General features: G+C 72.2%; 53 protein-coding genes (2 of these 53 only partly in view). 30 read left to right on the top strand and 23 right to left on the bottom strand.

Annotated features, from left to right (window positions below; all coding sequences use genetic code 11):
• The 3 genes in view from ACFYPN_RS18390 to ACFYPN_RS18400 are tightly spaced (each overlapping or abutting the next) and all read left to right on the top strand, a layout consistent with a single transcriptional unit that may run on beyond the window.
• Nucleotides 1-23, top strand: the 3' end of a protein-coding gene (locus tag ACFYPN_RS18390; protein ID WP_389299312.1) for a putative baseplate assembly protein. The gene continues 1,975 nt to the left of window position 1, outside the view; the window shows 23 of its 1,998 coding nt (coding positions 1,976-1,998); its start codon lies off the left edge, out of view; it ends in the stop codon at nucleotides 21-23.
• Entirely contained in the window at nucleotides 20-586 is a 567-nt protein-coding gene (locus ACFYPN_RS18395; protein ID WP_358761164.1) for a phage tail protein, read from the top strand. The genes ACFYPN_RS18390 and ACFYPN_RS18395 overlap by 4 nt, the downstream gene beginning before the upstream one ends.
• Nucleotides 583-2,157 carry an NADase-type glycan-binding domain-containing protein gene (locus tag ACFYPN_RS18400; RefSeq protein WP_389299315.1) on the top strand — a complete coding sequence of 525 codons (1,575 nt, stop codon included), beginning with the start codon at nucleotides 583-585 and terminating at the stop codon, nucleotides 2,155-2,157. The genes ACFYPN_RS18395 and ACFYPN_RS18400 overlap by 4 nt, the downstream gene beginning before the upstream one ends.
• A gap of 62 nt (nucleotides 2,158-2,219) precedes the next feature.
• Here the strand turns inward: ACFYPN_RS18400 and ACFYPN_RS18405 are convergent, their stop codons facing one another.
• The 4 genes from ACFYPN_RS18405 to ACFYPN_RS18420 form a co-directional block, all read right to left on the bottom strand.
• Nucleotides 2,220-3,476 (bottom strand): type II toxin-antitoxin system HipA family toxin, encoded by a 1,257-nt coding sequence (locus ACFYPN_RS18405; RefSeq protein ID WP_389299318.1) that lies wholly within the window; start codon nucleotides 3,474-3,476, stop codon nucleotides 2,220-2,222.
• 44 nt (nucleotides 3,477-3,520) lie between these two features.
• Nucleotides 3,521-5,254, bottom strand: a complete 1,734-nt coding sequence (locus tag ACFYPN_RS18410) for a DUF262 domain-containing protein (protein ID WP_389299321.1) — start codon at nucleotides 5,252-5,254, stop codon at nucleotides 3,521-3,523.
• A gap of 505 nt (nucleotides 5,255-5,759) precedes the next feature.
• Complete coding sequence (locus tag ACFYPN_RS18415) at nucleotides 5,760-6,524, bottom strand: thioesterase II family protein (protein WP_389299324.1); 765 nt, start codon at nucleotides 6,522-6,524, stop codon at nucleotides 5,760-5,762.
• A gap of 301 nt (nucleotides 6,525-6,825) precedes the next feature.
• The gene (locus ACFYPN_RS18420) at nucleotides 6,826-7,506 is read right to left on the bottom strand and encodes a phosphotransferase (protein WP_358761158.1); all 681 of its coding nucleotides are present in this window, start codon (nucleotides 7,504-7,506) and stop codon (nucleotides 6,826-6,828) included.
• 185 nt (nucleotides 7,507-7,691) lie between these two features.
• On the opposite strand from ACFYPN_RS18420, the gene ACFYPN_RS18425 reads away from it, so the two are divergent.
• Both ACFYPN_RS18425 and ACFYPN_RS18430 read left to right on the top strand, forming a co-directional pair.
• Complete coding sequence (locus ACFYPN_RS18425) at nucleotides 7,692-8,204, top strand: SigE family RNA polymerase sigma factor (RefSeq protein WP_389299327.1); 513 nt, start codon at nucleotides 7,692-7,694, stop codon at nucleotides 8,202-8,204.
• Nucleotides 8,205-8,269: 65 nt separating this feature from the next.
• Nucleotides 8,270-9,661, top strand: coding sequence for a hypothetical protein (locus ACFYPN_RS18430; RefSeq protein WP_358761156.1), 1,392 nt, complete (start codon nucleotides 8,270-8,272; stop codon nucleotides 9,659-9,661).
• Nucleotides 9,662-9,694: 33 nt separating this feature from the next.
• Here the strand turns inward: ACFYPN_RS18430 and ACFYPN_RS18435 are convergent, their stop codons facing one another.
• A complete protein-coding gene (locus ACFYPN_RS18435) occupies nucleotides 9,695-11,410 on the bottom strand; it encodes a bifunctional 3'-5' exonuclease/DNA polymerase (RefSeq protein ID WP_389299329.1) in 1,716 nt (571 codons plus the stop codon).
• A 160-nt stretch (nucleotides 11,411-11,570) separates the two neighbouring features.
• Here ACFYPN_RS18435 and ACFYPN_RS18440 point away from each other — a divergent pair, with 160 nt between their 5' ends.
• A complete protein-coding gene (locus ACFYPN_RS18440) occupies nucleotides 11,571-12,497 on the top strand; it encodes an NADP-dependent oxidoreductase (RefSeq protein WP_358761154.1) in 927 nt (308 codons plus the stop codon).
• 27 nt (nucleotides 12,498-12,524) lie between these two features.
• On the top strand, nucleotides 12,525-13,721 hold the full coding sequence (locus ACFYPN_RS18445; RefSeq protein ID WP_389299331.1) for a DUF2786 domain-containing protein: 1,197 nt from the start codon (nucleotides 12,525-12,527) through the stop codon (nucleotides 13,719-13,721).
• Between the two features lie 72 nt (nucleotides 13,722-13,793).
• Here the strand turns inward: ACFYPN_RS18445 and ACFYPN_RS18450 are convergent, their stop codons facing one another.
• Nucleotides 13,794-14,216, bottom strand: a complete 423-nt coding sequence (locus ACFYPN_RS18450) for a MarR family winged helix-turn-helix transcriptional regulator (RefSeq protein WP_389299334.1) — start codon at nucleotides 14,214-14,216, stop codon at nucleotides 13,794-13,796.
• Nucleotides 14,217-14,349: 133 nt separating this feature from the next.
• On the opposite strand from ACFYPN_RS18450, the gene ACFYPN_RS18455 reads away from it, so the two are divergent.
• From ACFYPN_RS18455 to ACFYPN_RS18470, 4 genes are all read left to right on the top strand, one after another.
• Nucleotides 14,350-15,000, top strand: a complete 651-nt coding sequence (locus tag ACFYPN_RS18455; protein ID WP_358761151.1) for an MBL fold metallo-hydrolase — start codon at nucleotides 14,350-14,352, stop codon at nucleotides 14,998-15,000.
• A gap of 67 nt (nucleotides 15,001-15,067) precedes the next feature.
• Nucleotides 15,068-15,565, top strand: a complete 498-nt coding sequence (locus ACFYPN_RS18460) for an N-acetyltransferase (RefSeq protein ID WP_358761150.1) — start codon at nucleotides 15,068-15,070, stop codon at nucleotides 15,563-15,565.
• An 84-nt stretch (nucleotides 15,566-15,649) separates the two neighbouring features.
• The gene (locus ACFYPN_RS18465) at nucleotides 15,650-17,845 is read left to right on the top strand and encodes an FUSC family protein (protein WP_389299337.1); all 2,196 of its coding nucleotides are present in this window, start codon (nucleotides 15,650-15,652) and stop codon (nucleotides 17,843-17,845) included.
• 335 nt (nucleotides 17,846-18,180) lie between these two features.
• Nucleotides 18,181-18,423, top strand: a complete 243-nt coding sequence (locus ACFYPN_RS18470) for a DUF397 domain-containing protein (protein ID WP_327180091.1) — start codon at nucleotides 18,181-18,183, stop codon at nucleotides 18,421-18,423.
• 218 nt (nucleotides 18,424-18,641) lie between these two features.
• Here the strand turns inward: ACFYPN_RS18470 and ACFYPN_RS18475 are convergent, their stop codons facing one another.
• The gene (locus ACFYPN_RS18475; RefSeq protein ID WP_389299339.1) at nucleotides 18,642-19,178 is read right to left on the bottom strand and encodes an ATP-binding protein; all 537 of its coding nucleotides are present in this window, start codon (nucleotides 19,176-19,178) and stop codon (nucleotides 18,642-18,644) included.
• A gap of 341 nt (nucleotides 19,179-19,519) precedes the next feature.
• Here ACFYPN_RS18475 and ACFYPN_RS18480 point away from each other — a divergent pair, with 341 nt between their 5' ends.
• From ACFYPN_RS18480 to ACFYPN_RS18490, 3 genes are all read left to right on the top strand, one after another.
• Nucleotides 19,520-20,383: a helix-turn-helix domain-containing protein gene (locus ACFYPN_RS18480; protein ID WP_389299343.1), complete on the top strand. Its 864-nt coding sequence runs from the start codon at nucleotides 19,520-19,522 to the stop codon at nucleotides 20,381-20,383.
• 58 nt (nucleotides 20,384-20,441) lie between these two features.
• Complete coding sequence (locus ACFYPN_RS18485) at nucleotides 20,442-21,899, top strand: aldehyde dehydrogenase family protein (RefSeq protein ID WP_358761146.1); 1,458 nt, start codon at nucleotides 20,442-20,444, stop codon at nucleotides 21,897-21,899.
• Nucleotides 21,900-22,011: 112 nt separating this feature from the next.
• Nucleotides 22,012-22,545: a DinB family protein gene (locus ACFYPN_RS18490; protein WP_358761145.1), complete on the top strand. Its 534-nt coding sequence runs from the start codon at nucleotides 22,012-22,014 to the stop codon at nucleotides 22,543-22,545.
• A gap of 18 nt (nucleotides 22,546-22,563) precedes the next feature.
• On the opposite strand, the gene ACFYPN_RS18495 is transcribed toward ACFYPN_RS18490, so the two are convergent.
• The 4 genes from ACFYPN_RS18495 to ACFYPN_RS18510 form a co-directional block, all read right to left on the bottom strand.
• Complete coding sequence (locus ACFYPN_RS18495; protein WP_358761144.1) at nucleotides 22,564-23,985, bottom strand: glutamate decarboxylase; 1,422 nt, start codon at nucleotides 23,983-23,985, stop codon at nucleotides 22,564-22,566.
• Nucleotides 23,986-24,055: 70 nt separating this feature from the next.
• On the bottom strand, nucleotides 24,056-24,679 hold the full coding sequence (gene wrbA, locus ACFYPN_RS18500) for an NAD(P)H:quinone oxidoreductase (protein ID WP_358761143.1): 624 nt from the start codon (nucleotides 24,677-24,679) through the stop codon (nucleotides 24,056-24,058).
• A gap of 184 nt (nucleotides 24,680-24,863) precedes the next feature.
• Complete coding sequence (locus tag ACFYPN_RS18505) at nucleotides 24,864-26,183, bottom strand: ion channel protein (RefSeq protein ID WP_389299348.1); 1,320 nt, start codon at nucleotides 26,181-26,183, stop codon at nucleotides 24,864-24,866.
• A gap of 126 nt (nucleotides 26,184-26,309) precedes the next feature.
• The gene (locus tag ACFYPN_RS18510; RefSeq protein ID WP_358761142.1) at nucleotides 26,310-26,675 is read right to left on the bottom strand and encodes a YbjQ family protein; all 366 of its coding nucleotides are present in this window, start codon (nucleotides 26,673-26,675) and stop codon (nucleotides 26,310-26,312) included.
• Between the two features lie 147 nt (nucleotides 26,676-26,822).
• Here ACFYPN_RS18510 and ACFYPN_RS18515 point away from each other — a divergent pair, with 147 nt between their 5' ends.
• Nucleotides 26,823-27,536, top strand: a complete 714-nt coding sequence (locus ACFYPN_RS18515; RefSeq protein WP_389299351.1) for a DedA family protein — start codon at nucleotides 26,823-26,825, stop codon at nucleotides 27,534-27,536.
• 105 nt (nucleotides 27,537-27,641) lie between these two features.
• Here the strand turns inward: ACFYPN_RS18515 and ACFYPN_RS18520 are convergent, their stop codons facing one another.
• Both ACFYPN_RS18520 and ACFYPN_RS18525 read right to left on the bottom strand, forming a co-directional pair.
• Nucleotides 27,642-29,345, bottom strand: a complete 1,704-nt coding sequence (locus ACFYPN_RS18520; protein ID WP_358761140.1) for a threonine/serine exporter family protein — start codon at nucleotides 29,343-29,345, stop codon at nucleotides 27,642-27,644.
• A gap of 230 nt (nucleotides 29,346-29,575) precedes the next feature.
• Nucleotides 29,576-30,070, bottom strand: coding sequence for an inorganic diphosphatase (locus tag ACFYPN_RS18525; protein ID WP_358761181.1), 495 nt, complete (start codon nucleotides 30,068-30,070; stop codon nucleotides 29,576-29,578).
• Nucleotides 30,071-30,156: 86 nt separating this feature from the next.
• Between ACFYPN_RS18525 and dacB the strand changes: the two genes are divergently transcribed.
• The 6 genes from dacB to folE all read left to right on the top strand — a co-directional run bounded on the left by dacB (nucleotide 30,157) and on the right by folE (nucleotide 37,858).
• Nucleotides 30,157-31,641 (top strand): D-alanyl-D-alanine carboxypeptidase/D-alanyl-D-alanine-endopeptidase, encoded by a 1,485-nt coding sequence (gene dacB, locus ACFYPN_RS18530; RefSeq protein ID WP_389299354.1) that lies wholly within the window; start codon nucleotides 30,157-30,159, stop codon nucleotides 31,639-31,641.
• 60 nt (nucleotides 31,642-31,701) lie between these two features.
• Entirely contained in the window at nucleotides 31,702-32,844 is a 1,143-nt protein-coding gene (locus tag ACFYPN_RS18535) for a zinc-dependent metalloprotease (protein ID WP_358761138.1), read from the top strand.
• A 196-nt stretch (nucleotides 32,845-33,040) separates the two neighbouring features.
• A complete protein-coding gene (gene tilS, locus ACFYPN_RS18540) occupies nucleotides 33,041-34,162 on the top strand; it encodes a tRNA lysidine(34) synthetase TilS (protein WP_389299358.1) in 1,122 nt (373 codons plus the stop codon).
• Between the two features lie 101 nt (nucleotides 34,163-34,263).
• A complete protein-coding gene (hpt, locus tag ACFYPN_RS18545) occupies nucleotides 34,264-34,803 on the top strand; it encodes a hypoxanthine phosphoribosyltransferase (RefSeq protein ID WP_275496049.1) in 540 nt (179 codons plus the stop codon).
• A gap of 242 nt (nucleotides 34,804-35,045) precedes the next feature.
• Entirely contained in the window at nucleotides 35,046-37,094 is a 2,049-nt protein-coding gene (gene ftsH / locus ACFYPN_RS18550) for an ATP-dependent zinc metalloprotease FtsH (protein ID WP_358761136.1), read from the top strand.
• Nucleotides 37,095-37,243: 149 nt separating this feature from the next.
• Nucleotides 37,244-37,858, top strand: coding sequence for a GTP cyclohydrolase I FolE (gene folE / locus ACFYPN_RS18555; protein WP_358761135.1), 615 nt, complete (start codon nucleotides 37,244-37,246; stop codon nucleotides 37,856-37,858).
• A gap of 16 nt (nucleotides 37,859-37,874) precedes the next feature.
• On the opposite strand, the gene ACFYPN_RS18560 is transcribed toward folE, so the two are convergent.
• The 6 genes from ACFYPN_RS18560 to ACFYPN_RS18585 all read right to left on the bottom strand — a co-directional run bounded on the left by ACFYPN_RS18560 (nucleotide 37,875) and on the right by ACFYPN_RS18585 (nucleotide 42,340).
• Nucleotides 37,875-38,357, bottom strand: coding sequence for a DUF3180 domain-containing protein (locus tag ACFYPN_RS18560; protein ID WP_358761134.1), 483 nt, complete (start codon nucleotides 38,355-38,357; stop codon nucleotides 37,875-37,877).
• Between the two features lie 155 nt (nucleotides 38,358-38,512).
• A complete protein-coding gene (folK, locus tag ACFYPN_RS18565; RefSeq protein ID WP_389299362.1) occupies nucleotides 38,513-39,124 on the bottom strand; it encodes a 2-amino-4-hydroxy-6-hydroxymethyldihydropteridine diphosphokinase in 612 nt (203 codons plus the stop codon).
• Nucleotides 39,121-39,480, bottom strand: coding sequence for a dihydroneopterin aldolase (gene folB / locus ACFYPN_RS18570; RefSeq protein WP_358761132.1), 360 nt, complete (start codon nucleotides 39,478-39,480; stop codon nucleotides 39,121-39,123). The genes folK and folB overlap by 4 nt, the downstream gene beginning before the upstream one ends.
• A gap of 261 nt (nucleotides 39,481-39,741) precedes the next feature.
• The gene (locus ACFYPN_RS18575; RefSeq protein ID WP_358761131.1) at nucleotides 39,742-40,239 is read right to left on the bottom strand and encodes a nuclear transport factor 2 family protein; all 498 of its coding nucleotides are present in this window, start codon (nucleotides 40,237-40,239) and stop codon (nucleotides 39,742-39,744) included.
• On the bottom strand, nucleotides 40,236-41,096 hold the full coding sequence (gene folP / locus ACFYPN_RS18580) for a dihydropteroate synthase (protein ID WP_358761130.1): 861 nt from the start codon (nucleotides 41,094-41,096) through the stop codon (nucleotides 40,236-40,238). The genes ACFYPN_RS18575 and folP overlap by 4 nt, the downstream gene beginning before the upstream one ends.
• Before the next feature lie 44 nt (nucleotides 41,097-41,140).
• A complete protein-coding gene (locus tag ACFYPN_RS18585) occupies nucleotides 41,141-42,340 on the bottom strand; it encodes an ABC transporter ATP-binding protein (protein WP_389299366.1) in 1,200 nt (399 codons plus the stop codon).
• Between the two features lie 171 nt (nucleotides 42,341-42,511).
• On the opposite strand from ACFYPN_RS18585, the gene ACFYPN_RS18590 reads away from it, so the two are divergent.
• The 4 genes from ACFYPN_RS18590 (at nucleotide 42,512) to ACFYPN_RS18605 (ending at nucleotide 46,491) form a co-directional block, all read left to right on the top strand.
• Entirely contained in the window at nucleotides 42,512-43,282 is a 771-nt protein-coding gene (locus ACFYPN_RS18590; protein ID WP_358761128.1) for an ABC transporter permease, read from the top strand.
• A gap of 3 nt (nucleotides 43,283-43,285) precedes the next feature.
• The gene (locus ACFYPN_RS18595) at nucleotides 43,286-43,963 is read left to right on the top strand and encodes an ABC transporter permease (RefSeq protein WP_358761127.1); all 678 of its coding nucleotides are present in this window, start codon (nucleotides 43,286-43,288) and stop codon (nucleotides 43,961-43,963) included.
• Nucleotides 43,964-44,039: 76 nt separating this feature from the next.
• Nucleotides 44,040-45,026, top strand: coding sequence for an ABC transporter substrate-binding protein (locus tag ACFYPN_RS18600; protein WP_358761126.1), 987 nt, complete (start codon nucleotides 44,040-44,042; stop codon nucleotides 45,024-45,026).
• Nucleotides 45,027-45,249: 223 nt separating this feature from the next.
• On the top strand, nucleotides 45,250-46,491 hold the full coding sequence (locus ACFYPN_RS18605; RefSeq protein WP_358761125.1) for a hypothetical protein: 1,242 nt from the start codon (nucleotides 45,250-45,252) through the stop codon (nucleotides 46,489-46,491).
• Nucleotides 46,492-46,525: 34 nt separating this feature from the next.
• Here ACFYPN_RS18605 and ACFYPN_RS18610 read toward each other — a convergent pair whose 3' ends face one another.
• Both ACFYPN_RS18610 and ACFYPN_RS18615 read right to left on the bottom strand, forming a co-directional pair.
• The gene (locus tag ACFYPN_RS18610; protein WP_358761124.1) at nucleotides 46,526-47,668 is read right to left on the bottom strand and encodes an NADH-quinone oxidoreductase subunit D; all 1,143 of its coding nucleotides are present in this window, start codon (nucleotides 47,666-47,668) and stop codon (nucleotides 46,526-46,528) included.
• A gap of 39 nt (nucleotides 47,669-47,707) precedes the next feature.
• Nucleotides 47,708-48,706, bottom strand: coding sequence for an SAM-dependent methyltransferase (locus tag ACFYPN_RS18615; RefSeq protein ID WP_358761123.1), 999 nt, complete (start codon nucleotides 48,704-48,706; stop codon nucleotides 47,708-47,710).
• A gap of 118 nt (nucleotides 48,707-48,824) precedes the next feature.
• On the opposite strand from ACFYPN_RS18615, the gene ACFYPN_RS18620 reads away from it, so the two are divergent.
• Together ACFYPN_RS18620 and ACFYPN_RS18625 are read left to right on the top strand one after the other, a co-directional pair.
• On the top strand, nucleotides 48,825-50,024 hold the full coding sequence (locus ACFYPN_RS18620) for a sensor histidine kinase (RefSeq protein WP_358761122.1): 1,200 nt from the start codon (nucleotides 48,825-48,827) through the stop codon (nucleotides 50,022-50,024).
• Between the two features lie 44 nt (nucleotides 50,025-50,068).
• Entirely contained in the window at nucleotides 50,069-50,740 is a 672-nt protein-coding gene (locus ACFYPN_RS18625; protein ID WP_358761121.1) for a response regulator transcription factor, read from the top strand.
• 16 nt (nucleotides 50,741-50,756) lie between these two features.
• Here the strand turns inward: ACFYPN_RS18625 and ACFYPN_RS18630 are convergent, their stop codons facing one another.
• A complete protein-coding gene (locus ACFYPN_RS18630; protein WP_389299451.1) occupies nucleotides 50,757-51,869 on the bottom strand; it encodes a DUF5937 family protein in 1,113 nt (370 codons plus the stop codon).
• 104 nt (nucleotides 51,870-51,973) lie between these two features.
• On the opposite strand from ACFYPN_RS18630, the gene ACFYPN_RS18635 reads away from it, so the two are divergent.
• Complete coding sequence (locus tag ACFYPN_RS18635) at nucleotides 51,974-52,150, top strand: hypothetical protein (protein WP_389299372.1); 177 nt, start codon at nucleotides 51,974-51,976, stop codon at nucleotides 52,148-52,150.
• Nucleotides 52,151-52,314: 164 nt separating this feature from the next.
• Here ACFYPN_RS18635 and ACFYPN_RS18640 read toward each other — a convergent pair whose 3' ends face one another.
• Nucleotides 52,315-53,460 carry a threonine aldolase family protein gene (locus ACFYPN_RS18640; RefSeq protein WP_389299375.1) on the bottom strand — a complete coding sequence of 382 codons (1,146 nt, stop codon included), beginning with the start codon at nucleotides 53,458-53,460 and terminating at the stop codon, nucleotides 52,315-52,317.
• Nucleotides 53,461-53,636: 176 nt separating this feature from the next.
• Here ACFYPN_RS18640 and ACFYPN_RS18645 point away from each other — a divergent pair, with 176 nt between their 5' ends.
• Both ACFYPN_RS18645 and panC read left to right on the top strand, forming a co-directional pair.
• Nucleotides 53,637-54,614, top strand: coding sequence for a DUF2520 domain-containing protein (locus tag ACFYPN_RS18645; RefSeq protein WP_358761118.1), 978 nt, complete (start codon nucleotides 53,637-53,639; stop codon nucleotides 54,612-54,614).
• Nucleotides 54,611-55,486: the 5' portion of a pantoate--beta-alanine ligase gene (gene panC, locus ACFYPN_RS18650; RefSeq protein WP_389299377.1), read on the top strand. It continues 210 nt past the right edge of the window; 876 of the gene's 1,086 nt are visible here — the first part of the coding sequence; it begins with the start codon at nucleotides 54,611-54,613; its stop codon lies off the right edge, out of view. Before ACFYPN_RS18645 ends, panC begins: the two co-directional genes overlap by 4 nt.

Genomic DNA, 55,486 nt, shown 5'->3' on the forward strand with positions numbered 1-55,486 from the left:
GGAACGGCGGGAACCGCGGATGAGGGGCTCCGTCGACGGACTCGGTTCGTCCTCACCGATCGGTGCGATGCTGCCCGCCGTCTTCGCCGACGACGACCTCGCCCTGCGCTTCGTCGACGGGCTCGACGAGGTGTTCGCGCCCATCCACACCGCACTGGACTGCATCGACTCGTACTTCCGGCCCTCGCTGGCACCCCTGGACTACGCCCGGTGGCTGACCCACTGGGTCGGCGCGGAGACCGACGGCACCGAACCGGAGCCGCTGCTGCGCACCGCCGTGGCGACCGCCGCGTATCTGCACCGCATCCGCGGCACCCGGCGCGGCCTGGCCGAAACGGTCCGGCTCGCCTTCGGCGTCGAACCGGAGATCAGCGAGAGCGGGGCCGCCGACTGGACCGCCCGCCCGCTGGGCCCGATCCCCGGCGCCCCGCGCCCCCATCTGCACGTACACCTCAGGCTGCCCGATCCGACCACGGCGGACCACTACCGCCTGGACGGCATCGTCGCCGCCGCCCGGCCCGCCCACATGCCGTACACGGTCCAGGTGACCGCCGGCGATCCGTCCGAAAGGACTTCGGAGAAATGACCACGCAGAACTGCGCCGAATGCGGCACCCGCGCGGAACCGGGCCTGTCGTTCTGCGACGCGTGCGGGGCCGTACTGAGCTGGGCCGACCGGCCGGCGACCCCGGCGGGTGCCGCGAGCGGCGCCCGCGCCCACGGCGGAGCCGCCGGTGCGGGCGCCGACAGCGGAGCGGGTGAGGCGTCGGAAGCGGCATCGGCCCCGTGGCCCTCGCCCTCGTCCTCGCCGTCCTCGCCCACGTCATCGTCCTCGTCGTCGCCCGCGCCCTCGTCGGTGGCTCCGTCCGCCGGATCGGGTGACGCCGGACCCGGCTGGGACGCCTTCGCCCGGCCCGGCGGTGGCGTGGGGCTGCCCCGGCAGTCGCGGGAGCCACGGGGCAACGCGCGGGAGCCGCTGGGCGCCGAGCCCGGTGCCCCTGACGGCTCCCCGTACGCCAATCCGGCCGACCGGGCCGGGGGAGCGCCCGGCGCCTCCGCGTACGACGACCCGTTCGCCGCCGCACCGGTGGAGCACGCCCGGCCCGCCGGACACGGGACCTACGACGGGCACGACAGCCGTCATGAGGCCGACACCCAGGAGGTCCCGGGGGCGGCGGACGGCTGGGCGGACGGCGGAGCGGCCGCAGAAGCGCACAGGGCGGCGGACGGAGGAGCGGACAGAGGAGCGGACGACGGGGGCATGGCGGACCGTGCTCGCCGTCTCATCGTCCCGGTCTCCGACCCCGGACCCGCCGCGACACCTTCCGTCGCCCCGGTCCTGCCCGGCCGGCCGGTCCCCCAGCGCCCGCACTCCGTACAGGCCCCGGGCGAGGAACTCGGTGTGCACGGGGGCACGCCCTGCCCCTGGTGCAGCACCCGGAACCGCCCCGACCGCCACTACTGCACCCGCTGCGCGATGCCCATGGCGGGCGATCGGCAGGAGACGGGCCGCCGACTGCCGTGGTGGCGCCGGCTGCTGGACACCCGTACCCGGGAGACCCCGTGGGCCGGGGACCGCCCCCGGGTGCGCCGTACCTTCGACCGCGTACTGAGCTGGGTGGGGGCGGCGATCGTGGTGACCCTGGTCATCGTGGCGGTCGTCCACATCCCCGACGCCGTCCAGGCGACCCGCGACCACTTCTCCAAGCGCGCCCCCGTCTCGCCGGACCACGTCACCGCGTCCCGCTCCTACCAGGGCCACAAGCCGGACTCGTCCTTCGACAAGCTCAACAACACCTGGTGGGGCCCCGGGGTGTCGGAGTCGGGGAAGGGCCAGTGGATCGAGGCATCCTTCGACTCACCGACCCGGCTGCTGAACGTGATCGTGATGCCGGGAGTCTCGCCCCGCGCCGACAAGAACACCGAACAGGCCCTCCCGCACCGCATGGACGTCACCGTGACCCAGTCCAGCGGCAAGGTCACGCACCGCGAAATCACCCTGGACGACGGCGCCGGAGGCCAGACCCGCAACTTCCGCTTCGACGACGTCACCAAGGTCCGCTTCACCGTCGTGTCCGCCTACCACGCCTCCGCGTCCAAGCAAGTCGCCCTCGCGGAGATCGAGTTCTTCGGCCCGTCGCACGCGGGCGACAACTGACCGCCGCCCCCACCGGAGCCCGGGCCGGATGCTCTCCGGCCCGGGCTCCGGCGTACGGCCCGCTAACTCAGCAGGCGGGCGGTGGACTCGGTGATCCAGGAGCTTACGGCCCTGCGTAGTGAGGCATTGGTGGCGAGCACTTCTTCGTGACCGGACCAGTGTTCCCTGACGCCGCGTGCTGCATCCGCCGCGACGGCAGCGAGATGGGCATGGGTAGTGCCGAACTTTCGGTCCAAGGTGGACTCCAGCCGCTCGAAGCCGGAGAGCGTCACCCGCTCGAAGCGCTTGCTTCCACCGAATTTGAGGCCCAGGTCCTCCACCTCGTCCGCAGGGACATAAGGGACTGTAGAGACCAGATCGTATACCGGTGACAGTGAGGGAGTGCGACCGTCACGATAGATGAGGGACCAGTTCTTCAGATGTCCGTCGCCGTTCCCGATTGCCACCGAAAAGGCAATTCGACGAACTGCCTCGCGAAGGGATGCTACGTCCTGTTTTCGATAGGCTGTGGCCGCGACGGTCTCGAAGGATGACATGTATTTGTCTTGCGGATACTTGTCCCGCACCTGCGCGAAATCCTCGATGTGGATTCGCGAGCGATTTCCGTCCTCGGTGCGATCGAAGCGCCGAACTGCATAAGCCCACTCCTCGGAGTTGGGCCACATCCGGTCAGGTAGGCCATCGAGCTGGTCCCTGTGGAGCAGGCGTACATCGGGTGTGTCGATGCCAACCGATGTGGCGAGCGACATGATCGCGAACTCGTTGCGCGGGACGTCCGCATGCCTGTAGTCGGGGAACTTGACCAGCCAGTCGCCCAGTTCCCCTGCGGCCGGGACCGTGAGCCGATCGCCACGTGACAGCATGGAGAACTTCAGAGCCACCCCGGCGAGGGAGAAACGCCACGGGGAACTTTCCTTCTCTCCCCCCGGACCCGCTCCTCCAGCTGCGGCGAGATCTCGCCATTCCCAATCGTCCTCCGGCCCTTCCGTCCGCAAAATCTGGACAGCTCCTGGAAGGTCGTGGCCGACCTGAGCGAGAAGCTCCATCTCCCGATCGAGCGAGACTCCCCGATCGTCTGCGATCCATTCGCGAAGGGGACCCTCGGGAAGCAGATTGGAGAACCACTTGGGCAGCCTCAAGGCCGATGCGTACGGCGCTCTGAGATTTTCCTCGAACCTCAGGCCAAGAACCGGCCGTTCTGGATTGTCCAAGTAGCGGTTGCTCATCACGAAGCGCGTGTAATCACCTCTCTGGCACAGCGTTCCGACGCGCAGCCCGTTGAGGACGACGGCGTAGTAGGTCTCGAGGAGAGGTGCCATTGTTGAGTGGTCCGTTCGGTTGGCGGATGGCCCCCGGCGCGTGGTCAGTACCCTTCGGGTGCGACGGGAGTATCCGGCTCTTCGAGGTCATCGAACTCGTCGTCCAGATCGAGAGAATCCAGCGTGGGGGTGTCCTCGTAATCCCACTCAGCCATTCGGTTGATGAAACCACTCAACTGTTCTTGGATGCGCTCCTGGCGCCTCAAAAGAAAGGCTTCGCGATCTCCCTCCGCCAATTCGGCAATTTCGCGGTCGAGCTGGTGCGAGGCCAATACCGCGTCCCAAGCCGCATCCTCGATCTCCAGCGGCTGCCTCGCCAAGGCGGCCGGAAGCTCGGACACGGGGTCCATGTTCGTCGGCAGGAAAAGACGGTTGGCGGGCGACAGTCGGGCGCGTGCCTCTCCGAGCCTGGGGTAGATCATGGGCGCGGCGTTCGCCGCTGTTCTGTCCTGTTCCAGCAAAGCGTTCAGACTTTGCGCGTCCAGGGCCTCGCCGTTAGTGAGTGATCGGGGACCCAGGGAGAACCAGGCACTCAGCATGATTTTCGTCGTTGCTTCGTTGGTGCGGAACCGATCAGCGCTGGGGAGAACCGGCGCGGCATCGGAGATGGTGGCCAGCATGGCGTGGAGCGAGCCTTCTTCCTCGTCCGGCCGGATCTTGCCGCCGAGGGTGCGACTGAACTGCGTGAAGCTTCCCCTGAACACCATGGGGCCGACAAGCGAGAGCCGCCAGTACAGCCTTCTCAGCAGCCGGATGTTGTTCGATCCCGGGTTCGGGAAGTGGGCGAAGAACCGAGTCAGGGTGACCAGCAGGGCTCGGTAGGGCAACAAGGAGATGTGCGGCACACCGGCTTCCTGGATAAGGAAATTGACCGCTCGGACCAGTGCTTCTTCCCCCTGAGAGAAGGCCGTGGGCTCGTCCTCGTTAGGGAACTCCGACTGGGTACGCCGACCGGTCACGGAGAACTCAACCCGGATGTCCCGCATGGGGTCCGGGCCGCGCCGAGCCAGCACCGACGCGAGGATGGTGCCGGTATCGATGCTGCCGAAGCCGGTCCGGGCAGCGACATTGTCCGAGATCTTGGCGAGGGTCAGACGCTCGTCGGAACTCTTCTCCTCACCCGAATACAGGGCGGAGAAGATCTCGCCGCGGTTCAGCTTGCGGCCGAAGTTGTTCATCCGGTCGAAAATGTCGGTCAGGACAGCTCTGTCATCGTGGCGGACAAGGTAAGCAGGAACCTTGTACTGGCGGAGCGCGGTGGCTACTCGCTCGGCTTCGTCGAAGTGGTCGGAAGCGCCCAGGCCGTCGGTCCGGAACCAGGTGAGCAGTTTCTTGAGATCGAACAGAACGGGCAAAGCGATGTGGTGTGCCTCAAGGGAGTGGGGGCTTTCGATGAACTCCTTCTCCACCAGGTCGTAGTACACGTTGAAGGGCTTGTACTCATGGCCCTCCGGGCTCAGCGCGTTGGCCAGACTAATCAGACGCTGCTGACCGTCCACGACCCACAACGACTCGTCGTGCGCCGGAGCCGTCAGGCGGAGTCGCCCCAGCATGAACTGCTCCGACTGCTGCCTCCGTACCCACAGCAGCAGGTTGCCGATGGGGTAACCCTTGACGATGCTGTCGAACAGGCGCAAGACATCCTTGCTCTGCCAGCGAAAGTCACGCTGGAAGTGGGGTACACGAATCCTGCCGCCCCATGCGAGGGGGATCAGATCACCGAGTTCGTAGGTGGTTGCGGTGGGCTGCGAGTCAAGCCCACCGGGGCCGGTCGTCATGGTTGTCTCCAAGGGCACGTGCGCTGATCCCGACCGTGTGGCCTGCGGCAACGCGATTCTTTCACGCTCGGGCCGGGCAGTTCAGACATTTGAGTCTGATCTCAGCTGGAGAGAATTGGTGGTCGGTTGCGCTGCGAGGACCGTTGTCCGGAGGGCAGACGACGGCGGAGCAGGCGAGAGCGCCGGCCGAACGCGTCGGACTCCGGATCTGTCTTCACCCGGAGCCACACGGCTCCTCGCCCGCCGCACCCCCGTACTGATCCCGGGGTGCCCTGGTGAAGGGGCGCACAGCGTCCGGGAACGGGGACTTTCCCGAGGACTTCACCGAGTCGTTCGCCTTCCAGAACGGTCCCCCAGCGATCTCTGGACTTCGGGCACCGGCATCAGGCGGCCGGGACGGAGGTGCCGCTCAGCAGGGTGCGATCGGAGAGGGCGGCGAGGGGCAGGTCGTGGGGACCACGTAGGCATCCGCACCGGGCGTCGGCCGCCCCGCTCCCCGCGTCCCTCACACGCCGAGCCGATCCAGGGTGCCGGAGACCGTCGCGAGCACGGCGCGGGACTCGGGGTCCAGGAAGAAGTGGCCGCCGGGGAAGGTGTGCACGGTGCAAGTGCTGGCGGTGTGCAGACGCCAGGCGTCGGCCTCCTCGGCCGTCGTGAGGGGGTCCTCGGAGCCGGTCAGCACGGTGATGGGGGAGCGCAGGACGGTGCCGGGCGGGCAGCGGTAGTTCTCGATGGCGCGGTAGTCGCCCCGTACGGCGGGGAGCACCAGGCCGAGGATCTCCGGGTCGTCCAGGAGCTGGGTGTGGGTGCCGCCGAGTCGCTTGATCCGGGCGAGGAGACCCGCGTCGTCCAGCGCGTGCACCGCCTCCGTCACCGCGCGGCGGGTGTCCGGGGCGCGGCGGCCGGAGAGGAAGAGCATCGACGGCGCCCGCTCGCCGCACAACTCCCGCCGCCGGGCCACCTCGAACGCGAGGGATGCGCCCATGCTGTGGCCGAAGAAGGCCAACGGGCCCGGAAGGGTCAGGAGCTGCCGGTGGATGGCCTCGGCGAGCTCACCGAGGTCCTCGACGCACGGTTCGGCGTAGCGGTCCTGGCGGCCCGGGTACTGGACGGCGACCACGCCGACCGAGGGCGCGAGGGCCGCCGAGAACGGGTGGAAGTACCCGGCGGATCCACCGGCGTGCGGGAAGCACACCAGGGTGACGGCGTCCGCGTCGGCGGCGTGGTAGCGGCGGAGCCAGAGGCTGGTCCCCGAGTGCGGTGCGGTCATGTCGCTGTGCCTTCCCGTCCGTTCTCTTGCCGGGGCCCGTGCCGTACGCCGTGTCGTACGCCCTCACGTACGCCGTCCCGCGAGGGATTCCCCGCGGCGACTTCCCGCACGGCGGCCGGCACGGTGTCCCGCTCTTGATCGATGCCCAGCCGTTCCGGGGGGAACCGTCACCGTCCACGCCTCTCCCGCCCGTGGTCGTCCCCGCGTCCGGTCAGCCGCGCAGGTAAGCCAGTACGGCAGTACTCTCCGTCACACTCAGGCGCCGGACGCCAGATGGTCGAACTCGAACTCCCGCCCGGCGTCACCTCCCGCGTGCGGCCACCAGAGCGGCGGCCTCGCCGAGTACGGCCTGTTCGGCGGGGGAGAGGTACGGGTCCGACGAGCGGAGGGCGACGGCTCCGGCAAGGTCCTCGTCCGCGATCCCGCCGTCACCGGCCATGGCGAGGAGCAGCGCGGTGAGCAGGACGCGGACGCCGTCCGCGGCGGGGAAACCGGGGGTGAGGGAGGTCTGCGCCAGGATGAGGGCCGACATGGCCCGGTCCGTCCCGGGCGATCCCTCGGTGGTGTTGCTCCAGTCGATCACCACCGGCCCGTGCCCGGTCAGCATCACGTTCTCGGGGTGCAGATCGAGGTGGAGGATGCGGGCCTCCGGATCGGGGGAGACGCGCGCCGGCAGCGCGTGCAGTTCACGCAGCAGCCCGGCGAGCATCTCCCCGCCCCGCCTTGCGTCCAGGGAGCCGGCCATGAGCGCCTCGGCCATGGTGGGACCGGTCAGCCGCTGCATCACGAGGTCGCCGGGACCCGCCCCCCCGGTGGGCGGCCCGATGCGCGGCACCGGGAAGCCGAACGCGGAGAGGTAGGACATCACCGCCAACTCGGGGGTGGTGTCGGCTGCGTCGCGGTAGCGGCGGAGGACCCAGGAGTCGTCGAGTGCGTACACGTCGGCGCTGCGCCCCGAGCCCAGTAGATGGCCAGTGTCCATGGCGCCGAACCTACCTGCGTGCAGGGGGGTTGGGGAGCGGCGGGGAGAACCTGGCTGCGGCGGTCGGTCCCGCCGCGGACAACTGCCGAAAAACTGCTCGGTGTTCGGCTGAAACATTCTGCCCGGCCCATCACGTCGAAGGAGTGGGGCGCACGGCTGGTACGGCCCGGGAGACGGGGGAACGCATGAGGAAGTCGCGCGTCGAGGACTTCAGGGAGTTCGCCGCGGGTTGCGCGGGCCGGCTGTACCGATCAGCAGCGCTGCTGACCGGTGGCGACGTGCACCTCGCCGAGGACCTCGTACAGGAGACTCTCGGCCGGATGTACATGCTCTGGGGCCGCGTCCACCGGATCGACAACCCGGCCGCGTACGCCCAGACCGTACTCGTCCGCACCTTCCTCACGCACCGCAGACGCCGCTCCGCCGGTGAACGCCCGCTCGCGGAGGTGCCCGACGTGATCCCCTCCCCGGCCGGGGAGGACCCGGCTCTGCGGATGACGCTGCTCGACGCCCTCGACCGGCTCCCTCCGAAGGACCGGGCGGTGGTGGTGCTGAGGTACTGGGAGGACCGCAGCGTCGAGCAGACCGCCGAGATCCTCCGGACGAGCCCGGCAGCCGTACGGACCCGGTGCGTAAGGGCGTTGACCCGGTTGCGCACCCTCCTGGGCGGCAGCCTCGTCGAGTTCACCGCCCGGTGAGGCGGCCCGCTCTTCGTTCCTGATCACCTTCCTCTGCCCGAATCGAACGGAAACGGTGTCCAGCCATGCCCTTTGAAGACGAACTGAGCGGAGAACTCCGGCGCGCCGGGGATTCCTTCGAACTCTCCGACCGAGCCGCGCTGCTCGACGGCGCGATCGGGATCGGCCGGCGCGGAGTCCGGCGGCGCAGGGTCGCCGCCGCCGCCGGCGGCGCGCTCGCCCTCGCCCTCGTCGCCGTCGGCGGGAGCGTGGCGATCGGGCAGGCCGGGGGCTCCGGCGGGGAACTGGCCTCCGGTACCCACGCGGTCTCCCCGCGCGCCGGAGGGGGGAACTCCGGCGGGAGGGCCGGGGACGGTGTCTCCGGCAAGGAGATGGTGAAGACGCTGACCGCGTTGCTGTCCGGCGGCAAGGTCTCCGGGGGGACCGGGGTCGGCACGGACGCGGGCTGGGCGCCGCTGAAGATCATTACGGCGGGCCGTGACGGCGCCCGCACCGAGGTCACACGCACCGGGGCGTCGGCCTCGGTCGTGTACGACGACGGCGACGGTCCCGTCACGGTCACCGCCTCCCTCTACCCGACGAAGTGGCTGGTGCCCGGCAGCGGAGGGAACACCACGGACCATCCCTGTCTGTCGGGGGCGGATGGCGCGGGCGACGGCCCCGCAGGCGTGGACTGGGCTTACGACGAGGTCGACCCGCTCGCCCTCCACAACCCGGACGGGACGGTGGCAGCGCAGACCGACGACGGTTGCCCGGTCGGCGTGAGCACGTCCGAGCCGCGGGGTGCCGGCCTCACCGGCAACCGCTTCCGACTGCTGCGGGACGGAGTGACCCTCGACGTCCGCGCCTACAGCGGAGTGCTGGGCAGCGCCGCACATGCCCGCTCCGCCCCGCCGGTCGACGCATCGCAGCTCACCGCCCTGGCCAGGTCCGACCGGTGGGGAACCCTCGTCAGGCACCTGCTCGGCGACATGTCCGCGCACGACCGGCCCAGCGCCACGCCCACCCCGAGCCCCGCCCCCCAGCTCGACTACTCCTCGCTGATGCCCACCTTCCTGCGACTGCTCCCGGACGACGTCACCGTGGTCCGGCAGCAGCACGCGGACGGCGAAGAGTACGCCGAGGTGGTCGTGGACGACGGGGAGGGCGAGTCCCTCGTCGGGATCAACGTCCAGCGCGACATGAGGGACGTCGCCGGCGACCTGTACGGCAGTGCTGAGACGCTGCCCGACGGCACCCTGCTCGCGGTCCGTCAGGAGCCCGGCGAGAAGGGCGGGGCGGGGGTCGTCCAGTGGACGGCCGACTCCATGCGCCCCGACGGCATGCGGGTCGTCGCCATGGCCTTCAACGCGGCCCAGCAGTCGGCGGCGGCCACCCGGTCCGAGCCCGCGCTCTCCATCGACGAGCTCAAGGCGCTGGTCACCTCCCCGGAGTGGCTCGAGCTCCAGGTGAAGTGACCCGGGGGCGCCGGGGTCACCGGCGCCCCCGGGTCACTTCGCGTCCGAGTACCGCTCCACCACCGCCGTGGTGAACGGGAACCGCACCGGTGTGTCCCCGAAGGCGATCCGCCCGGCCAGCTCCCCGGCCTCGCGGATCGCCCGCACCACCCGCTCCGCCTCCTCGGCCGGACAGTGCACGATCACCTCGTCGTGCTGGAAGAAGACCAGCTCCGCCCGGAGCCGCTCCTCGGCGAGCGTGCGGCGCAGGCCGGCGAGGAGGAGCAGCGCCCAGTCGGCGGCGCTCCCCTGCACCACGAAGTTGCGGGTGAAGCGGCCCCGGGCCCGCGCGTCGGAGGAGGCGTACCCGGGGGTGAAGCCGTATCCCCGGCGGCCGTCCCCGGCGCCGTCCTCCTCGTCGGCGCCGCCCTCCTGCGGCAGCCCCGCCTCACCGTCGTCCCCCGCCCCGGCGGCGGGCGGACTGGTGCGCCCGAGCCAGGTCCGTACGAGGCGCCCCTCCTCGCCCGCCTTCGCCGCGTCGTCGACGTACCCGACGGCCAGCGGGAAGCGGCGGCGCAGCGCGGCGAGGTTCTTGAGGCCGTCGCCGGAGGTCTGGCCGTAGACCGCGCCGAGCAGGGCGACCTTCGCCTGGTCCCGGTCGCCCCGGAAGGCGCGGTCGGAGAGCGCGGCGTAGAGGTCGCCCTCGTGTCCGGCGACCTCCATCAGCCCGGGGTCGCGGGAGATGGCGGCGAGGACCCGGGGTTCCATCTGGTCGGCGTCGGCGACGACGAGCCGCCAGCCCTCGTCCGCGACGACCGCCCGGCGGATCACCTTGGGGATCTGGAGCGCCCCGCCGCCGTTGGTCGTCCAGCGTCCGCTGACCGAGCCGCCCGGCATGTACTCGGGGCGGAAGCGGCCCTCGCGCACCCAGTCCTGGAGCCAGCTCCAGCCGTGCGCGGTCCAGATGCGGTAGAGCTTCTTGTACGCGATCAGGGGCTCCACCGCGGGGTGGTCGATCTCCTTCAGCTGCCAGCGCCGGGTCGAGGCGACCTTGATGCCGGCCCCGGCGAACGCCTTGATGACGTCTGCGGGCAGATCGGGCCGCACCCGCCGTCCGAACGCCGCCGATACCTGGTCCGCCAGCTCGGCCAGCCTGCGGGGCTCGCCGCCGCCCGCGTACCGCTCGCCGAGCAGTTCGTTCAGCAGCGCGCGGTGCACATCGGCCCGCCAGGGCATCCCGGCCCGGTTCATCTCGGCGGCGACCAGCGTCCCGGCGGACTCCGCGCCGGTGAGCAGCCGCATCCGGTCCGGGTGCTCGGCCGCTCCGTGGCGGCGCACCTGGTCGGCGTAGACGTCGAGGAGGCCCTCGAACGGCACGTCCGTGGCGGCCGACTGCTCGAAGAGCGGGGACTGCGCCCCCGGCTCGGCGCTGCGGGGCGGCGGATCGGCGGGTACGGGTGCGTCGCGGAGCCGGGCCAGGGCCGCGGCGGCGGAACGGGGTTCGCCCAGCCGCCCCGCGTGGCCGAGGAGGAGCAGCTCCGCGCACTCGATGTCGTAGCACCGCTCGACGCGGACTCCGGCGGCGAGCAGCCGGGGGTAGACCTCGGTGGTGGACCGCCAGACCCAGCGCACCACGTCGGGACGTGCCCGGACCGCCTCGGCGAGGTCGGGTTCGCGGAGCACCGGACCGGCGGGGCGCCCGTCACGCCGCAGCGGGACGAGCAGCGCGCCGCCGCCCTCCGCCGTGGCCAGGGCCCACCGTTCCGTCATGGCTCCGAGTCTGGCACCGGGTACTGACATCACCGGGGAGCACCCTCCGTGGCGGGCCCCGGGCGGCTCCTCCCGGGAGGCAGCCGCGGGCGCGGGCCGCGAGGATCGGCACCGGGGGCGACGGCGAGCGGACCGCGGCGCGCGGGGAGCAGGAGCAGGGATGAAGGCGATCGTGTTCGAGGAGTTCGGCGGCCCCGAGGTGCTGCGGCTGACGGAGGTGGACGCCCCGCGGGTGGGGCCCGGCCGGCTCCGGGTGCGGGTCCGGGCCGCCGGGGTCAACCCGGTCGACTACAAGATCCGCAGGGGGTGGATGGAACGGGCGTTCCCCACCTCGCTCCCCGCGACCCCCGGCAGCGAGTTCGCGGGTGTGGTCGAGGAGGTCGGTGAGGGCGTCACCGGTTTCGCCCCCGGCGACGAGGTGCTCGGCTACAGCGAGACCGGCTCGTACGCCACCGAGGTGCTGGCCGACCCGGAGAAGATCACCCGCAAGCCCGCCGACCTGGACTGGGAGAGGGCCGCCGCGCTGCCGGTGGCCACCGAGACCGCCTCCCGGGTGCTCGACGAACTGGTGCTGGACGCCGGGGAGACGCTGCTGCTGCACGGCGCGGCCGGTGCGGTCGGCTCGGCCGCCGTGCAGCTCGCGACGGCCCGGGGCGCGACCGTCATCGGCACGGCGTCCGCCGCCAACCACGACTATCTGCGGGTGCTGGGGGCGACCCCGGTGGAGTACGGCCCCGGGCTGGTCGAGCGGGTCCGCGCACTGGCTCCCCAGGGTGTGGACGCGGTCTTCGACGCGGCGGGCCGGGGCGCGCTGCCCGACTCCATCGAACTGCGCGGCGGTACGACGGACCGGGTGGTGACCATCGCCGACGCGGACGCCCCCGCGCTCGGGGTCGCCTTCTCCGCCGGGGGCGGCGGCCCCTCGGCCGGACGCCTCGCCGCCAACGCCCGGCGGGCCGTCCTGGGCGAGCTGCGCATCCCGGTCGACCACACGTATCCGCTGGCGGAGGCCGCCGAGGCGCACCGGGTCAGCGAGGCCGGGCACGTACGCGGAAAGCTGGTGCTGCTCCCGCCGCAGGAGGGGTGAGGGGGTGCCCGCCTCTACCCTGAACCCATGGAACCGGTGATCGACCAGGCGTGTGCGGCGGCCCTCTACTCGGAGGGCGACGCCGGTCTGGACACCGGTGCGTCGCTGCTCGCCGCCGCCCCGGACGCGGACGACGAGGCGCACCGGCGGGGCGAGGAGTTCCTCCGCCGCGCCTGGGCCCGGGGCTGGCAGCCCGCCGACGTCGTACGGTTCGTGCGCAGGGAGCTGGACGAGGAGCGGGCGGCCCTCGCCGCGACCCTGATCACCGCCGAGACCGCCGGGTACGCGACGCTCCCGCCGCGCTGGTCCGGCCAGCTCGCCGAGCTGCCGCCGCCCGTGGAGCGCAACCGTCCCGACCGCTTCAGTTACGCCTCCGCGCTGCTGGAGCTGTACCGGCTGCTGCTGCGGCTCCCCGCCGTGGAGGCGGTCGGCCCGCCGCCCGGGGAAGCCCCGGCGGGCGGTGGCAGCACGCTCCCGCCGCCCACGCACGACGAACCGCGCATGCTCACCCGCATCCGCGCGCTGCTGGCCAAGGCGGAGGGCACGGACTTCCCGGAGGAGGCCGAGGCCCTCACCACCAAGGCGCAGGAGCTGATGGCCCGGCACAGCATCGACGAGGCGCTGCTCGCGGCCCGTACCCACAGCGGGGACCGTCCCGGGGCCTGCCGGATCGGCGTCGACGCCCCGTACGAGACGGCCAAGGCGATCCTGCTCGACGCGGTGGCCTCGGCGAACCGGTGCCGGGCCGTGTGGAACAGCGACCTCGGCTTCACCACGGTCGTCGGCTTTGAACCGGACCTGGAGGCGGTGGAGCTCCTCTTCACCTCGCTCCTGGTGCAGGGCACCTCCGCGATGGCGCGTGCCGAGGCGGGGCAGCGGGCCGGCGGCCGGAAGCGGACCAAGACGTTCCGGCAGTCCTTCCTGATGGCGTACGCCCAGCGCCTGGGCAGCCGGCTCGCCGCCGACACCGCGCGGGTGACCGCCGAGGCCGGTGCGGAGGCCGCGGCCGCGGACGGCGGTCCGGACGGGCCCGGGAACGACGCGCTGCTGCCTGTGCTGGCCGCCCGCGACGTGGCGGTCTCCGGCGCGGCGGAGCGGATGTTCCCCCGGACGACGACCACCCGGGTGCGCGGCGCCACCGACCTGGACGGCTGGACCCACGGCACCGAGGCCGCCGACCGCGCCCGGGTGGGCGGACGCGGCGGCCGGGGGATCAACCCGTAGGCCAGGTCCGTCCTGGCGCCGGCCTTTCCTGGCGCCGACCTGTCCTGACGCCGCCTGCCCTGGTGTCAGCCCTTAGGTCCGCAGACGGGTGGTCAGGCGTGCCAGCAGGGGCAGCGCGGCCGCGAGCGTCTCCCGCTCGCCGGAGTCGAGCACCTCGTCGATCGCGGCGCCGAGTGACTCCGCGCGCCTGTCGCGTTCCTCCGCCAGCCGGTCGCCGCCGGCGGCCGTGAGGTGGAGGAGGAGCTTGCGTCCGTCGAGGGGGTGCGCCTCGGTCCGTAGGAAGCCCTGGGCCAGCAGCTCTTTGACCGCCTTGGTGGCCGACTGGTGGCTGACGCCCCGCCGGTGCGCGATGTCGGCCGCGGTCATCGGGCCGCCGCGGTCCAGATAGCCGAGTACGGCGGCCTCGCCGGGGGGCATGGTGTCGGTGGAGCGCACCGCGCGCACCAGTTGTCCGATGGTCAGGCGGAGTTCCTCGGCCAGTCGAGCGTCGTCCATGGGCGCGAATCTACCGGTCATCGCCAACCGGGTTGTACACCTCGGGCGCATGGGCCGCTCCGCGTCCTCCCACAAAAACATGCACCCAAGGTGTACAGTTTGATTGTAGAAAGTGTTCCCGGAAGGAGCCACCGTGCAGCTCACCAAGCACGCCCACGCCTGCGTCACGCTGGAGAAGGAGGGCACCCGGCTCGTCATCGATCCCGGCACCTTCACCCCGGACGCGGCGGAGGCCGTCGGCCGCGCCCACGCCGTCCTGATCACCCATGAGCACTTCGACCACTTCGACGAGGAGCTCGTCACCGCCGCTCTCGAATCCCGGCCGGACCTGCTGGTCTACGGCACGGCCCCCGTGGCGGACGCCCTGGGCGGCCACGACGGCCACGGTGGCAGGGTCCGCGCCGTCACGGCGGGCGACACCTTCACCGTCGGCCCCCTCGCCGTCACCGTCCACGGCCGGCGGCACGCGCCGATCCACGCCGACATCCCGTGTCCCGACAACGTCGGCTACCTCGTCGACGGCGCCGTCTACCACCCCGGCGACGCCTACTTCGTGCCCGAGGCCCCCGTGCGCACCCTGCTGCTCCCGACCAGCGGTCCGTGGACCAAGCTCGGCGAAGCCGCCGACTACGTCCGCGCCGTCGGGCCCGAGCGGATCATCCAGATCCACGAACTCATGCTCAGCGAACTCGGGCAGGAGTCCACCGCGCGGTTCCTCGGCGAGCAGGGCCTGACCGGCATCGCGATCGACCGTCTGGAGCCCGGCGCCACCGCCGCGCTGTGAGCCGCGCACGGGCGGTCCGCGAAAACCCTGCGGCGCCCGCCCCGGAGGGTTGTTACGGTCTGGCCCCATGACCTGGCTGCCCGAAGACTTCGTCCACCCCACCCATGTGCCCGTACCCGGCACCGCCGTCCATCTGCGGCCGATCCGGGAGGCGGACACCGCGATCGACTACCCCGCGGTGATGGGCTCGCGGGAACGCCTGTGGGAGATGTTCGGCCCGGCCTGGGGATGGCCGCCGGAGTCGATGACCTACGAACAGGACCGCGCCGACCTGCTCCGCCACGAGGAGGAGATAGCCGCGCACCAGTCCTTCAACTACGCCCTGCTGGACGAGGGGGAGACGGCGCTGCTCGGCTGCGTCTACGTCGACCCGCCGGGTCGCGCCGGTGCGGACGGGGAGATCTCCTGGTGGGTGGTGGACGACCTGGCCGGCGGCGACGTGGAGCGCGCCCTCGACGCGTTCGTGCCCCAGTGGATCGCCGCCGCCTGGCCCTTCCGGCAGCCCCGGTACCTGGGCCGCGACATCGGCTGGACGGAGTGGCTCGCGCTGCCGCCCGCCCCGTGACGAGGCGGGGGGCGGGGGAGCGACCCGGTCCGCACGGGTGAACCAAAAGTCGGACTTGCCCGCTCTTGCGGCTACGCTCGCCCCATGAGTTGGCTCCGGGCCCTGAAGGAGACCGCACGCTCGGGGTTCACGGTCGAGCGGACCCGGCTGGAGCCGCTCGTCGCGTTGCGCGGCGCCATCGGACTGGCGCTGGTGGTCGAGACCGCGCTCGCGCTCTTCGGGCCGGTCATCGCGGCCAGTTCGGCGTTCGGGGCGTTCCAGGCGGCCATCGCCACCTTCCAGCGCAGCTGGCGCCCCCGCCCGGTGCTCGCCCTGGTCTCCGGGGTCAGCCTGAGCGTCTCGACCTTCGTCGGCTACGTCGTCGGCCCGTACCACCTGCTCTTCCTCGCGGTCCTGGTCCTCTGGACCTTCGTGGCCGGGCTCTGCTGGGCCGCGGGTCCCACCGGCGGCATCCTCGCCTCCTCCAACGTGGCGATCATGCTCGTCACCATCACCCTCCCCACCTCCGTCGAGGACGCCGCCGCGCACGCCGGGATGATCGTCGTCGGTGGGGTGGTGCAGGCCTCCCTGATCGTGCTCTTCCCGGTACGCCGGTGGGGCGCCCAACGCGACGCGCTCGCCGACGCCTTCGCCGCCGAGGCCGACTACGCCCGCCGGCTGCGCCACGACCCGATCGCACCCTTCGACCCGGAGGCGCTGATGGCGGCCCGCGACGCGGCGGCCGTCTCGCCGCGCGAGGCCCGCCACCGCCCCGCCGAACTGCACGGCGCCCGGATCGTCGCCGAGCGTCTGCGACCGGTGCTGGCCTCCCTGGCCGACCCCGCCATGGGGGTGCCCGAGGAGGGCCCGCAGCGCGACCGCGCCCGCGCCCTGCTCGGGGCGGCCGCCTCGGTCCTCGACGCCGCGGCCCGCGCGGTCCGGCACGGCGACCCGGTACGGCTCGGCGCGCCGGACCTGGCGGTGCTGGAGGAGCCGGAGACCGGCGGACTCACGACCGGCCCGCCCAGACGCGCCTCGGACCGGCTGATCGCCCTTCTCCACGACGTCGTGGAGATCGCCGAGGGCGCCGGAACCCGCCACGGCTCGGAAGCCGATCCCGAGACCCCGCACCGCCGCCGCCCGGGCCTGATCAAGCTCGTCCCGCTCGTGCTCGGCCGGATGCGCGGCGAGTTCCACCGCGGATCGGCGATCCTGCGGCACGCGATCCGGGTCACCGCGGTCGCCACGGGCGGCTACTTCATCGGCGAAGTGCTGCCCCTCGGCCACGGCTACTGGGCCCCGATGGCTGCGGTCATGGTGATGCGGCCGGACTTCTCGCAGACCTACGCCCGCTCGGTGGCCCGCTTCGGCGGCACCATCGTCGGAGTGGGGTTCGCCACCGCCGTCGTGCAGCTCGCCGACCCCGGACCCGAACTTTCCGCCGCGCTGGCGGTCTGCTGCGCCTGGCTGATGTACCTGCTGATGCGCACCGGGTACGCGGTCGGCCAGGTCTGCATCTCGGCGTACGTCGTCTTCCTGCTCGGCATGGCGGGCTCCGACTGGTCCCAGACGGTCCCCGAACGCATCGTGCTGACCCTCGTCGGCGGGGTGCTCGCGATGGTCTCGTACGCCGTCTACCCGGCCTGGGAGACCCCGCGGCTGCGCAACCGGCTCGCCGGGTGGCTGATCGCGGTCGGGCGGTACGCCGCCACGGTCATCGACCAGTACGCGGCCCCGGCACTCCGCAGCGAGGAGGACGTACGGGCGGCCCTCCTCGCCTCCCGCGAGGCCCGGGTCGAGTGGACGGAGACCCTGAAGAAGGCCCAGTACGAGCCGGTGCGGCACCGGGGCATCTCCCGGGCGGCCGCCACTGACGCCCAGCACGCGCTGTCACAGCTCGGCCGGGCCGCCATGCTGCTGGAGGCCCACCTGCCGGACCGGGCGGCGACCCCCGTACGCGGTGCGGCGGAGCTCGCCGACGCCCTGCGCGGGGCGACCGAGAAGGGCGCCAAGGCGGTGCGTGAGCGGCGGGTCCCCGAATGGGGCCCGGTCGCCGAGTCGGTGGCGCAGTGGGACTTTCTCGACGCGCCCCACGACGAGGAACCCGAGCCGGGAGAACCCGTGCCCGACCCCGTCGTACGGCGGGGAGCGGCGCTTCTGCTCGACGCGCTGGTGGAATTGTCGTTCGCGCTCGACGACCGGGGAGCCGTCCCCAGCAGCCGGAGAGCCAAACCGGCCCACGACGCGGAAGAAGCGGAAGAAGCGGGAGAAGGGGCCGAGGCGGAACCGGAAACCCGTTGAAAAGCATGTGAGTCGGAGAGGGGGCCCGCTCTTCCGGTCCGCACGGGAACGGCCGCGCCGGGCTGCCTCGATGGGTCCAGGACAGGGCCCGGCACGGGGGCCGGGACGGGACCGGGTGGGGGACCGGGGATCGTCGAGCGGGCTCTCCCAGGAGGATCTTCCTGCGGTACGCGGGCAATTTCGTCGCGTCTTCACGGCTGCCGTAATCGCTGTAATCAAAGGAACACCCCGCGTGCACGTGCATTTGCCCATGCATTGGCATGTGAATTACCGCTATGATCCAGGTTGGTTGACGGATGGTTGACGCTTGCACCTTGCAACTCGGGGAGCTTTCTGTGCACGACGTGTACAACGGCATGGCGGCCACAGGGCTTCACGGAGTCGTCTGGCAGAAGAGCAGACACAGTAACTCCCAAGGATCTTGCGTGGAGTTCGCGAAACTTCCCGGCGGAAATGTGGCCATGCGCAACTCCCGCCACCCGGACGGTCCGGCCCTCGTGTACACGCCGGCGGAGATCGAGGCGCTCCTACTGGGCGTCAAGGACGGGGAGTTCGACCATCTGGCGTCCGGCGCCTGAGCGTGACGGGGAGTGCCGCGTGCGGCGCGGCGGGCGCGCGGGCGCCGGGGCCGAGCCGGTGGGAGCCGACGCGCGGCCGGGCGGGACGTGGGGAGGGCCGGAACGCGACTCTCCTTCGCGTTCCGGCCCTGTGACGCATGGTGATGCGTGGTGATGCGTGGCGGCGCGGTGACCCGTGCGGGCTTCCGCACACGCCGACCCCATCGACCGGCACCTCTTCAGCGCGGGTGGTCCGCCACCTCGTCGGTTCCCGTCAGCAGGAACACTGCCCAGACGACCTTCCCTTGCGGTGTCCTCGACGGCCCGGGTGCCCCGGGTGCCTGGGCGGGGTGCCAGCCCCAGCTGTCGCTGAAGGACTCCACCAAGAACAGCCCCCGGCCCGACTCGGCGGAGTCCTCCGCCTCACCCGCCATCGGACTCTCCCGGCTGGGGTCGCGCACCGCGCACACCAGACGGGTGGCGCAACGCGCCAACTGGAGCCTCACCGAAGGAATGTTGGGGTCGCGGGCGACGTCGGACGGCAGCGCGTGACGCAGGGCGTTGGTGACCAGCTCGGAGACGACCAGGGCCACATCGTCGAAACGGCTTTCCAGCTGCCACTGACAGAGCGTCGTACGGGTGAAGTGCCGTGCGGAGCCGACTGCTTCGTATCTCGCCGGGAGGGTGAGGGAGGCCGACGCGGTGATCGCCGCGGGATCGGTGGGGGGCAGGCCGCGCCGTAACGGTTCGAGCGTCGTCGATCCATCAGTCCTCATACGAGGTGCTCCCGGGATTTCGCGGCTGCGAGCGGCACTGCCTGTGAGCGGTACTGCGGGGACACAGCGGCACAACACGAACGATCACGCAGGTGCGCAAGGCCCATGCTTCCGAATGCTTGGAGCAGATGCAAGGGCAGATGCACGTGCACGTGCCGGACCTGCCCGATACCGTGGCGGTTCCGGGGTATTTCTTCCGTCCAGCAGTTTTCCATGACTCCGGCAAGTCTTCCCCTCTCTGTAATCGAATGAGTACGGCCCGAAGCGTTTTGGTGGCAGAATCCGGTTCTCGGGGTTCGGGGGGCCTCGTTGCCCGGGAAAGCTATGGGGAGGGTCGTCCAGTGTCGGCAGGCGAGTCGAGTGGATCCGTGGTGCGCCGCATCCTGCTGGGCTCTCAGCTCAGAAGGCTGCGCGAGTCGCGCGGAATCACACGTGAGGCGGCCGGCTACTCCATCCGGGCCTCCGAATCGAAGATCAGCCGCATGGAGTTGGGACGGGTGAGCTTCAAGGCAAGGGACATCGAGGATCTGCTCACGCTCTACGGAGTCGCGGACGAGGCGGAGCGCGAGTCGCTGCTCGGTCTGGCGCGCGAGGCCAACGTGGCGGGCTGGTGGCACAGTTACGGTGACGTGCTGCCCGGCTGGTTCCAGACGTACATCGGTCTGGAGGGAGCGGCATCCCTCATCCGTATCTACGAAGTGCAGTTCGTGCACGGTCTGTTGCAGACCGAGGCATATGCGCACGCCGTCGTCTCGCGTGGCATGCGCGGGGCTCCCGAGGCGGAGATCGAGCGCAGGGTCGCGCTGCGTCTGGAGCGGCAGAAGGTGCTCGTGTCGGAACGCGCGCCGGACTTCCACGCGGTGCTCGACGAGGCCGCCCTGCACCGGCCCTACGGTTCACGCGAAGTGATGCGCTCCCAATTGCGGCATCTGCTGGAAATGTCGGAGCACTCCAACATCTCTCTCCAGGTGATGCCTTTCAGTTTCGGCGGGCACGCGGGAGAAAGCGGCGCGTTCACCATGCTGCGTTTCCCCGAATCGGACCTGTCGGACATCATCTTTCTGGAGCAGCTCACCAGCGCGCTCTATCTCGACAAGGCCGAGGACGTCCAGCAGTACGAAAAGGCCATGGTCCGGCTCCGTGCCGACAGTCCCGGCGAGGGTGAGACCCGGGATCTCCTCCACAGACTGCTTCAACAGAGCTGATCCACGCGTACGATGACGTTCAATCAGGAGTGTGCGTACGCCTGCAGTAAGGGATTGCATGTCCTTCTTCCATGAACTGGCCCATCAGTACATCGATGGCGAATGGCTGACCGGCAGCGGTTCGTGGGACATCATCGACGTCAATCCCTACAACGGCGAGAAGCTCTGCGCCATCACGGTCGCGACGGCCGCCGAGGTGGACCGGGCGTACCGCGCCGCCGAACGCGCGCAGACGGCGTGGGCCGCGACCCGCCCGCACGAGCGGCAGGCCGTCCTCGTACGGGCGTTGGCCGTGGTCGAGAAACGCGCCGACGAGATCGCCGCGGCCATCGTCGACGAACTGGGCGGGACGCTGCCCCGGGCGCGGTACGAGGTCGACCTCGGCCGGGAACTCCTGCGCGAGGCGATACGCCAGGCCGTCCGCCCGGTCGGTGGGCTGCTGCCCGCGGCGGTGGACGGCAAGGAGAACCGGCTGTACCGGCGTCCCGTCGGGGTCGTCTCCGTCATCAACGCCTTCAACTTCCCCTTCGTCGTGGCGATGAAGTCGGTCGCGCCGGCTCTGGCGCTCGGCAACGCGGTCGTGATGAAGCCGCACCAGAACGCCCCGGTCGTCGGCGGCGGTCTCGTGGCACGTGTCTTCGAGGAGGCCGGGCTGCCGCCGGGCCTCCTCAACGTGGTGGTCACGGACAGTGCCGAGATAGGCGACGCGTTCATCGAGCACCCGGTGCCCGCGGTGGTCTCCTTCACCGGCTCGGACCGGGTCGGCCGTCAGATAGCGGCCCTGGCCGCCCGCCAGTTCAAACGGTGCGTACTCGAACTCAGCGGCAACAGCGCCCTGGTGGTGCTGGACGACGCGGACGTCGGCGCGGCGGTCGACGCCGCCGTCTTCAGCCGGTTCTTCTTCCAGGGCCAGGTCGGCATGGCGGCCAACCGCATCCTGGTCGACCGCCGGGTGGAGAAGGAGTTCACCGAGCGGTTCGTCGCCGAGGTGTCCCGGATCGCCGTCGGGGACCCGCACGACCCGGCCACCCGTATCGGTCCGGTCATCAACGCCTTCCAGGCCGACGCGCTGTCCGGACTGGTCTCCGAGGCGCTCGACGCCGGAGCCACCGCGCTGCTGCGCGGCCGTACCCGGGGCAATGTCGTGGAGCCGACCGTGCTGACCGGGGTGCCGGCGGGCTCGCCCCTGCTGGCGCAGGAGGTCTTCGGGCCGGTGGCCGTGCTGATCCCCTTCGACGGGGAGGACGAGGCCCTGAGGATCGTCGACGACACCCCGTACGGGCTCAGCGGGGCGGTGCACACCGTCGACGTGGAGCGCGGGGTGCGGTTCGCGCGGCGCGTCCGCAGCGGGATGTTCCACGTCAACGGCCCCACCGTGCAGGACGATCCGCTGGCCGCCTTCGGGGGCGAGAAGATGTCCGGCCTCGGCCGGCGGAACGGCGACGCGGTGGTGGACGCCTTCACGACGACGCACTGGATCTCGGTCCAGTACGGCCGTACGGTCTTTCCGTTCTGAACGGTTCGCGCCCGGGAAGCATTGAGGACAGTGGTTGTCCGCATGGGCTCGTAGCGTGAGGGTGTCGATCGGGGCCACGGGGGCTCCGGCGCGAGACCCCAGGACGGTCAGCATGGTCACCCACGTGTCCGAGACGCACCACGACGAGCGGGCCACCCTCCTCGCCTTCGTGGAAGCCCAGCGCGGCGCGATCCGCCGCACCCTGCTCGGCCTGACCGAGGAGCAGGCGGCGAGCCGGCCGAGCGCCAGTGAGCTCTCCCTCTCCGGACTGGTCAAGCACGCCGCCGAGACCGAGCTGAACTGGCTGCGGATGGCGCAGCGGCAGCCGAACGAGAAGGCGCGCACCCAGGAGACCTGGGGGGACAGCTTCCGGCTCGTCGGCGACGAGACCGTGCCCGGGATGCTGGCCTTCTGGGACGGGGTGGTGGCCGAGACCGAGAAGTTCATCCGGTCGGTACCGGACCTCGAGGACACCTTCCCGCTGCCCGAGGCGCCCTGGTTCCCGAAGGAGGCGGAGGTCTCCATGCGGTGGCTGCTGGTCCACCTGGTCGAGGAGACCGCCCGGCACGCAGGGCACGCGGACATCATCCGCGAGTCGCTGGACGGGAAGACCGCCTTCGAGCTGATCGCCGAGAGCCGCAAGTAACCTGTCCGGTCGGCCCGTTCAGTGGTGGAACGAGGTCGCGGCGCCCTTGTCGCGGCTCAGCGGGCGCTCCTGCTCCCGCAGTTCGGGCAGCAGCGCCCGCAGGTCGTCCAGGAGCAGGGCGGCGAGGTCGGACGAGAAGCCGTTGCGGCAGACGATCCGCAGCACCGACAGGTCCTGCCGGTTGGCCGGGAAGGTGTACGCGGGCACCAGCCAGCCGTGCTCGCGCAGTCGGCGGGACACGTCGAAGACGTCGTACGCCGTCACGTCCGGCGTGGTCGTCAGGGCGAAGACCGGCAGTTCGTCGCCCCGGGTGAGGAGACGGAAGTCGCCGAGGGCCTCGATCCGTGTCGCGAGTCCCCGGGCCACGTCGCGCGAGCTCTGCTGGACGGCCCGGTAGCCGTCCCGGCCGAGCCGCAGGAAGGTGTAGTACTGCGCGACGACCTGGGCGCCCGGCCGGGAGAAGTTCAGCGCGAAGGTGGGCATGTCGCCGCCGAGGTAGTTGACCCGGAAGACGAGCTCCTCGGGCAGGTCCTCGGGCGTGCGCCAGAGCGCCCAGCCGACGCCCGGGTAGACCAGGCCGTACTTGTGGCCAGAGGTGTTGATGGAGGACACCCGGGGGAGCCGGAAGTCCCACACCAGGTCCTCGTCGAGGAAGGGCGCGACCATGGCGCCCGAGGCGCCGTCGACGTGGACCGGGATGTCGAGCCCGGTGCGCTCCTGGAGGGCGTCCAGCGCCTCGCAGATGCCGGCGATCGGCTCGTACGAGCCGTCGAAGGTGGAGCCGAGGATGCCGACGACCCCGATGGTGTTCTCGTCGCAGAGGTCCGCGGCGGCCTGCGGGTCGATGTGGAAGCGGTCGCCCTCCATGGGCACGAGCCGGGCCTCGACCTCCCAGAAGTTGCAGAACTTCTCCCAGCAGACCTGCACGTTGACGCCCATCACCAGGTTGGGCCGCGCGGTGGCCGGATAGCGGTCGGGGTTCTTCGCCGCCCAGCGCCGCTTCAGTGCGAGGCCCGCGAGCATGCAGGCCTCGCTGGAGCCGGTGGTGGAGCAGCCCACGGCGGTGGCGGGGTCGGGGGCGTTCCACAGGTCGGCGAGCATCGCCACGCACCGGCGCTCCAGTTCGGCGGTGCGCGGGTACTCGTCCTTGTCGATCATGTTCTTGTCCCGGCACTCCGCCATCAGCACCCCGGCCTGGGGTTCCATCCAGGTGGTGACGAAGGTGGCGAGGTTGAGCCGGGAGTTGCCGTCGAGCATCAGCTCGTCGTGGACGAGCCCATAGGCGGTGGACGGCGGGAGCGGGCCGTCCGGCAGCCGGTGCGTCGGTGGGGCGGAGGTCATGCCCGCGGTCGGATCGGCCTCACCGAAGAAGGGGTTGAGGGCGAGCTCGCGGCTCTTCCCCGAGTCGTCCCTGCCGTGTGATCCCTTGTGGAGCGCCATGCCCGCCCGTCCTCTCGGTTCGCGGCCCCGGTCGCGGGGGCCCGGCTCCCGCCGTTCTCGTCCGCCGGGTTCAGCCCGCCACGGCGAGACCGGCCTTGATGGCCCGGGTGAACTTCACGACGCGCTCGGCCTGTACGCGCGCCGCCGTCAGCGTCTGCTCACCGACCGGGATGTCCCCCTGGCCGGCCACGTGCGAGGTGCCGTAGGGGTTGCCGTCGACGAACTTCGAGGGGTCGGTGTACCCGGGGGCGACGAGGATGCCGCCGAAGTGGTGGATGGTGTTGTAGAGCGCGAGGAGCGTCGACTCCTGGCCACCGTGCGTGGTGGCGCTGGAGGTGAAGCCGCTGTAGACCTTGTCGGCCAGCGCGCCGGCCTGCCAGAGCCCGCCCAGGGTGTCGATGAACTGCTTGAGCTGGGCGGCCACGTTCCCGTACCGGGTCGGCGAGCCGAAGATCACCGCGTCGGCCCAGACGATGTCGTCGGCGACGACCTCCTGGATGCCCGCGGTCTCCCGTACGTTCGCGGCCCAGGCGGGATTGGAGTCGATGGCGGTCTGCGGGGCGAGCTCGGCGGCCCTGCGCAGCCGTACGTCGGCGCCGGCCTTCTCCGCGTCCTCGGCGAGCGCTTTGGCGATCGTCGCGATGGTGCCGGTGGAGGAGTAGTAGACGACGGCGACATTGACGGGCGTGGACATACGAACTCCTCCGGGCGTCGGGCGGTGCGGGCCGTACGGCGGGGAGTCCGCGTGCGGCTCCACCGGGCCGTACGCATGTGACGATACGGACAAATGGCCCATTCGGCACGTTCGATGGGGCATCGCCGGGGCCGGGGTGAGAGGCGGGCCCCACCGCAGCTCCACCGCGCCGCCGCGGCGCCGCTCACCGGAGCGCCGTCCCGTCCTTGCGCAGTTGCATCTGGGGCCGCCCGGTCACCAGCAGCCATGCGGGCAGTGTCGCCACGCAGAGCACCGGCAGCACCGTCATGTCGCTCACCAGCACCGCGGCGGTGAAGAGGCTCAGCCACCCCTGCCGGGTGACCGCGAGGAGCACGCCCAGCACCGCGCAGGCGACGGCGAGCGCGGGTGGTACCGCGTCGACCAGGGCGTGCGCCGCGAGCCCGAGGGCGGCCCCGGCGAAGACCGCCGGGAAGATCCGGCCACCCCGGAAACCGCAGGTGGCGGCCACCACCAGTGCCGCCATCTTCACCACCGCCATCCCTGCGAACTCCCCGGCAGACCAGCCGTCGGGCGACGCCGCCAGCTCCTTCACCTCCTCCAGTCCCTTGAAGAGGGTCAGATGGCCCCCCAGCGCGCCCAGCAGCCCCAGTACGAGGCCGCCGGCGCCGATGGCGAGCACCGGGTGGCGCAGCGCCTCGAACGCCCGGTGCGTCCACGGCACCGCCAGCACCCCGGCCATGCCCAGCACCGCCGCCGCCGAGGCGATCACCAGCGCGGCGAGCAGATCGCCCCAGCCGGTGTGGGTGTAGTCGGGCAGCGACAGGTCGAAGCTGGGATGGTCGGCGAGCGACATGGTCAGCGCCCCCGCCGTTCCCGCCGCGAGCGGACCGAAGAGGCGGTCCCAGAGGGCCCCCGGGCCGGGCCGTGAGGCGAGGATCTCGGAGAGGATCAGGGCGGCGGCGACCGGCGTGCCGAACAGGGCGCCGATCGTGCCCGCCGCCGCCAGCGCCACCCACAGTTCGGCCGGTGAGCCGGGGGCGAGCCGCCGGCCCAGCCAGAAGGCGAGGGCGATGTTCGCCTCGGTGATCGGGTTCTCCGGGCCGAGGCTCACCCCGCCCGCCAGCGCCAGCAGGGTGACCAGCAGCAGCCCCGGTACGACCCCGGGGGAGAGCGGGGTGCCGACCAGCCCGGTTGTGGCCGGGTCCGGGCCCGCGTGGCCGTGCACCAGGTGGACGGTGATCCCCACCGCGATACCGGTGGCGGTGAGCATGACGATCATCCAGAGCGAGGAGTACCGGCCGACCCCGAGCGCGTCCGGGAGGTTCTCCCAGAGCACGTCCTGGAGCCCTTCGGCCAGCAGGCTCACCCCGAGGAGGATCAGCGCCGAGGCGACGCCCACCACCAGCGCCGGCAGCACGACGGGCAGCAGCCGCCGGGCGGGCGTGGGGCCGGGCTCCGGGCCCGGCGGACCACCGGGGGCCGGGGCGGAGGGCGTCGCGGGCGGGGGTGAGGTGGGGGCCACCGGCACACCCTATCCACGCAAAAGCCGCATAACGCGCAGTTTCCGGTGGATGTCGATCCGCCGGAGGAAGCCGGAGGAAGCCGGAGGAAGCCGGAAGCAGCCGGAAGCAGCCGGAACCCGGTGGGCCTACAGCTCGCTGATCACCACGGCCGTCCCGTACGCGCAGACCTCGGTGCCCACGTCCGCGGCCTCGGAGACGTCGAAGCGCATCATGAGCACCGCGTTCGCGCCGCGCGCCCGCGCCTGCTCGACGAGGCGCTCCATCGCCTGGTTGCGGGTCTCGACCAGGGTCTTGGTCAGACCCTTCAGCTCGCCGCCGACCATCGACTTCAGCCCGGCGCCGATCTGGCTGCCCAGGTGGCGGGAGCGCACGGTCAGCCCGAACACCTCGCCGATCACCCGGGTCACCTGGTGCCCGGGTACGTCGTTCGTGGTGACGACGAGCACCTCCGCCCGGTCGCTCTGGCCGCCGCCGTAATCCTCGATGCCCATGGGTGACACCTCCTGCGGTCCAGCTTTGCCCCGGTTCGTGTCGTGCGCACGCTCACCGCGTCCACTGGAACCCGGAGCCCGTCCGGGGCGTTGATAGCTTGGGGCGGCCACGCAGCCGCCCAACGATCGATCCTGGAGCCCGGACCCTTGAATACGCTTGCGCTCGGCCCGAGCTGGCTGGACCCGGACCATCTGATCAACACCTTCGGACTCCCCGGCGTCCTCCTCGTCGTGTTCGCCGAGTCCGGACTGCTGATCGGGTTCTTCCTGCCCGGTGACTCCCTCCTGTTCACCACGGGCCTGCTGGTGACCACCGGCCAGCTGCACTACCCGCTCTGGCTGGTCTGCGTGCTGATCGGGCTCGCCGCGATCGTCGGGGACCAGGTCGGGTATCTCTTCGGCCGCAAGGTGGGGCCGTCCCTCTTCAACCGGCCGGACTCCAAGCTCTTCAAACAGGAGAACGTCGAGAAGGCGCACGAGTTCTTCGAGAAGTACGGCCCGAAGTCACTGGTGCTGGCCCGGTTCGTGCCGGTGATCCGCACCTTCACGCCGATCATCGCCGGTGTCAGCCGGATGAACTACCGCTCGTTCCTGATCTTCAACATCATCGGCGGCGTCCTCTGGGGCGTCGGCGTGACCGTGCTCGGTTCGGTGCTCGGCAAGATCGACTTCGTGCACGAGAACATCGAGCTGATGCTCATCCTGATCGTGCTCGTCTCGGTGGTGCCGATCGCGATCGAGTTCCTGCGGGCCCGTTCCAAGGGGAAGAAGGCGGCCTCGGCCCGGCAGGCCGACGACGAGGACCGCACCTCCGGCAGCGGCCCCGCCGCGGGCCGTCGCGGCCGTCACGCCAAGCGCTGACCCCGCTCCGCACCTCGTACGCACCCGGCGCCCTCCCGGTCACCCGCGGGACGGGCGCCGTCCGCGTGCCGGGCCGCGGGTGTCCGGCCCACGGGAGCCTTCCGGTCAGAACCCGCGGGTGCGCTTGGCGGCCCTGCGGCCCGCGCCCGTCTCCGTGCCCGGCACCCGCATGAAGAGCCGGGAGATCTCACTGCCGAGGTTCACCCCGATCGCGATGGCCAGCGCCGTCGCCACCGCTGTGGAGAGCGACGCGAGCCCCCGGTCCAGCTCGCCCTGGGCCACGCCCAGCAGCCCGAAGTACGTCGCCGAACCGGGCAGCAGCGGGCCGATGGCCGCCGTGATGAACGGCAGCGAGGAGGTGTAGCGGTAGCGCGAGAAGAGCTGCCCGAAGAGGCCCACCAGTCCGGCCGCCACCGCCGTCGCGGCGACCGGCGAGAGATCGCCGGTGCGGGCCATGGCGCCGTAGACGATCCAGGCGACCCCGCCGTTCAGGGTCACCGCGAGCACGGTGGCCCGTTCCTGCTGGAGCAGGATCGCGAACGCCAGACTCAGCGTCATCGACACCAGGATCTGGACCACCGGCCGGTCATGTGCGACGAAACGTTCCTCCGGATTGAGCGTCGCGCCCAGCTGGAGCCCCAGGTAGAGGACCACGAGGACCCCGACCACGATCCCGATGAAGAAGTACATGACCTCCAGCAGGCGCGCGGCGGCGGTGATGTAGTAGCCGGTCAGCCCGTCCTGCACGCCCGCCACCAGGGCCCGCCCCGGCAGTAGCGCGAAGAGCCCACCGGTGATCACGGCGGACGGCCGCACATCGCCCCAGTGGGTGAGCGTCAGCGCCACCCCGAGCGCGGCGGGCGGCATCGCGGCGACGGTGAACTGGTAGAACTCCGGCAGTCCGCGGCCCGCGCAGAACCAGGCCAGCCGGTCGCCCAGCATCGCGCCGGCCGCCGCCACGAAGAACACCACCACGCCACCGCCGACCAGCACCGAGGCCGCCCCCGCCAGCAGCCCGGCCGCCACCGTGAGCGCCCAGCCGGGGAAGGGGTGGCGGTTGCGCCGGATCTCCGCCAGCCGCCGGTACGCCTCCTCCAGCGAGACGTCCACGTCCTCGGTGGTGATGTCGTCGACCAGCCGGAAGACGGCCGCCAGCCGGTTGTAGTCGGTGCCCCGGCGCCGCACGGTACGGCTCGCCGTGACCGGGTCGTCGACCAGCGAGGGCTGGTGCGAGATGGAGAGCAGCGTGAAGGTGACGGTCGGTTCGCACCGGTCCAGACCGTACGAACGCGTCACCGCGAACATGGCGGCCTCCACGTCCTCGGCCCCCTCGCCCCCGGCCAGCAGCAGCTCGCCGATACGGAGCGTCAGGTCGAGCACCCTCGGTACGGCGGGCCCCGAGTCGTCCGTCCGCTGGACGTTCTCCGCCGCGGGCCGTTCGGTCACCGGCATCCGGAGCATGGTGCGCATCCGGTCCTGCCAGGGCGCCTCCTTGGTCAGCCGGACCATCGGAATGCCGTGCGCGGGGGTGAAAGCGGGCGTCTGGCTCGCGTCGTACGCACGGGGCGGTGCGAAGGCCGAGCCGAGCGTGTCCGAGTTCGGCAGGTTCTTGCCGGCCTGGCCCGAACCGGAAGCGGAACCCGGCCCGCCCGGCTCCGGCTGCACCCCGGCCGGTACCGCGAACTCCGAGGTGGGGTGGTCGTCCTCGAGTGGCGGTGTGGACCGCTCCACCCCGGCGGGCGCGGTGAACGCACTGTGCGCCTCGTCGGACTGGGGCTTCTGGTCCTCCGGACCGCCCTGCTCCGCCACTGCTCGACCTCGCTCTTCCTGGCCCGATGCGTCCTGGCCGCACTCCTGCCCAGTATGGACACGGCCAACGGACCCGCACGCGAGACGGGCGGCACACCGTGAGGTGTACCGCCCGTCCACGCTGTCCTCAGGCCGTCACGGTGACCCGCGGGTCTCGTGACGGACCCGGCCCCGCCCCCCGTACGGAAGCGGAACCGGAAGGAGCCGTGAGGCCCCGGGAGAGAACCGCGTCAGTGCGCGCCGCCGTGGTCCTGCAGACGCTTGTACGAGGCCTCGACCTCGGCCTCGGCCGCGGCGCGGTCGACCCAGTCGGCGCCCTCGACGGACTTGCCGGGCTCCAGGTCCTTGTAGACCTCGAAGAAGTGCTGGATCTCCATGCGGTCGAACTCCGACACGTGGTGGATGTCCTGCAGGTGCTCGACGCGCGGGTCCGACGCGGGGACGCACAGCAGCTTGTCGTCGCCGCCGGCCTCGTCCGTCATGCGGAACATGCCGATGGCACGGCACTTGATGAGGCATCCGGGGAACGTGGGCTCGTCCAGGATGACCAGCGCGTCCAGCGGGTCGCCGTCCTCGCCGAGGGTGTTCTCGACGAAGCCGTAGTCGGCCGGGTAGCTGGTCGAGGTGAAGAGTCGACGGTCCAGGCGGATCCGACCGGTCTCGTGGTCCACCTCGTACTTGTTCCGCGAACCCTTCGGAATCTCGATGGTGACGTCGAACTCCACGGGTGGCTCCTCCATGATCAACACATACGACTGGTGATTAAGTGTCCCCCACGCAGAAGTGTGCTCGCGAAAGGGGCTGGTCAACGGTGGCCGAGCCGGTGGATGAACCGTCGAAGGAACCGTCGGACCCCTGGGGCAAGCTGAAGGGCCTGGCCGGAAAACCGGCCCTGCCGGGCAACTGGCGGCTCGTCGCAGGCTCCGTGGTTCTCGGCCTGGTGGTCGCCGCCGGCGCCGTGTTCGCCGCCGGCCCCTGGGACAACGGTCAGCGTAAGGCCGAACGCGCCCGGGCCGCCGCCATGGGCCGTACAGGTGACACAGCTCACCGCCCTTCCGCGGTGGGTCCGGCCGGCCCCACGCCGGCCCCCAGCGCCGCCGCAGTGCTCGCCGCCCTCGGCTCCGGTACCGGCCGCACCCCGGCGGGGGCCGCGCTCGCGCCGGCCAAGGCGCTGGACCCGCTGATGAAGGCGTCCGCCCTCGGCACCCGTACGACGGCCGTCGTCGTGGACACGGCCACCGGCAAGCGGATCTACGCGCGCGCCGCCGGTACACCGATGACCCCGGCCTCCACCATCAAGCTCGCCACCACGGTCGCCGCGCTCTCCGCGCTCGGCCCCGACCACCGCATCGACACCACCGTGCGCGCCTCGCCCGACCTGCGCACCCTCACCCTCGTCGGCGGCGGCGATCCCACCCTGGACGAGGCGGGGCTGCGCGCACTGGCCCGGTCCACCGCCGAGGCCCTGACGGACCGGAAGGTGCGGAAGGTCGCACTGACGTACGACGCCTCCGCCTACTCCGGGCCCGCCCGTCACCCCATCGGCCCCAACGAGAACCTCGCACCGGTGAGCGCCCTGATGGTCCGCGAGGGGCGCCTCGACAAGAGCGACCACGGCCCCGCCGCGCGCTCCGGCGACCCCGCCGCCGACGCCGCCCGTACCTTCGCCCGGTACCTCCGGGACGGCGGCGTCAGCGCGACGGCCGAACCGCGCCCCCACCGCGCCGCCGCCAAGGCGACCGTCCTCGCCACCCACCGCTCCGACCCGCTCTCCGCGCTGGTCGAACGCACCCTCACCAACAGCGACAACGACCTCGCCGAGGCCCTCGCCCGGCAGACCGCCCTCGGCGCCGGCCGCCCGGCCAGCTTCGCCGGAGCCCGCGGCGCGGTCACCGCCCAGCTGAAGAGGATCGGGATGCCGGTCACCGGCACCCGGCTCGGCGACGGCAGCGGACTCGACCGGAACGACAAGGTGACCGCCGCCCTCCTCGCCGGGCTGCTCGCCCGCGCCGCCGACCCCGCCCACCCCGAACTGCGTCCCGTCCTCACCGGACTCCCGGTGGCCGGTTTCAGCGGCACGCTCGACGGCCGGTACGGCGAGAAGTCGGGCGGCGCCGGACTCGTACGGGCCAAGACGGGCACCCTCACCGGCGTCAACGCCCTGGCCGGCACGGTCGTGGACGCCCGGGGCCGACTGCTCACCTTCGCCTTCCTGACCTCCGGCACCACCTCTCCCGGTGCCGCCGAAAAGGCCCTCGACGACCTCGCCACGGCGCTGGCCACCAGCGCCGGTTAGCGGGGGATTCCCTCCGCCAACGCCCCACCACTCAGGCGCACCCTCACGTACGGTTGACGCATGACGAGCATCGGTGGTGCCGAGATGGTCGACTGGAATCTCGCGGTGGCGACCGCGACCCGGCTCGTACGGCCGGGTCCCGAGATCGACCGGGAGGAGGCGCGCGCCGTCGTCGCGGAGCTGCGCCGCCACGCCAAGGCCTCGGAGGAGCACGTCCGGTCCTTCACCCGGATGATCCCGGAGGGCCCCGGCGCTCCCGTGCCGGCCGACACCCCCGTCCTGGTGGTGGACCGGGCCGGCTGGATCAGGGCCAACGTCGCGGGCTTCCGCGAACTCCTGCGCCCCCTGCTCGCCAAGATGCAGGAGCGGCGCGGCAGCGGCCCCGGCCAGAGCGTCATGGGGGCCGTCGGCGGCAAGGTGACCGGCGTGGAGCTGGGCATGCTGCTCTCCTTCCTCGCCTCCCGGGTGCTCGGCCAGTACGAGACCTTCGCTCCCGCGAGCCGGGAGCTGCCCGCCCTCGACCAGGGCGGCGGCCGACTGCTGCTGGTCGCCCCGAACATCGTCCACGTCGAGCGCGAACTCGGCGTCGACCCGCACGACTTCCGGCTCTGGGTGGCCCTCCACGAGGAGACCCACCGCACCCAGTTCACCGGGGTGCCGTGGCTGCGCGACCACCTCCAGGGCGAGATCCAGTCGTTCCTGAACGAGACCGACGTGGACCCCGCCACCTTCGTCGAACAGCTGCGTGAGGCCGTGCAGTCGCTCGTCGGCGGGCGGCCCGAGGGGGAGAGCGGCGAGGGCGGCGGACGCAGTCTCGTCGATCTCGTCCAGACCCCCGCCCAGCGCGAGATCCTCGGCCGGCTCACCGCCGTGATGTCCCTGCTGGAGGGGCACGCCGACTTCGTCATGGACGGGGTCGGACCCGACGTCGTCCCCTCCGTCGCCGAGATCCGCGAGAAGTTCCAGCAGCGCCGGGCGCGCGGCGCGGGCCGCCTCGACCAGGCACTGCGCAAGCTGCTCGGCATGGATGCGAAACTCCGTCAGTACCGCGACGGCGAGCGGTTCGTGAGCGCCGTGGTCGCCGAGGTCGGCATGGACGGTTTCAACCGGGTCTGGACCTCGCCCAACACGCTCCCGACGAAGGCCGAGATCGCCGCCCCCGCGGAGTGGGTCGCGCGCGTGCACCGTAAGGCAGATTCGTGATCTTGACGCGGCCCACGGCCGCAGAAAGGTCCGCCTATCACCCATCCGAGGGACCATGAGGGCATGGGAAGCCGTGCAATGCTCGATGGACAGCTTGTCTCTGTCACCATCGACGCACTCTGAGTGACGTCAGGGAGGGCACTTCGCCGTCCCGCCTCTCGGAGGCACCTCCCAGAACTCCAGAAGGGCACCGGACATGGGTCCCCATCCTGCGGTCGCGGCGATACGCCTGGCGGTCCGCCGCGTACTCCACGACGTACTCACCGAACACACGCTCCGGACCGGCGAGGGTCTCCTCCCCGGCCGGTCCGGGCACCCCCGCCCCGCCGAAGCCCGCCCCGCCGAAGCCCGTCTCGCCGAAGCCGGCGGAGGCGGCCGGACGGTCTTCCCCGAACGGCCCGTCGCCCCGCCCCTGGTCCTCGTGGCCTGCTCCGGCGGCGCCGACTCCATGGCGCTCGCCTCCGCCCTCGCCTTCGAGGCCCGCAAACTCGACGTACGCGCCGGCGGCATCACCGTCGACCACAACCTCCAGACCGGCAGCGGACTGCGCGCGGCCGAGGTCGTCACCCGTCTGACCGCCATGGACCTCGACCCCGTCGAGGCCGTCGCCGTCCACGTCGGACGCGAGGGCGGCCCCGAAGCCGCCGCCCGTGACGCCCGCTACGCCGCGCTCGACGCCGCCGCCGAGCGCCACGGCGCCGCCACGATCCTGCTCGGCCACACCCGTGACGACCAGGCCGAGACGGTGCTGCTCGGGCTCGCCCGGGGCTCCGGCATCCGCTCGCTCTCCGGCATGGCCGCCGCCTCCGGCCCGGCCGGCCGCTACCGCCGCCCGTTCCTCCAGCTCGACCGCCAGACCGTCCGCAAGGCCTGCCTCGTCCAGTCCCTCCCGGTCTGGGACGACCCGCACAACGCCGACCCCGCCTACACCCGCTCCCGCCTCCGCCACGAGGGCCTGCCCGCCCTGGAGAAGGCCCTCGGCAAGGGCGTCGTGGAGGCTCTCGCCCGTACGGCCCAGCTCTCCCGGGACGACGCCGACGCCCTGGACGGCTGGGCCGCCGAGGCCGAGCGGGCCGTGCGCGACGACGACGGAGAGCTGGACTGCGCCAAGCTCTGGGCGCTGCCGCCCGCCGTACGCCGCCGGGTGCTGCGCCGTGCCGTCATCGAGGCGGGCGCCCCGGCCGGTTCTCTCTTCGCCCGGCACGTCGAGGAAGTGGACCGGCTGATCACCGGCTGGCGGGGCCAGCGCGCCCTCAACCTGCCCGGCCGCGTCGAAGCCCGGCGCCAGGGTGGCAGACTGGTCATTCGGCAGAGCTGAAGAGCAAGCGGCTGAAGTGCAGGCGAGACGGCCGGCCGGGCCCGGGTGACACGCACCGGGCCGGGCGGGCGAAGAAAGAGACGCGGGTGAACGAGAAGGACATGGGCAGCGACCTCCAGTCGGTGCTCCTCACGAAGGAAGAGATCGACGCGAAGCTCGTCGAGCTGGCCGCCAAGATCGACGCGGAGTACGCGGGCAAGGATCTGCTCCTCGTCGGGGTCCTCAAGGGCGCGGTGATGGTCATGGCCGACCTGGCCCGCGCGCTGTCCACCCCCGCCACGATGGACTGGATGGCCGTCTCCTCGTACGGCGCGGGCACCCAGTCCTCCGGCGTCGTCCGCATCCTCAAGGACCTGGACACCGACATCAAGGGCAAGCACGTCCTGATCGTCGAGGACATCATCGACTCCGGGCTGACGCTCTCCTGGCTGCTCTCCAACTTGGGGTCGCGCGAGCCGGCGAGCCTGGAGGTCTGCACCCTGCTGCGCAAGCCGGACGCCGCCAAGGTCGCGATCGACGTGAAGTGGATCGGCTTCGACATCCCCAACGAGTTCGTCGTCGGTTACGGGCTGGACTACGCGGAGAAGTACCGCAACCTCCCCTTCGTCGGCACCCTCGCCCCGCACGTGTACGGCGGCTGACACCCCGACCGGCCCTTCGGGAGCACGGCCCCCGCCGCACGCCGGCCGGGGCCGTTCCCGGAAGACGGCGGCAGCGGGAACCCTTACCGCGCTCCCGCCGTTGAAGGTCTCGAATAAGGGTTTCCGGTACGTCCTCGGCGGTCGAAGGCCACCATGCTGGGGTACGGTCCGAAGAGCAGTCTCAATCTCACAGCAGCATTTACCTACGGGCAGGAGGGACGGGGCGACTTCGCTCCGTATGGATGGACGTGAAGCGATACTTCCGTGGGCCGGTCATGTGGATCGTGCTGGCCGTCCTCGCCGTGGTCGTGTTGATGCAGGTCGTCGGCTCGTCCGGCGGCTACAAGACGGTGGACACCGCCAAGGTGATCCAGGCGATCAGCAAGAACCAGGTGGAGTCGGCCAAGCTGACCACCGGTGACGAACAAATTCTCAAGATCGAGCTGAAGGACGGCCAGAAACTCAAGGGCGAGTCCGGCAGCAAGTTCCAGGCCAGCTACATCGGCAGCCAGGGCGTCGACCTCGCCGACACGCTGCAGCAGAAGTTCGAGAGCGGTGACATCGAGAAGGGTTACACCGTCTCGCCGTCGAAGCAGTCCCCGTTCCTCTCGATCCTGCTGTCGCTCCTGCCCTTCGTCCTCATCGTGGTCATCTTCCTGTTCCTGATGAACCAGATGCAGGGCGGCGGCTCCAAGGTCATGCAGTTCGGCAAGTCCAAGGCCAAGCTGATCACCAAGGACACGCCGAAGACGACGTTCGCCGACGTGGCGGGCTCGGACGAGGCCGTCGAGGAGCTCCAGGAGATCAAGGAGTTCCTCCAGGAGCCGGCGAAGTTCCAGGCCGTCGGCGCCAAGATCCCGAAGGGCGTCCTGCTCTACGGGCCGCCCGGTACGGGCAAGACGCTGCTCGCACGCGCCGTCGCCGGCGAAGCGGGTGTGCCGTTCTACTCCATCTCCGGCTCCGACTTCGTCGAGATGTTCGTCGGTGTCGGTGCCTCCCGGGTCCGCGACCTCTTCGAGCAGGCCAAGGCGAACGCCCCGGCGATCGTCTTCGTCGACGAGATCGACGCGGTCGGCCGGCACCGTGGTGCCGGTATGGGCGGCGGTCACGACGAGCGCGAGCAGACGCTCAACCAGCTGCTCGTCGAGATGGACGGCTTCGACGTCAAGGGCGGCGTGATCCTGATCGCCGCGACCAACCGGCCGGACATCCTCGACCCGGCGCTGCTGCGCCCGGGCCGGTTCGACCGTCAGATCGCGGTGGACCGTCCGGACATGCTCGGGCGCCTGGCGATCCTCAAGGTGCACAAGAAGGGCAAGCCGGTCACCGACGACGTCGATCTGAACGCCGTCGCCCGACGTACCCCCGGCTTCACCGGTGCCGACCTGGCGAACGTGCTGAACGAAGCGGCGCTCCTCACGGCGCGCGGCAACAAGAAGCTGATCGACAACGCCACCCTCGACGAGGCGATCGACCGCGTCGTGGCCGGCCCGCAGAAGCGGACCCGGATCATGTCCGAGAAGGAGAAGAAGATCACCGCGTACCACGAGGGCGGACACGCCCTGGTCGCGGCGGCTTCCCCCCAGTCGGACCCGGTGCACAAGATCACGATCCTCTCCCGCGGCCGTGCCCTCGGTTACACGATGGTGCTTCCGGAGGAGGACAAGTACTCCACGACGCGCAACGAGATGCTCGACCAGCTCGCATACATGCTGGGTGGGCGCGCGGCCGAGGAGCTGGTCTTCCACGACCCGACCACCGGTGCCGCCAACGACATCGAGAAGGCCAGTGCCACGGCCCGCGCGATGGTGACGCAGTACGGCATGACCGAGCGGCTCGGGGCGATCAAGTTCGGCGGTGACAACACCGAGCCCTTCGTGGGCCGCGAGATGGGTCACCAGCGCGACTACTCGGAAGAGGTCGCCGCGCTCGTCGACGAAGAGGTCAAGAAGCTCATCGAGACCGCGCACAACGAGGCGTGGGAGATCCTGGTCGAGAACCGCGACATCCTCGACACCCTGGTGCTCCAGCTCCTGGAGAAGGAGACCCTGGGCAAGGAGGAGATCGCGGAGATCTTCGCCCCGATCGTGAAGCGTCCGGCCCGTCCGGCGTGGACCGGTTCCTCCCGGCGCACCCCGTCGACGCGTCCGCCGGTGCTCTCGCCGAAGGAACTCGCGCTGACCAACGGCTCGGCCGTCGCCAACGGTTCGGCCGGTGCCAACGGCTCGACGGCTTCCTCGGACGCCGCCCCGGCCAAGGACCTCTCCCCGGAGGACCGTCCGGAGAGCTGACCCCCGTACCGAGCAGGTGTGACGGCCCTCACCCGCCGCCCGCCCGCACCGGAATGGATGCCGCGCCCCCCAGGTTTTAGCCTGTGGGGGCGCGGCTTTTTGGGCCGTGCGGACACCGCGCAGCCGGCGCGCAGAGGAACGAGGCACAGATGACCGATCCGGTGACGCTGGACGGCGCTCACGCGACCGGCCCGTACGGCGAGTTCGACGAGAAGCGGGCCGAGGCGGCCGTACGGGAGCTGCTGATCGCGGTGGGCGAGGACCCGGACCGTGAGGGGCTCCTGGAGACCCCCGGGCGCGTCGCGCGGGCGTACCGGGAGATCTTCGCCGGACTCTTCCAGGAGGCCCGGGACGTCCTGACGACCACGTTCGACCTGGGGCACGACGAGATGGTCCTGGTGAAGGACATCGAGGTCTTCTCCACCTGCGAGCACCACCTGGTGCCGTTCCGGGGGGTCGCGCACGTGGGGTACATCCCGGCGACCTCGGGGAAGATCACCGGGCTCTCCAAGCTGGCGCGGCTGGTGGACGTCTACGCGCGCCGGCCGCAGGTGCAGGAGCGGCTCACCACGCAGATCGCCGAGGCCCTGATGGAGATCCTGGAGCCGCGCGGCGTCATCGTCGTCATCGAGTGCGAGCACATGTGCATGTCGATGCGCGGCATCCGCAAGCCCGGGGCGAAGACCCTCACCTCGGCGGTGCGCGGGCAGCTCCGTGACCCGGCGACGCGGGCCGAGGCGATGAGCCTCATCATGGCGCGCTGAGGGCCGGAGCGGCCACTCAGGCCGCGGCCACGCTCTTGTCGTCGTCGTGGTCCTCGGGGAGCTTGCAGACGTGCTCCAGGAAGAGGGCCGCGGCGATGACGGCGAAGGATGCCACCACGGCTGCGCCCGCGTAGATCGCCTGATCGCGGCGGGGCGGCAGGTCCAGGTAGCTCAGCAGGAAGACGGCGGTGCCGCCGTACATCCCGGCGACCAGTGCGGCCACCAGGGCGCTGGCCTGGCCGAAGACGAGGGCCCTGGCCGCCATCAGCGGTTCGACACCCTTGGCCCCCGGCCGCCGCTCGCGCTGGGCGCGGAGCCGGGAGCGCAGCGAGAGGGCCGTCGCCAGCAGGATCGCGGCGATGGCCGCGAGCACGATCGGTGCGGCCAGCGGGACGCTCGGCAGGGTGCCGAAGGCGTCCCAGAGGCGGGCGGCCGCCCAGGAGAGCACGCCCGCGGCGGCGAAGAGGCCGGCCAGTACTCCGAGCCGTAGTTGCTTCACCGGTCACGCCGCCCTTCGCCGCCCGCGTTCCGTCCCGCGGTCCTGTCTGCCCTGAGCCTAACGACTGAGGACCGCCCCGTGATCCCGCGTACCCGGCCGCGTGCCCGAGGTGGGTCTCCGTACCGCCTCCGGGAGTCTCCGGCGGGCGCGCGGGATCACTCGGGCAGGCGGAGTTCCAGGTCGGCGCGGGGCAGCACGCCGTCCCGCCCGACCGCGGCCAGCAGTCCCGCGACCGGGCCGGCGCCCGGCAGCTGGGCGTCGGGGTCCACGTCGTACCAGGGCGCGAGAACGAAGGCCCGCTCCCCGGCTCGCGGGTGCGGAAGCGTCAGGTGCGGGTCGTCCGAGACCACGTCGGCGTACGCGACGATGTCGACGTCGATGGTGCGGGGCCCCCACCGCTCCTCGCGGACCCGGTCGAATGCCTCCTCGATGGCCTGGCCGCGCTCCAGCAGCGAGGACGGCGGCAGCGTCGTCTTCACCACGACCACCGCGTTGAAGTACGAGGGCTGGGAGCCGGGCTCCACCCCCCAGGGCTCCGTCTCGTACACCGGGGAGACCGCTTTGACCCGGACGCCGGGGGTGTCCTCCAGGGCGTCGATGGCGCCCTGGAGGGTCTCCAGCCGGTTGCCCAGGTTGGAACCGAGGGAGATCACGGCCCGCCTGGGGTTGGAGAGGGTGACGTCGGCGTCGTCGACCTGCTGGACGACCGAGGCCGGCACCGGCTGGACCGTGGGATCGCTCTGCCCGCGGGCGGAAAATGCTGTCATGCTCGGCTCCGGGTGATGGTGATGGTCACGTCGTCGAAGGGGACCGTGATCGGGGCATCCGGCTTGTGCACGACCACCTCGACCTCGTGGACCCCCTCGTGCTGGAGACACTGCTGGGCGATGCGCTCGGCGAGGGTCTCGATCAGATCGACCGGCTCGCCCGAGACGATGGCGACGACCTCTTCCGCGACGATGCCGTAGTGCACGGTCCGCGAGAGATCGTCGGCGGCGGCGGCGGCCCGGGTGTCCAGGCTCAGGGCCAGGTCCACGATGAAGGTCTGGCCCTCTTCGCGTTCCCGGGGGAAGACGCCATGGTGTCCACGGGCCTTGAGGCCGCGCAGCGCGACACGATCCACGCGAATCACTCCTGCTGTTGTTGGTCCACGGGGCGCGGGAACCTTCCTTTCGGAGGGTGCCGGGCCCGCGCGTCCCGGCATACCGGTGCCGCGCCCCGGCGGGGCGCCTTCTCCCGAATCTACCCGCGAGCACCGACGGAGCGGGCCCTCGGGTGGGTGCGGCGCGCGCCCCGGACGAGGCCCCCGCCGCGCCCTCGGGCGCTGGTGTCCGCCCATACCCGCTGCCACGGCGCCTCAACCCCGCGGGCCCCGTGCGCCGGATCAGGCCGGAGCTTCCCGCTCCGGTTCCTCGTCGGACTCGGTCAGCACCGGCGAGCCGTGGTGGGACCAGAGCTTCCAGCCGTCGGGGGTGCGCCGGAACAGATTGGTCGCGACGACCAGCTGGCCGACGAGCGGGCCCACGGTGTCGTCGCCCTCGGCCGGGCCGCCGCTGAGGATGTTCTCCGTGCAGTTGACCAGAGCGGTGTCGCCGGTCATGGCGACATCGACGTCGGTCAGGATGAACTGGATGTACTCGGTGTTCGCCATGATGAGCGCGTAGCTGCGGAGCACGTCCCCGCGTCCCCGGAGGACCGGCCAGCCGGGGTGGACGCAGGAGATCGTGAGGTCCTCGCCGGGCAGCCAGCGGTCGGCGAGACGTTCGTAGTCGCCGCTCTCCATCGCCTCGTAGAAGTCGGTGTTCGCCCGTTCGACGGCGGCGACGTCGGCCGTCGCGTCCGAGGCGCCGTTCTCGTCGGAGCCCGCGGGCGGCGTGGTCACACGGCTCCTTCGACGGCACGGCACACGCGTACGGCGTCGGCGCTGGCCCGGACCTCGTGGACCCGGACCGCCCAGGCACCCGCCCGGGCGGAGATCGTGGAGACCGCGGCGGTCGCGGCGTCGCGCTCCCGCGCCGGGGGCGGGGTGCCGTCCGGACCGGCCAGGGTCCGCCCGAGGAACCGCTTGCGCGACGCGGCCACCAGCAGCGGGCGGCCGAGGTCGTGCAGCGCGTCCAGGTGCGCGACGAGCGCCAGGTCCTGGGCGGTGTCCTTGGCGAAGCCGAGGCCCGGGTCGATCACGATCCGCTCCGGGGCCACCCCGCCCGCGACCACGGCGTCCATGCGTTCGCGCAGTTCGGTGACGACCTCGCCGACCACGTCCGCGTACACCGCCCGGGCGTTCATGGACTCGCTGAAGCCGCGCCAGTGCATCACGACGAAGGGCGCCCCGGTCTCGGCGACCACCCGGACCATGTCCGGGTCGGCCAGACCGCCGCTGACGTCGTTCACCAGCACACCGCCGGCCTCGACGGACCGTTCGGCGACCCGGGCCCGCATGGTGTCCACCGAGACCACGGCGCCCTCGGCGACCAGGCCCCGTACGACGGGCACCACCCGGCGCAGCTCCTCGTCCTCGTCGACCCGGCTCGCGCCGGGGCGGGTGGACTCACCGCCGACGTCGATCAGGTCCGCGCCGTCCGCCATCAGGGCCAGCCCGCGCTTGATCGCGGCCGTGGTGTCGAACCACCGGCCTCCGTCGGAGAAGGAGTCGGGGGTCACGTTGACCACCCCCATGACCGCACAGCGGTCCCACTCCGGCAGGCCCTCGATCGTGCCCCGTCCGCGCAACGTACTCATGCGTCCAGCGTAGGGCTTGTCCCCCACGGGCGTGGGGGCGGCGGTCAGCGGGCCGGACCGGCCGCCCCGGCGACCGTCTCCAGCGCGATCCCGGCCCGGGTGCGGTCCGCCGCGTCGGCCCTGATCGAGCGGCGCAGCGCTTCGTGGAGCCGGCCGGGGGTGAGGGCGCCGAGGTAGCGGCCCGACTCCTCGTCGTCCACGACCGCGATCCACCCCGCGTCGTGCTGGAGCATCACGGCGAGGGCCTGCCGGAGCGGGGCGCCGAGCGGGAGCCGGGCGTCCATGGGACGCAGCGCCTCGCGGACGGTGACGTCCCTGCCCGGGACCGCTTCCCGGGCAGGCTGCGCCCCGGCGGGCAGCCAGCCCAGTGGGCGGTCCTGGTCGTCCAGCACCACCGCCCACCGGGCGCCCTCGCCGGCGATCCGCGCGGTGGCGTCCCGGAGGGGTTCGCCGGGCCGGACGACCGGGGGCCGGTCGAGGTCGGCCTCCTCCACCGGGGTGACCGAGAGCCGCTTCAGGCCCCGGTCGGCGCCGACGAAGTCCGCGACGTACGGGGTGGCGGGGGCGCCGAGCACCCGGGCGGGGGAGTCGAACTGCTCGATCCGGCCCTGTCCGTAGACGGCGATCCGGTCGCCGAGGCGGACGGCCTCCTCGATGTCGTGGGTGACGAAGAGGACGGTCTTGCGCACCGTTTCCTGGAGTCTGAGGAACTCGTTCTGGAGGTGCTCGCGGACCACGGGGTCGACCGCGCCGAACGGCTCGTCCATCAGCAGGACCGGCGGATCGGCAGCCAACGCCCTTGCCACGCCCACGCGTTGGCGCTGCCCACCGGAGAGCTGCTCGGGGTAGCGGTCGCCGTGCACCGACGGGTCGAGACCGACCAGATCCAGCAGCTCCGCCGCCCGCTCCCGGGCCTTCGCGCGTTTCCATCCGAGGAGATGGGGAACGGTGGCGGTGTTCTCCAGGACCGTCCTGTGCGGGAAGAGGCCCACTTGCTGGATCACATAGCCGATACGGCGCCGGAGCCGGACAGGATCGATCGCGGATATGTCCTCGCCGTCGAGGTACACCCGCCCCCCGGTCGGTTCGATCAGCCGGTTCACCATCTTCATGGTGGTCGTCTTGCCGCATCCTGACGGGCCCACGAGCGTGACGAGTTCACCCTCCGCCACCTCGAAGGAGAGCGAGTCGACGGCCGTCGTGCCGTCGGCGTACCGCTTGGTGACGTTCTCGAACCGGATCATGGTTCCCCCTTGTAGCGCGCCTGGTGTGACGGGCGTGTTGCTGGAACGGGACGGCCTCCGTGCGGGTCCGTGCACGAGGATAGGCTCGCCGCCGTACCCGCCGCCGGAAGGCCCGGGAAGGGTCCGTACCCCGGAATCGGGACGGTACGTGGGAAGGGGAGGTGGGGGCGGATGGCCGGCTCGGACTGCCTGGTGACGAACGACTGGATCTGCGGCGAGTACCTCCGCACCCGCAGCGGTGAGTTGACGGACGCGACCGTCCAGCACGTCTGGATCACCGCCGTCTCGGTGGCGATCGGGTTGGTGATCGCCTTCCCGCTGGCCCTCCTCGCCCGCCGGGGGCGGCACTTCGCCGGGCCGGTCCTCGGACTGACGACGGTGATCTACACCGTGCCCTCGCTGGCGATGTTCTCCCTGCTGCTGCCCGTCTTCGGGCTGTCCGCCTCCCTGGTGGTCACCGGACTGGTGCTGTACTCGCTGACCATCCTCGTACGGAACATCCTGGCCGGGCTCGAAGCGGTGCCCGAAGAGGTGAAGGAGGCCGCGCGCGGCATGGGGTACGGCCCCGCCAGGCTCCTCTGGGAGGTCGAGATCCCCCTCGCGCTGCCCGCGCTCATGGCCGGCCTGCGGATCGCCTCGGTGTCCACCGTGGCGCTCACCACGGTCGGCTCGCTCGTCGGCAAGGGCGGCCTCGGCAACCTCATCCGGGACGCCCTGCCCAGCCTCTTCAAGGCCCAGGTGCTGGCCGCCTCGGTGCTCTGCGTGGTGCTCGCCGTCGCCGCCGACCTGCTGCTGCTCGGTGTGCAGCGGTGGCTGACGCCGTGGACCCGGGCCCGGGCGGCCACCCCGCTCGCGGCGCCGTCACCGCTGACGACGCCGGTGCCCGTACCGGCACCGACGACGGAACCGGTGACGAAGGCCGCGACGAAGGAGGTGGGCTGAGCCGTGGGAGTGGTCGCGGATGCCTGGACCTGGCTGGTCACGGGCTCCAACTGGTCGGGGGAGGACGGTGCCGCGCACCGCCTCGCCGAGCACCTCTACGTCAGCGGGCTCGCGCTCCTGGTCGCCTGCGCGATCGCGCTGCCCCTCGGGCTCCGGCTCGGCCACCTCGGCCGGGGCGGCGCGCTCGCCATCAACATCTCCAACGTGGGCCGGGCGGTGCCCGTCTTCGCGGTGCTCGCCCTCTTCATGCTCACGCCGCTGCGCAACTCCGGCTACGTGCCGACCGTGATCGCGCTGGTGCTCTTCGCGGTGCCGCCGCTGCTCACCAACACCTACGTCGGCATGACCGGGGTGGACCGCGCGGTGGTCGAGGCCGCCCGGGGCATGGGGATGTCCGGGGTGCAGGTCTTCCTCCGGGTGGAGCTGCCGCTCGCCCACCCCATGATCATGGCCGGGCTGCGGTCCGCCGCCGTGCAGGTGGTGGCCACCGCCTCCATCGCGGCGATGGCCGGGCTCGGCGGGCTCGGACGCGTCATCACCGCGGGATTCAACCGGTACGACACCGCGCAGGTCTTCGCGGGAGCGGTTCTGGTCGCCCTGCTCGCCCTGGTGGTGGAGGGCGTCCTGCTGGCGCTCGACCGGCTGCTGTCGCCCCTGCGGCGGCGGGGGCGCGGGGCGTGAGCCGCCCGGCCCTCCCCTCCCACTTTTCTCATCACTCAACAGCCGTGGACTCAACAGCCGTGGACGGAGAAGGAACATGAGCAGAAACGCACGCATAGCGGGTGCGGTCATCGGGACGATCGCGCTGGCCGGGTCGCTCGCGGCCTGCGGGGGCGACAGCCTGGAGAAGGACGGCAAAGCCGGCTCGACGAGTGGGGCCTCCGCCCCCGCGGACGCCAAGAAGGGCACGCTCGTCGTGGGTTCGGCGGCCTTCACCGAGTCCAAGGTCCTCGCCGAGCTGTACGCCCAGATCCTCGCCGACGGCGGCTGGAGCACCTCGGTCACCACGGTGGAGAACCGGGAGCTGTACGAACCCTCCCTGGAGAAGGGCGAGATCGACGTCATCCCCGAATACGCCGCGACTCTCGCCGAATTCCTCAACGCCAAGGTGAACGGGGCGAAGGAGGCGGAGAAGGCCCCGGTCGCCTCCGGCGACGTCGCGGCCACCGTCGCCGCCCTGCAGAAGCTGGCGACACCGCTCGGTCTGACCGCGCTTCCGGCCGGCGAGGCCGTCGACCAGAATGCCTTCGCGGTGACCAAGGAATTCGCCGCGAAGAACAACCTGAAGACACTTTCCGATCTGGGCAAGTCGAAGATCAAGGTGAAGATCGCGGCCGGTGACGAGTGCGCGGTGCGGCCCTTCTGCGCCCCCGGCCTGAAGGCGACCTACGGCATCGACGTGGCAGGTGTCGACCCCAAGGGCGTCGGTACGCCGCAGGCCAAGCAGGCGGTGAAGGACGGGGTGGACCAGCTCGTGCTGAGCACCACCACGGACGCCGTCCTCGACGCGTACGACCTGGTCTTCCTGGAGGACGACAAGCACCTCCAGAACGCCGACAACCTCCTTCCCGTGGTGAACACGGCGGACGCCGGGTCGCCGGAGGTCGCCAAACTGCTGGCGAAGGTCACCGGCGTTCTGACGACGGAGGATCTCGCGGAACTCAACCGCAAGGTCGACGCGGAGCGCGCCAAGCCGGCGGATGTCGCCAAGGAGTACCTGACCTCCAAGAAGTTGATCGGCTGACCTTCCGGCCACCCCGGATACCCGCGCCTTCCAGGGTGCGGGTATCCGATGGCCGGGATTTCCCCGAGGGATCTCCCTCGCGGATCTTCCGCACGGTTCTCCGGCCTGCGGAAAGCGGGACCGGAGAACCGGCGGCGTTCTTCGACGCGGTGTCAGGTAACCGCAGGGGAACAGATTGCCCGGCGGCCTCCCGTACGCCGATCGCACGCGGTAAATTCCAGCCATGCCCCGTGGACGTCATCGCCATTCGCCACCCCTGCACAAGTTGCTGCCGCCCTCCGCGGTGGCCGGAGTGTCGGTCGTGCTGGCCGCCGGCGCGTGGCTGCCCCTGGACACGATCCCGCTGCGGGTACTCGCGACGGCGGCAGCCGCCACCGGTCTCGTCGGCGCGTATCTGATGCGTACCTGGGACCAGGCCGCGGGACTGCGGGTCGCGGAGCTCCAGCGCGCCCAGGCCGGCGCCGAATGGCGGGCCGAGGAACGCGTCGCGGAGCTGGAACAGGAGCTGGAGGAGGCGCGGGAGCTGCGCGGCCGCCTGGAGACCAAGCTCCGCTCCAAGCGGATGGAGCTCGCCGGACTGCGCGGGGAGCACGCCGGGCTGCTGCGCCGGTACGCCACCGCCGAGACCGAGCGGGCCAGTGCGCTGGAGGGCCGCCGGCAGCTCGCCATCGAGGCGGCGGCCGCCCCCATCGCGCTGCCGCCCGCCCGTTCCACGCCCACCCCGGCCGCGTACCTCGCTGCCGCCCGGGCCCTGCGCGACCTGCCCCACAACGCCGCGCTCCAGCGGGCCCGCCGGACGGCTGAGCAGGCCCGGCAGCGGGATCTCGCCGAGCGTGCCCGGGAGTCGGCCGCGCAGACGGACGGCGCGCGGGGGCGGCATGCCGCGGCCGACGCGTACGTCGACCGTGCGGGCGTCGACCGTGCGGGCGTCGACCGTGCGTCCGTCGACCGTGCGGGCGGCGATCACGCGGCCCCCGGCGGCCGGCCCGACGACCGGCCCGACGACCACCGGGCGAACCGCGCCGGCGGCGACGGCACCCACTCGGCGGACTTCGCCCCCCGGCGGCCCGGTCCGCAGCCCGCGCTGCCCGCACCCCGGGCGGCCGGCCCGTCCCCGGTGCCGGCCCGGGTGGCCCGTACGGTCCCGGCGGCCTCGGCCGTCGTGCCGTACCACGCGCAGCGCCGGGCGCAGGTGCCGCAGGGCGGGTTCGACTTCTTCGGCAGCCAGCCCGACGGCACCCCGGCGCCCGGGACGGCCACGGTTCCCGGTCCGGGCACCGGGGTGCGGCAGTCGCCCCGGCCCGTGCCGGAGGAGGATCTCGCGGACGTGGTCGGTGAAGAGGCGCTGGCCGTGCACCGCAGCCACGCGGGCGATCCGCGCGCGGTCGGCAAGGTCATCGACCTCGCCCCGCCGGACGCCCAGAGGCGCCCCGGCTCTTCCGGCCTGCGGGGCGCGGCTTCCTGACGGGACGCGCGCCCGGACACGGCTTCTCCGGGCTCTACTTGTCGATGTCGCCGACGACGAAGAAGAGCGAGCCCAGGATCGCGACCATGTCGGCGACGAGGGTTCCCGGCAGCAGCTCCGCCAGCGCCTGGATGTTGTTGAACGAGGCCGAGCGGAGCTTCAGCCGGTACGGCGTCTTCTCGCCCTTGGAGACCAGGTAGTAGCCGTTGATGCCGAGCGGGTTCTCGGTCCAGGCGTAGGTGTGGCCCTCGGGGGCCTTGAGCACCTTGGGCAGCCGCTGGTTGATCGGCCCGGGAGCCAGGGCGTCCATCCGGTCGAGGCAGGCGTCCGCGAGGTCCAGCGCGTTGACCGTCTGCTCCAGCAGGCACTCGAAGCGGGCCAGGCAGTCGCCCTCGGTCCGGGTGACCACCTTCAGTACGTCCGTCAGCTCTCCGTACGCGAGGTACGGATCGTCGCGCCGCAGGTCGAAGTCGACGCCGGAGGCACGGGCGATGGGCCCGGACACCCCGTACGCGTGCACCGCCTCGGCGGTCAGCACCCCGACGTCGCGCGTCCGGGCCCGGAAGATCTCGTTGCCGAGCACCAGGTCCTCGTACACGTGCATCCGCGAGCGCACGGAGGCCACGGCGTCCCGCGCCCGGCCGAGCCAGCCCGCCGGGAGGTCCTCCTTGAGGCCGCCGACCCGGTTGAACATGTAGTGCATCCGGCCGCCGGAGACCTCCTCCATCACGGCCTGGAGCTCCTCGCGCTCCCGGAACGCGTAGAACATCGGTGTGATGCCGCCGAGTTCGAGGGGGTAGGACCCGAGGAACATCAGGTGGTTGAGGACCCGGTTCAGTTCGGCGAGCAGGGTCCGCGTCCAGACGGCGCGTTCGGGAACCTCCATGCCGAGCATCCGCTCGACGGCCATCACGACACCCAGTTCGTTGGAGAACGCCGACAGCCAGTCGTGGCGGTTGGCGAGCATCACGATCTGCCGGTAGTCGCGGGCCTCGAAGAGCTTCTCGGCGCCCCGGTGCATGTAGCCGATGACGGGTTCGGCGCTCAGGATGCGCTCGCCGTCCAGGACCAGGCGCAGCCGGAGCACGCCGTGCGTGGAGGGGTGTTGCGGACCGATGTTGAGCACCATGTCGGTGCTCTCCGCCGCGCCACCGATGCCGACCGTCGTCTCCGTCATGCGGCCCAGTATTCCCTGCGCGCGGACGGGCGGTGCCGCTCACCCCACCCGCTGCACCAGCCACCCGAAGTCGCCGAGCCCGCCGCGCGCGGTGAGTTCGGCCGCCTCGCCCGCCGACGCGAGCGCCCGGAGGTACCCGGCGGGGTCGGTGGAGGCCATCGCCAGCGGGGGCCGGCCGCCGAATCCGCCGAATCCGCCGGAGCCGCCGGAGGTACCGAGGCGGCCGAGGGCGGTGCGCTGGTCGAGGAGTTCGGGCGCCGGGCCGCCGGGGGGCGTCCCTGCGGCGGCGCAGGCGTCTAGTGCGACGTGGGCGGTGAGGTCGCAGGAGCCGTCCGGCACCGGAGGCACCTCCCGGCCGGCCCGGAACCCGGTCAGGGTGCCGAACGGCGGCCGGGCGCCACGTACGTGCGCGTAGTCCACGGCCACCGCGCACCCCGCCGCCAGCGAGCCCACCGCCCCGGCCCACGCCCGGTCGCGGGGCAGCCCGATCTCGGCCCGGTCGCCCGGAGCACCCGGTGTCCACCAGCGCTCCAGCCACCGCGCGTCCTCACCGGTCACCGGATCGCCCAGCCGCTCGGCGCCGTCCGAGGCACGGACCAGGACGTACCGGGCGACGCCGTCCGCGTCTGTCTCGGCGACGTCGAGCGGCACGTTGTCCAGCCACTCGTTGGCGAACAGCAGCCCGGTGACCCCCTGGGGCGGCCGCACGCACCACTCGATCCGGGGGTCCAGTCCCGGCGGGCGGTCCGCCAGTTCGACGGCGTACGCGGTGACCGTCAGCCCCTCCGGAGCGGCGGCCAGCACTCCGGCGGCCAGCTCCCCGCGCCCCGCGCCCATGTCGACCAGGGCGACGGTCTCCGTACCCAGCTCCGCCGCCGTACGCGCCAGCAGCCGGGCCACCGCCGCGGCGAAGAGCGGGGAGGCGTGGACCGAGGTACGGAAGTGCCCGGCGGGCCCCTCCGGCCTCCGGTAGAAGCCGCCGTCGCCGTACAGCGCGGCCCGCGCCGCCGCACCCCATCCGAGCCATTCGTCCGTCACGGGGCAAGTCTCCGGCATCCGCCCCGGGCCTCTCTCCACCTTGGGGAGTACGGGCCACCCAAGCGGATCGGCCCTCCGGTTGACCCGGGGCACCCGCGCTCTTCCCTACGCTGGCACAGTGCAGAGCCTCTACGACTTCCTCCGCAGACACCCGACGGGCGTCGACTGCTTCTGGGCCGTCGTCCTCCTCGGGCTCTCCGGGGTGACCTTCGTGTCCGACCCCCCGGCCGGGCTGCGGGAACGGATCTGCACGGTGCCGGTCATCCTGGGGCTCTGCGCCGTGCTGGCGCTGCGCCGCCGGATGCCGGAGCGGATGCTGCTGCTCGCGCTCGGGATCGGGATCGCCCAGGTGGCGCTGGGCGTCGAGACGGGCGTCGCCGACTTCGCCCTGCTGGTGATCATCTACACCGTCGCCGCGTCGGGGGAGCGCTGGGCCTCCCGGCTGGCGCTGGGCTGCGGCCTGCTCGCCGCGGGGATCTCGCAGGCGCGCTGGCCCGAGGAGCAGGGCGGCTGGGTCCAGCAGATCTTCGTCGTGGTCGTGCTGACCGTGCCGTTCGTGCTCGCCTGGGTGCTCGGCGACTCGCTGCGGACCCGGCAGGCGTACTTCCAGGCTCTGGAGGAGCGCGCCGCCCGGCTGGAGCGCGAACGCGAGGCCCAGTCCAAGGTCGCCGTCGCCGCCGAGCGCGCCAGGATCGCCCGTGAACTCCACGACGTCGTCGCCCACAACGTCTCCGTGATGGTGGTCCAGGCCGACGGCGCCGCCTATGTCATGGACGCGGCGCCCGATCAGGCCCGCCAGGCCCTGGAGACCATCTCCACCACCGGCCGGCAGGCCCTCGCCGAGATGCGCCGACTCCTCGGCGTGCTGCGCACCGGCGACTCCGACCCGAGCGGTGAGTACGTCCCCCAGCCCGACGTCGAGCAGATCGACGAACTCGTCGAACAGGTCCGCAAGGCCGGCCTGGCGGTGGACTTCACCGTCGAGGGAACCCCGCGCCCGCTGCCCAGCGGCGTGGAACTGACCGCGTACCGCATCGTGCAGGAGGCGCTCACCAACACACGCAAGCACGGCGGCCCCGACGCCGGGGCGAGCGTGCGGCTGGTCTACTTCGACGACGGCCTCGGACTGCTCGTCGAGGACGACGGACGCGGCTCCCCGCACGAGCTGTACGAGGACGGCGGGGCGGACGGCGCCGGCCACGGCATGATCGGCATGCGGGAACGGGTCGGCATGGTCGGCGGCACGCTCGACGCCGGCCCGCGCCCCGGCGGCGGCTTCCGGATCAGCGCGCTGCTCCCGCTGAAACCGGCCGCCTGACCCGGGCGGCCCCACCCCTTTCGACAGGACAGGACCCCTTCCCCATGGCCATCCGCGTGATGCTCGTCGACGACCAGGCGCTGCTGCGCACCGGCTTCCGCATGGTGCTCGCCGCACAGCCGGACATGGAGGTGGTCGCCGAGGCGGGCGACGGCGCCGAGGCGATCGAGGTGCTCCGCGCCACCGCCGTCGACGTCGTCCTGATGGACGTCCGCATGCCCCGGCTGGACGGGGTGGAGGCCACCCGCCGCATCTGTGCCCAGGAGAACCCGCCGAAGGTGCTCATCCTGACCACCTTCGACCTGGACGAGTACGCCTTCACCGGCCTCAAGGCGGGGGCCAGCGGCTTCATGCTCAAGGACGTGCCGCCCGGGGAGCTGCTGAACGCGATCCGCTCGGTGCACAGCGGGGACGCCGTGGTCGCGCCGTCCACCACCCGGCGGCTGCTGGACCGGTTCTCCCCGATGCTGCCCAGCACCACCCCCGAGCCCGGCGACAAGCGCGTCGAGCGGCTCACCGAGCGGGAGCGCGAGGTGATGCTGCTGGTCGCGCAGGGGCTGTCGAACGGCGAGATCGCGGGCCGGCTGGTGCTCTCGGAGGCCACTGTGAAGACGCACGTCGGCCGCATCCTCACCAAGCTCGGACTCCGCGACCGGGTCCAGGTCGTCGTCCTCGCCTACGAGTCGGGGCTGGTGCGTGCGGGCGGGGCCCGCTGAGCCCTCAGGACACGGCCTACCGCAGCACGCCCTCCAGGAAGTCGCTGCCGAGCCGGGCGACGACCGTGAGGTCCAGCTGGTGCAGTACGTACCGGCCGCGCCGCCGGGTGGTGACCAGCCCCGCCTTCTTCAGCACCGACAGGTGCCGGGAGACCTCCGGGGACGTGATGCCGTGCGCGTCGGCCAGCTCGCCGGTGGTGTGCGGGGAGCGGGCCAGGTTGCGGCAGAGCCGCAGCCGCAGCGGATGGGCCAGCGCCTCCAGGCGCAGCCGGACGGACTCCACCGAGGCGGGCGAGGGCAGCTCGGGCCGGTGCACCGGATAGAGGATCACCGGGCGCCACCCCGGAGAGTGCCCGATCATCAGGTGCGGCCAGCCGAAGCCGGTGGGGATGAGGGTGATGCCGGGCTCCACCCCGGGGCCGGTCGCGGTCGTCCGGGCCGCGTTCAGCTTGTCGACCACGATCCGGCCGCCGTCCTCGCTCAGCGAGAGCGCCGCCGAGACCGCGTCGACCGCGTCGCCGATGCCCTTGCGGCGGAGCACCTCCGTCTTGTGGCGCGCGTCGGCCACCAGCGGGATGCGTGCCCGGTTCCAGGTGTCCGCGAAGAACGCCTCCTCGCAGTCCTCGAAGAGCCGGCGGAGCCAGGCGCGCACCGAGCCGGGGTCGGCGAGCAGCCGCTCGGTGAAGTCGGTCTGGCGCGGGCCGCGCGCGGCGGCCATGTCGCGCGCCCGCTCGCGCGTCGCCGCGTCCGTCAGCGGCGAGGCGGCCCCCGTACCGAAGAAGGAGCACGAGGTGAACTCCAGCGCGGCCGCGACGAACCGCTCCTCGTCCAGCCGGTCCAGGGTGTCCAGGTCCTCGGCGAGGGTGGCACCGGCCCGGCCGCTGCCGCCCGCGATGCCGGTGAACGGCACGAAGACGTCGGAGAAGACGTTCCGCCAGAGGAACTCCGCCTCGTGCAGCCGGTCCGCGAGGTCCGGCGGGAGCGCGGCGGCGGTGGCGGTGACCCAGCCGTGCAGCCCGGGATGGTGCCCCGGCTCGGAGAGCGCGTGCAGCGCCATCCCCAGCTCGGCCAGGGGAGAGGTCTCGAAGACGACGCGGTCGGCGGGCAGCCCGGAGATGTCGATGGTCACGCTCACCCGACCATGGTGCGGGGTGCCCGTCGCCGGATGCACATCGCGTGACGGGGGACGTCAATCGACGCGCGGGTCCGGGCGGGGCCGCGCAGGCTGAATCCATGGACGCGATACAGCAGCAGATGTACGACACCTGGCGCACGGCCCGGAGCGGCGAACGCCCGCCGCCCCTGCCCGGCGCCCACGACCGGGAGGTCCTGCGGGGCCTCCTGCGCGGGTACCGGGCCCGCCGCGAGGCCGCCTCCCGGAGGCGGAGCGAGGCATGGCCCCGGTGGTGAGGCGGCGGGCGGGGGCGGCGGGCGGCCCCGCACGGGCGGACGCGGCCCCGTGCGGGGCGGGTGTGATCGTGTGCGGGGCAGCGGCGGGCGGCCCCGCACGGGCGGACGCGGCCCCGTGCGGGGCGGGTGTGATCGTGTGCGGGGCGGGTGCGCTCGCGTGCGGCTCAGACCAGGCGTTCGACGAACTCGCGCACCGCGTCCCGTACGTCCTCGGCCGTCCACTCCAGTCCCGGCGCGTTCACGGTCACCTCGGTGTACGCGACCCCCGGCGGCAGCTGGGACCCGGCGGACCAGCGGCGGAAGAGCGTCACGCCGGTCTCCTCGGCCTGGCGCAGCGAGGCATCGTCCAGCACCTCGGTGGAGTACGGCAGCCAGAGGTGGAACTGGTGGGTGTGCGGCGGCTCGGGGCGCAGCCGGAACCACGGCACCGCCGAGGCTTCGAACGCCTCCGCCAGCGCCCCGGCGACCATCCGGGCCTGCTCCACGTACTCCGGCAGCCGGGGCAGCTCCTGCTCCAGGCCGATGAGCGCGGAGAGCGCGGCCGGGTACTGCTGGAAGATCTGGCCGCCGTAGCGGTGGCGCCAGGAGCGGGCCTCCTCGATCAGCGTCCGGGGACCGGCGAGGGCCGCTCCGGACATGCCGCCGAGGGACTTGTAGAAGGAGACGTAGACGCTGTCGGCGAGGCCCGCGATCTCCGCGAGTCCGTGCCCGAAGTGCGGGGCGCACTCCCAGAGCCGGGCGCCGTCCAGGTGCACCACCGCGTCCCGCTCCCGGGCCGCCGCCACGACCTCGGTCAGCTCCTCCCAGGTCGGCAGGACGAAGCCGGCGTCCCGCAACGGCAGCTCCAGCATCAGGGTGCCGAACGGCTCCGCGACACCGGCGACCTCCTCGGCCGTGGGCAGCCGGGGCGCGCCGGTCGGGTAGACCGTCCGCAGCCCGCTGACCGCGCCGAGCGCCCCCTCCTCGTGGACCTCGGGGTGGGCGAGCGGGTGCAGGGCGACGGTGGCGTTCCCGGTACGCGCCGCCCAGCACCGCAGCGCGACCTGCTGGGCCATCGTGCCGGTCGGGAAGAAGGCCGCCGCCTCCATGCCCAGCAGCCCGGCCACCCGCTCCTCGACCTCGGCGACGACCCCGTTGCCGTAGATGTCGGCCGGTTCGTCCGTGCCGTACACCGATCCGGCGCCCGCCGCGAGGGCGGCCAGCTGTTCGCCGAGCGTGCCGTCCGAGGACGTGCGCGCCAGGATGCGGTGCGAGGCCCGCCAGGCGGCCAGCCTGCGTCGTCGCGTCTTCTCTTCGTCCGTTGCTGCCATGCGACCATCATCGTCCGCCCGGCCCGGGGCACCCACCCGGGGTCGCCCGCGATTCCGGAGCGTCCGGGAGTTACCCACAGGCTGTGGACAGAGCGGGGCCGGGGCGGGGCGCTGGCGTAGCATGCAGAGGAATCGTCCGGTACCCCCCGCGGACTGGAACGGAAGGTCATACCCGCGTGAACACGACATCCCCGAGCGACCCCCTCGACGCCAGGGACCGCCCCGCCCGCCTCGCCGTGGGCGTCGTCGGCGCGGGCCGCGTCGGGCCCGCCCTCGCCGCCGCGCTCCAGCTCGCCGGGCACCGCCCGGTCGCCGTCTCCGGCGTCTCCGAAGCCTCCCGCCGCCGGGCCGCCGCGCTGCTGCCGGACGTGCCGCTGGTGACGCCCGCCGAGGTCTTCGCCCGCGCCGACCTCGTGCTGCTCACCGTCCCCGACGACACCCTGCCCGGCCTGGTCCAGGGCCTCGCCGACACCGGCGCCGTCCGGCCCGGCCAGCTCCTCGTCCACACCTCGGGGCGGTACGGCACCCGGGTGCTCGACCCCGTGCTGCGCGCCGGGGCACTGCCGCTCGCCCTGCACCCCGCGATGACCTTCACCGGTACGCCCGTGGACGTCCAGCGCCTGGCCGGCTGCTCCTTCGGGATCACCGCACCCGAGGAGCTGCGGCTCGCCGCCGAGGCCCTCGTCATCGAGATGGGCGGCGAGCCCGAGTGGATCGAGGAGGAGGCCCGCCCGCTCTACCACGCGGCCCTCGCCCTCGGCGCGAACCACCTGGTCACCCTGGTCGCCGAGGCGATGGAGCTGCTGGCCAAGGCGGGCGTAGCGGCCCCCGACCGGATGCTCGGCCCGCTCCTCGGTGCCGCCCTCGACAACTCCCTGCGCTCCGGCGACGCCGCCCTCACCGGCCCGGTGGCCCGGGGCGACGCGGGCACCGTCGCCGCGCACGTCGCCCAGTTGCGTGCACACGCCCCGCAGATGGTCGCGGGGTACCTCGCGATGGCCCGCGCCACCGCCGACCGGGCCCTCGCGCACGGTCTGCTCAAGCCGGAGTCCGCCGAGGACCTGCTCGGCGTCCTCGCGGACGGCACCGGCACCGGCCGCGCGGCCGGTGCCGCATCCACCGACGACGACGGAGAGCCGGGGGAGACCCGATGAACACCGCACCCACCCCGACCGGCACGGACACCGCCGTCCTGCTCCACACCGCACGGGCGCTCGAAGCACTGCCCCGCCCGGCGGGCGGCCGCCGGGCGGTCGTCATGACGATGGGCGCGCTCCACGACGGCCACGCCACCCTGATCCGGGCCGCACGCACGGCCGCCGGACCGGACGGCCAGGTCGTGGTCACCGTCTTCGTGAACCCGCTCCAGTTCGGTGAGGCCGCCGACCTCGACCGCTACCCGCGCACCCTGGAGGCCGACCTCGCGGTGGCCTCGGCGGCCGGCGCGGACGTGGTCTTCGCGCCCTCGGTCGAGGAGGTGTACCCGGGCGGCGACCCGCAGGTCCGGATCACCGCAGGCCCCATGGGCGAGCGCCTCGAAGGCGCCTCGCGCCCCGGGCACTTCGACGGGATGCTCACGGTCGTCGCCAAACTCCTCCACCTGACCCGCCCGGACGAGGCGCTCTTCGGTCAGAAGGACGCCCAGCAGCTCGCGCTCGTCCGCCGGATGGTCCGCGACCTCAACTTCGGGATCAAGATCACCGCCGTCCCCACCGTCCGGGACGCCGACGGCCTCGCGCTCTCCAGCCGCAACCGGTTCCTCTCCGCCGCCGAGCGGCGTACCGCCCTCGCCCTCTCCGCCGCCCTCTTCGCCGCCCGCGACCGGCTCGCCGCCCAGCAGGCGCTGCGCGAGCGCGCCCTGGCGACCGGCGGCCCGGTACGCGACGGCGGCCACGACGGACACGACTCCGGCCCTGCGCACACCGGCACCGACCGGGCCGCCGGGCTCAACGCCCTCGGCGAGCCCCGCCTCGCCGCCGACGCCCAGGCCGTGGCGCTCGCACCGCACGGCCGCACGGCCGAGGCC

Source organism: Streptomyces sp. NPDC005576 (genome assembly GCF_042871745.1).
In the GTDB taxonomy this organism is placed as follows: Bacteria; Actinomycetota; Actinomycetes; order Streptomycetales; family Streptomycetaceae; genus Streptomyces.

What these genes read in the sequence shown, in the direction of transcription:
- ACFYPN_RS18395 (WP_358761164.1), top strand. Translation starts at nt 20, where the DNA reads ATGAGGGGCTCCGTCGACGGACTCGGTTCGTCCTCACCGATCGGTGCG.
- ACFYPN_RS18400 (WP_389299315.1), top strand. Translation starts at nt 583, where the DNA reads ATGACCACGCAGAACTGCGCCGAATGCGGCACCCGCGCGGAACCGGGC.
- ACFYPN_RS18405 (WP_389299318.1), bottom strand. Translation starts at nt 3,476, where the DNA reads ATGGCACCTCTCCTCGAGACCTACTACGCCGTCGTCCTCAACGGGCTG.
- ACFYPN_RS18410 (WP_389299321.1), bottom strand. Translation starts at nt 5,254, where the DNA reads ATGACGACCGGCCCCGGTGGGCTTGACTCGCAGCCCACCGCAACCACC.
- ACFYPN_RS18415 (WP_389299324.1), bottom strand. Translation starts at nt 6,524, where the DNA reads ATGACCGCACCGCACTCGGGGACCAGCCTCTGGCTCCGCCGCTACCAC.
- ACFYPN_RS18420 (WP_358761158.1), bottom strand. Translation starts at nt 7,506, where the DNA reads ATGGACACTGGCCATCTACTGGGCTCGGGGCGCAGCGCCGACGTGTAC.
- ACFYPN_RS18425 (WP_389299327.1), top strand. Translation starts at nt 7,692, where the DNA reads ATGAGGAAGTCGCGCGTCGAGGACTTCAGGGAGTTCGCCGCGGGTTGC.
- ACFYPN_RS18430 (WP_358761156.1), top strand. Translation starts at nt 8,270, where the DNA reads ATGCCCTTTGAAGACGAACTGAGCGGAGAACTCCGGCGCGCCGGGGAT.
- ACFYPN_RS18435 (WP_389299329.1), bottom strand. Translation starts at nt 11,410, where the DNA reads ATGACGGAACGGTGGGCCCTGGCCACGGCGGAGGGCGGCGGCGCGCTG.
- ACFYPN_RS18440 (WP_358761154.1), top strand. Translation starts at nt 11,571, where the DNA reads ATGAAGGCGATCGTGTTCGAGGAGTTCGGCGGCCCCGAGGTGCTGCGG.
- ACFYPN_RS18445 (WP_389299331.1), top strand. Translation starts at nt 12,525, where the DNA reads ATGGAACCGGTGATCGACCAGGCGTGTGCGGCGGCCCTCTACTCGGAG.
- ACFYPN_RS18450 (WP_389299334.1), bottom strand. Translation starts at nt 14,216, where the DNA reads ATGGACGACGCTCGACTGGCCGAGGAACTCCGCCTGACCATCGGACAA.
- ACFYPN_RS18460 (WP_358761150.1), top strand. Translation starts at nt 15,068, where the DNA reads ATGACCTGGCTGCCCGAAGACTTCGTCCACCCCACCCATGTGCCCGTA.
- ACFYPN_RS18465 (WP_389299337.1), top strand. Translation starts at nt 15,650, where the DNA reads ATGAGTTGGCTCCGGGCCCTGAAGGAGACCGCACGCTCGGGGTTCACG.
- ACFYPN_RS18475 (WP_389299339.1), bottom strand. Translation starts at nt 19,178, where the DNA reads ATGAGGACTGATGGATCGACGACGCTCGAACCGTTACGGCGCGGCCTG.
- ACFYPN_RS18485 (WP_358761146.1), top strand. Translation starts at nt 20,442, where the DNA reads ATGTCCTTCTTCCATGAACTGGCCCATCAGTACATCGATGGCGAATGG.
- ACFYPN_RS18490 (WP_358761145.1), top strand. Translation starts at nt 22,012, where the DNA reads ATGGTCACCCACGTGTCCGAGACGCACCACGACGAGCGGGCCACCCTC.
- ACFYPN_RS18495 (WP_358761144.1), bottom strand. Translation starts at nt 23,985, where the DNA reads ATGGCGCTCCACAAGGGATCACACGGCAGGGACGACTCGGGGAAGAGC.
- wrbA (WP_358761143.1), bottom strand. Translation starts at nt 24,679, where the DNA reads ATGTCCACGCCCGTCAATGTCGCCGTCGTCTACTACTCCTCCACCGGC.
- ACFYPN_RS18510 (WP_358761142.1), bottom strand. Translation starts at nt 26,675, where the DNA reads ATGGGCATCGAGGATTACGGCGGCGGCCAGAGCGACCGGGCGGAGGTG.
- ACFYPN_RS18535 (WP_358761138.1), top strand. Translation starts at nt 31,702, where the DNA reads ATGACGAGCATCGGTGGTGCCGAGATGGTCGACTGGAATCTCGCGGTG.
- tilS (WP_389299358.1), top strand. Translation starts at nt 33,041, where the DNA reads ATGGGTCCCCATCCTGCGGTCGCGGCGATACGCCTGGCGGTCCGCCGC.
- hpt (WP_275496049.1), top strand. Translation starts at nt 34,264, where the DNA reads ATGGGCAGCGACCTCCAGTCGGTGCTCCTCACGAAGGAAGAGATCGAC.
- ftsH (WP_358761136.1), top strand. Translation starts at nt 35,046, where the DNA reads ATGGACGTGAAGCGATACTTCCGTGGGCCGGTCATGTGGATCGTGCTG.
- folE (WP_358761135.1), top strand. Translation starts at nt 37,244, where the DNA reads ATGACCGATCCGGTGACGCTGGACGGCGCTCACGCGACCGGCCCGTAC.
- folK (WP_389299362.1), bottom strand. Translation starts at nt 39,124, where the DNA reads ATGACAGCATTTTCCGCCCGCGGGCAGAGCGATCCCACGGTCCAGCCG.
- folP (WP_358761130.1), bottom strand. Translation starts at nt 41,096, where the DNA reads ATGAGTACGTTGCGCGGACGGGGCACGATCGAGGGCCTGCCGGAGTGG.
- ACFYPN_RS18585 (WP_389299366.1), bottom strand. Translation starts at nt 42,340, where the DNA reads ATGATCCGGTTCGAGAACGTCACCAAGCGGTACGCCGACGGCACGACG.
- ACFYPN_RS18590 (WP_358761128.1), top strand. Translation starts at nt 42,512, where the DNA reads ATGGCCGGCTCGGACTGCCTGGTGACGAACGACTGGATCTGCGGCGAG.
- ACFYPN_RS18600 (WP_358761126.1), top strand. Translation starts at nt 44,040, where the DNA reads ATGAGCAGAAACGCACGCATAGCGGGTGCGGTCATCGGGACGATCGCG.
- ACFYPN_RS18605 (WP_358761125.1), top strand. Translation starts at nt 45,250, where the DNA reads ATGCCCCGTGGACGTCATCGCCATTCGCCACCCCTGCACAAGTTGCTG.
- ACFYPN_RS18610 (WP_358761124.1), bottom strand. Translation starts at nt 47,668, where the DNA reads ATGACGGAGACGACGGTCGGCATCGGTGGCGCGGCGGAGAGCACCGAC.
- ACFYPN_RS18625 (WP_358761121.1), top strand. Translation starts at nt 50,069, where the DNA reads ATGGCCATCCGCGTGATGCTCGTCGACGACCAGGCGCTGCTGCGCACC.
- ACFYPN_RS18635 (WP_389299372.1), top strand. Translation starts at nt 51,974, where the DNA reads ATGGACGCGATACAGCAGCAGATGTACGACACCTGGCGCACGGCCCGG.
- ACFYPN_RS18640 (WP_389299375.1), bottom strand. Translation starts at nt 53,460, where the DNA reads ATGGCAGCAACGGACGAAGAGAAGACGCGACGACGCAGGCTGGCCGCC.